This is a genomic window from Paenibacillus sp. J45TS6, assembly GCF_018403285.1.
Taxonomy (GTDB): Bacteria; Bacillota; Bacilli; order Paenibacillales; family Paenibacillaceae; genus Paenibacillus.
In genome coordinates, this window is the sequence record NZ_BOSJ01000022.1 from 1 (window position 1) to 55949 (window position 55949).

Sequence of the window (55949 nt, forward strand, 5' to 3'; positions counted from 1 at the left end):
GACTCCGCTCGACTTGCATGTATTAGGCACGCCGCCAGCGTTCGTCCTGAGCCAGGATCAAACTCTCCAATAAAGTTATTGAAAAGAGCGATAAGCTCATTTAGAAAATGCTGACGAGAACTTAAAATCCTCTATTCAATTTGTTATGACCAACAAATTGAATTTGTATTAATTCACTCACGAGTTTCACTTGCGTAAAACTCCTCGTTGTTCAGTTTTCAAAGATCAAATTCATTCGTTTAACTTCGTGTTCATCACCGTTTGTTAATTTCAGCGGCGACTTTTATAATATATCATGTTCTCTTCATTAATGCAAGACTTTTTTTCGAAGTTTTTTTTCGAAGTCTTTTCGACATCCTGTTGACCAGAATGTTTACTTGAAAGGAACGAGTTATAATTTATCATATTTTTGCTAACTGAGTCAATACCCTTTTATAAAAAAGTTTCATATTCTTTATCAAGTTCTCTTAACCCTTTATTACCAATAACAGCCCTCTCTAACCTGCCTCTATATAGTAGGATATATAAAACAAAATCCCCTTCCAATCCATTTAGAATAAATGGACCGAAGGGAGCATTTATATCCACATCATTATTTAAATTGTGAAATACGTGCATTTCTCGCATACTTAGATAGTTCTTTTGCAGGTGCAAATCTTGCATACATACGGAAGACTGTTTTATAACGGTTAGCTATAGCATATCGGATTTCACGATCCAGCCTAGAATCACCGAGATCAAGCAGCATCTCATCGAGTTCTTTGCGAATCACATAATCTAGTTCTTTACATTCCTTTTCATTAAACAGCATTCCGAGCATCACAATACTCCTTCATCATGTTTTTTATCTGCCTTACAAGATGTTTTATTGTTATGCTCATGTTTTGCCAAAAATATGAATTAAATCTTAAATTACTTTACAAGCGCGAATGTTATCGTGCTTTCAATTATGGCAGCAATGAACAAGAGAATAACAATCCAAACTGAAGCCGTACCGGTTTGTCTTATAAAGGACCGTAAGTCTGTAGTTCGATTACGAGTTCTCTTCATTCCCTTGCCTAAGGATTTAATGATAAGCACGCCAAACTTTAGACCAAACGCACATGCAACGATAATAGCGGGAATTTCTATAATTCCGTGCGGCAGCAACCCTTTTACAACCACATCGTACATACTTACCCCCTGTTGCCATGATAAATGCAGTAAAAAGCCTAAAACTCCCCCGTTAATAACAAGAAAAAAGACAGGGACCACCCCTGCTAGTGCTCCAGCAAATATTACAAGTACGGCCTTCGTAGCATTATTCCAAAATATAAACGTAAAAAAGTTCCACTGCACATTGTCCCCTTGCTGTAACTGCTCACTGATTTCTCTTAACCCGCTGATTTGCTGAATCATGATTTCTTGCAAAGCTCCCGTGCTAATCCAACCAAGGACTCCTCCAACCAGAAAAATGATGGCCGCTGCCCACACGTAATTTGATAACGATTTAAGATCTTTAATAAAGGTTTGTAAATGAAACATATTGTCCCCCTCTTTCTATGATCAATGTAAGGCTTAGGTTGCTTGTCATATGTACAAGGTACGAGCATACATATAAAAGTAAACGAATTGGTAAATGGAAGGAGCATCGATTATGAATTCATACTTCTATGTCTTAAATGGCCGAAAGATCAAGAAATTTCTCATTGTTTTCGCTGCAGCAATCTTCACTCTTGGAATCATCTACGTGGAGACAGAAAATGTATCCGTATTCTCCGAAGGTGGAGGTTCTCCAACGGCGGTTTACAGTGTTCCCACAGAGAAAAAATTAATTGCCCTGACGTTTGATATCAGCTGGGGGGATAAACGCACTGAACCGATTCTAAAGGTACTTGAAGATAAAAAAGTACAAAAGGCTACTTTTTTCCTGTCCGCCCCTTGGTCAAAAACACACCCTGATATGGTTACAACAATTAGAGATGCCGGCTTTGAAATTGGCAGCCATGGATATAAACATGTGAATTACAGTAGTTTAACGGAAGAAGAAATCCAAAAGCAAATTACAACAGCCCACTCTATTTTAACCGATGTATCGGGAAAAGAACCGAACTTACTCCGCCTTCCAAACGGTGATTTTGATAAGCGAGTACTTCGCATTGCAGATAACCTTAATTATCAGGTTGTTCAGTGGGATACCGATTCCCTGGATTGGAAGAATCCTGGGGTTGATCAAATTGTGAATCGTGTTGTCAGTAAAGCTCATCCCGGTGATATTGTTCTTCTCCATGCCAGTGACTCTGTAAAACAAACTCATGAAGCATTACCTATTATTATTGATCAGCTTCGTCAAAAAGGATATGAGTTCGTGACTGTATCCGAATTAATTAATCAGTCTAATGTAAAAGGTACCGAAGTACGCGACCAAGCCTTTATAGACCAACAAATTGAAGATGCAGCGGGACTATAAACAAAAAGAGCTAACGCTTAAGTTAGCTCTTTTGCTTTGGAATCCGTTCTTGATACAATTCGGTGAAGCATGAGAATCTGATATGTATTACAAGCAAGAAGCGGAATCACGGTAAATGTGGTAGCTGCATTTTCCCCAATATTTAAAACACCGATGGTCTCCACTATGGTTAAAGCAATCATGAAAAATAAAGTGGGTATTAGGGCATTACTATTTGTAGCTTTTACTTTAAAATATGCGGTTACAAGTGCGGTCGCTAAAATAATGAAACTAAGCAGCATATCAGTAAACCCTGTTTTACTATTATCCATAAATATACGGAAGAACATTAATTCCAGTAAGGCAAGAATCGTTAGAGCCAACTGAATATAATTCCATGTTTTTATAGAAAATGTGCCTCTCCCCATATAATTAAGGATTAAGTAAGCGAAAAAGCCAAGCTGTGAGTAGACACTAATCATCATACCTGCTCCGAATAAAATAAGTAGATACAATAGGAAATCTGCTGTACTTGATGGCTTGTATTCCCCTGTGGTGAGTATAAGTCCCGTTAATAATGACGCGATCCCACCGATACATAGGGTTTGCCAAAATAAATTAAACCATTTCCTTAAATTCAAAACTTTTCCACCTCCAAGTGTTTATTTTACCAACGATCTCTAAAAAACACCATGGCTTTACAGACATAATTCCCTTACTTGCCCCACATACTACATTCAGTTATTGAGACAAAGGGGATGTGAAACAATTGAAGTGGCATAGCATTAAATGTTTATGTATTGCAGGAGGTCTGGCTTTATTTTTATCCGGTTGCGGGTCTGATAATCCAAGTGCTGCTCCGCAGGGGAGTTATAAAGAAACAAAGACAATGGTCATAGATATTCTAAAAAGTGATGAAGGTAAGAAAGCTCTGGAAGAAGCTCTTCTCGGAGAACGTAGTTCGGGTCAAAGTTCATCCAGCGAAGTAGGTTCGGGAAGTAATTCAAGTGTCTCAGGGAATACATCTAAAGGGTTAGGAATAAGAATGCTCACTTCACAGAGCTCTTCCGATGAAATCAGAGTGGCCGTTAAAGACACCTTGTCTTCTCCTGAGTATAAAAAGGTATTCGAGGAAATTATGAAAGATCCTAAATTTGCCGGGGATTTTGCTAAAGTAGTCAATTCCCAAAGCAAACAAATTCATATGGAACTTATTAAAGATCCCTCCTATCAAAAATCAATGGAAGATATCTTAAAATCGCCGGAAATGACTAAAATGTTATTACAACTAACCCAAACGGCAGATTATCGTAAACAGACCATGAGTGTTATGCAGGAAGCCATGCAAAATCCTATTTTTCGGATGGAAGTTATGGAACTGCTAAAGTCAGTCGTCAAAGAAGAACTTCAGCCTAAACAAAGCGAAGGTGCTGGAGGAGATCAAGAAAAGAAAGACCAATCCAAGAACCAAGGCGGTAAAAAGGAAGAAGGCGGCAGTAGTAGTGGTGGTGGTGAGGGCAGTGGTAACGGCAGTTAACTAATCATTACTTCGTTGTATTATTTAGAAAAAACAAGGCCAAGCGAAGCGCTTGGCCTTTTGAATATAATCGTACAATGATTTTCTGTAATTACCGAGAAATTTTAGCTTGTAATTAAATGTTTGGCCACTTCATCATATATCTTACCGATCTCTGTATTTTCCTTATACACTGAAGGCGAAAAATCCGGTTCAGATATATGATTATCCGGAGAACCCAATGGGATTTGAGCAAGGAGTTCCGTGTGCAAGCTTTCTGCTAGTCGGCCTCCTCCACCTCTTCCAAATACATAATCTTTTGTACCGCATGCACTGCACTCGTAGTAAGCCATATTTTCTATTACTCCAAGTAGTTCGTGATTGGTTTGGATGGCCATAGCCCCTGCTCTGGCAGCAACAAATGCGGCAGTGGCATGCGGTGTCGTTACTATAATTTCTTTACTTTGCGGAATCATTTGGTGTACGTCAAGGGCGACGTCGCCTGTACCAGGGGGCAAATCAAGGATCATATAATCTAAATCCCCCCAATTTACATCACTAAAAAACTGTCGCAGCATTTTGCCAAGCATCGGCCCTCTCCAAATGACAGGACTGTTCTCTTGTACGAAGAATCCCATAGACATTACCTTCACACCAAAGCGCTCAACCGGCTCAATTACTCCATCTATAAGTACAGGCGCATCTTCAATGCCCATCATATCTGGGACACTAAACCCGTAGATATCCGCATCTATGATTCCTACTTTTTTGCCTTGTCTCGCCAGGGCAACTGCCAAGTTAACAGTCACTGTTGATTTTCCTACTCCTCCTTTACCACTAGCGATAGCTATAAAGGTAACTCCGGATTCGGGATCAAGTAATTCATGAGACTCCATACCAGCCGCGTGTCCTTTTACAAGCACTTCATCATCGGTAGGTTCTGTTTCTCTTGTTGATTTCTGTTCAAAGCTTTGGAGTGACTCTTTTTCAGCATCTGATGCAAGGCGCATTCTTACGTGAACCTCTTTTACGCCTGCTTCCTGAAGAAGAGCTGTGACATTATTTTTTAAAATATTGCGAACGTTTTCATCATCGGTTAAACAAATCAAGGTTAAAGCCACTCTGTCCTCTTTTACCATGACATCCCGAATAAACTGCAAATCTGTAAATAACAGACCGCTAATAGGCTCCTGCAAGGTAGAAAGCACTTCTAGTACTTGATCTCTTGATAACATGATAATTGCACCTCAGCTTTATCTATTGGCATGTATTTCACTCAGATCTTTCTAATACATGTCCATTATATCACTCACCGAGGTGCAGATGGCCTACTTTTTCATTTTCTCACCAGATGTGTATCTTAGAATCCCTTTGTAGACCGAAGCCGCCACTTTGCGCTGATACTCCTCTTCTGCAAGGAGTCTGGATTCCTCGGGATGAGAAAGAAAACCAACTTCTACTAATACCGCTGGCATTTTTAGCGCTTGCAGCAAATATACAGTGTTTACTGTTTTGGCCATTCGGTCTGTGTTCTCGAGGTTTCTTCTTATCTCATCTTGAACAAGCGCAGCAAAATCTGCATTATCTTCATGATTAGGGTAGTAGAATACCTGAGCACCACTCCAGCGGTTTGAAGGAATGCTGTTCATATGGATGGTAATAAAAAGATCTGCTTTTTTGTCACTAATCATCTTAACTCGCTGCTTTAAATCTTCCGTTTTCCGTCTTGAGTAAGATTTGGTCTCAGGGGGAGCCAGGTCTACATCCCTTTCTCTTGTCATCACCACTGTGGCACCTGCTTGCTGCAAATAATCACGTAAGTAGAGAGCCACTGCTAAATTGATATCTTTCTCAATAATTCCTTGTTTACTGACAGCACCCCCATCAGGCCCTCCATGACCGGCATCGAGAGCTATGACCTTACCCGATAGCGGCAAGCTCCATGTACTCCAAGTCTTTGACGCCGGGACTTCATACACAGCAATACAGATGAATAGTGCTAGTAAGAGGACACCCATCATCAGTTTTTTCATCGTGCTTACATGGATCCACACCATGAATTTGTTCGAACTCTGTTTACGCATAAAAAAGCCACCTCCGATCCCATAAATGACCATAATGATCTATATGGGACGAGGTGGACAAATATACCGTCGATATGGACAAACTTATAAAATCTAAGACGTAACGTGTTCCGCCATACCTTGAATCAATATTTGGGCCACTTCTGGACGTGTGAATTCAGGTGGCGGACACTTGCCCTCACGGAGAAGTGCTCTTACTTTGGTGCCAGACAAAGTCATATGGTCTTCTTTACTATGCGGGCATGTTTTGGCAGAAGCCATATTGCCACATTTTAAACAGAAGAAGCTATGTTCAAAGAAAAGAGGAGTAATCCCAAGTTCCTCAGATGTAAAGTTAGTAAATATCTCTTGTGCCTCATAGGTACCGTAGTAGTCTCCTACTCCAGCATGATCCCGACCAACAATAAAATGAGTACATCCATAGTTTTTGCGTACAATCGCGTGGAAAATAGCCTCTCTAGGGCCCGCATAACGCATAGCTGCTGGAAAGACACCTAAAAAGGTGCGATCGGCAGGATAATAGTTCTCAAGAAGCGCTAGATAACTGTTCATACGGACATCGGCGGGAACGTCATCTGATTTTGTTTCACCTACCAGCGGATTAAGGAATAATGCATCTACAATCTCCATAGCGCTTTTTTGAATGTACTCATGGGCACGGTGAACAGGGTTGCGTGTTTGGAAACCAACAATCGTTTTCCATCCATTTTGTTGAAAAAGTTGTCGTGTTTGCTCGGGGTCAAAGTAGAACTCATTAAATTTAGCTGGTTGTTTACGGTTTAACAAGAAGATGGGACCGCCAATATAAAAGACAGAACGCTCAAACAATTTTTTTACCCCTGGATGTTCCTGATCATTTGTCTTATAAACATTCTTCGCTTCTTTATCATGATCAACTTCATAAATGCTCTCTATCGTGAGGGTACCGTATATAACATTGTCATCTTGACCTGTAAGTGCAATGGTCTCACCAACTTGGAGGGTTTGTGCCGTATCTCGATCAACGTCAAGTGTAATAGGTATACTCCAAACGGTGCCATCCGAAAGTCTCATTCCTTCAATCACTGACTGATAGTCTGCTTCATTCATAAAGCCCGTAAGCGGAGAAAAAGCTCCTACCCCTATGAGATCAAGATCAGAAATGGTCCAGTTGCTAATAGGTAATTGTCTTAATTTCTCAGCTTTTTGAAGTATTTCTTCCCGATTCCTATCTTCAACAATTTGATTCACTAATGTACCACCGTGAGGTAATATCGATGCCATGATCTCATCTCCCTATCGTCATATACACTTTAGCAATGTAATAAATATTTATTTATGAAGTCCGCATTCAGTCTTATCATTGCCTGACCAGCGACCTGCGCGCGGGTCTTCCCCAGGCATTACTTGTCTAGTGCACTGCTCACAGCCGATACTAGGGTAGTTCTGATCATGCAATGCATTATAAATCAAATTGTTATCTTTAATGTAATTCCATACATCCTCATTCGTCCATCCAGCAATCGGGTTGAATTTCATAAGTCCAAATTTCGTGTCATACTCTACCTTCTTAGAGTTAGCGCGAGTTGGCGCTTGATCTCGGCGAATTCCAGTAATCCAAGCATCGTATTGAGATAAAATACGCGTAAGCGGTTCTACTTTGCGAATATTACAGCAAGCGTTAGGATCTGAATTCCATAGCTCTGGACTATGAGTAGCTGCTTGTTCCTCTGGTGTGAGCTTGGGAGAAACACGGACAAAATCAATATGATAGCGTGCTACAAGTCGATCCCTTGTTTCATATGTCTCTTTAAAGTGAAAGTCTGTATCAAGATAGAAGATATCGGTAGAAGGACTGATTTTTTGTATCATATCCACTAAAACAACATCTTCCGCACCAAAACTACATGCAAAAGTAATGTTCGGAAATGTCTCAACAGCATATCGAATAATCTCTTCAGGAGAAGCATCTTCCAGTTCAATTGCCTTGTCTCTTGCCAACTCTTCTTTTTCTAACAGATTCACAATGAAGACCTCCCACAGGGGTAATATTTTTTACACTAAACCGATATATATGATATGAATTACAATTAAGTATAAATATTTCCAGTTATATGTCAATGCTATTTCCAAGGTAAACTGTCAGAATTAATATAAATGATTCATATTCCACTTATATTCCAGCTATGTGAATCAAATTCATAACTCATGAAAACAGTAAATTTGTAACTATATATAAACAAGTAGAACCGTTTGGTCTATATATAGTCCTAATAAAAGCAACTAAAGAAAATATGAAATTGATTCTGTATACAACAAAAAAGCCCTCTCTTCCGAAGAAGAAAGGACTTTTGATCCGAACAGATTAACGTTTGGAGAACTGAGGTGCGCGACGAGCCGCTTTAAGACCGTATTTTTTACGTTCTTTCATACGTGGGTCACGTGTTAAGAAGCCAGCTTTTTTCAAGCTTCCACGGTACTCAGAATCTACTTTAAGAAGTGCACGGGCGATACCGTGACGAATTGCTCCTGCTTGACCAGTAATACCGCCACCGTGAGCAATAACGAGAATATCGTAGTTGCTTGTAGTTTCAGTCAGTTCAAGTGGTTGTTTAACGATCAGTTTGAGTGTTTCCAAACCGCCGAAATAATCGTTGATATCACGTTTGTTAATGACAATGCGTCCTTCACCCGGTACAAGGCGAACACGAGCTACCGAATGTTTACGACGACCTGTCCCATAGTATTGTACTTGTGCCATGAAACTGTCCTCCTTTTAATTATCCGCGAAGTTCGTAAACTTCAGGTTTTTGTGCTGCATGTGGATGTTCAGCGCCAGCATATGCTTTCAATCTAAGTTTCATTTGGTTACCCATACGAGTTTTAGGAAGCATGCCGTGTACAGCAAGTTCGATCATACGTTCAGGTTTGTTTTTCACCATGTCTTTTGCAACAGTGACTTTGAGGCCACCTGGGTGCATGGAATGACGATAGTATTTTTTGTTGTCCATTTTCTTACCTGTAAGAACAATTTTCTCAGCATTGATGACAACAACGAAATCACCAGTGTCAACGTGTGGAGTAAATTGTGGCTTATGTTTACCGCGGATCAGAGCCGCAGCTTCGCTTGCCAAACGGCCAAGCGTTTTGCCTTCAGCGTCAATGATGTGCCAGTTACGCTCAACTTCACTAGGCTTAGCCATATAAGTGGTACGCATGAAAAGATCCTCCTTTAAATATCGCGTTCATAATACGCATAAATAGTTATCATTTATATTCGTTAAAAGTTGCTGTTAGTTTGATGGATTTACGTGTGTTGCATATCGTTTACTTAAATGGGGCTGTGGGAAAGCCATTAAGAAAACACAACTTATATATTACACGATTAAATGCTACTTCGCAAGACATTATCGCAGGTTTTTTTTAGGAGATGTTCATACTCTACATTCCATAACATTAAACCCTTGCTAACCGCTGTTGGGCCAGCAGCAGAACGGTCCTGTGCAGCTAGGATATGTTTCATATCCTCAGGCTGACGTTTCCCTTCTCCTATTTCCAGGAGCGTACCGATAATAATCCGCACCATATGCTGAAGAAAACCATTACCGGTCAAATAGATATGAATAATACCTTGATCTCGCGGATGATCCACTCTGCACATGGAAGTGTCGTGGTCCATTCGCGCTTCATATAAAGTCCTGACATGGGAATCCTTCGTTGAATGCCTAGATGCGAAAGAAGTAAAGTCGTGTGTACCTAGTAAGTACGGCAAACTTTCATTCATTGCCTTAATATCGAGCTTACCTGGATGGTGTAACTGTATCCGGCGATTAAATAAATCTGCAAATTGATTAGCATTAATTGTATAGCGATAAGTTTTTCTTTTGGCAGATCGCCGGGAATGAAATGAGAGTGGTACTTCGTATGCATCTGTTATAAGGATGTCGTCAGGAAGTCTTGTGTTAAGAGCCATGCACCAGCGCTCAAGAGGAATCTTGGACTCTGTGTGAAAGTGAAACACTTGCCCTCTTGCATGGACCCCAGCATCAGTACGTCCCGAGGCATGGATTTTGATTTCCTCTCCAGTCAGATAGTTAATCGATTTTTCGATGACATCCTGTATTGTGTTGCCTATGGGCTGTGTTTGGAAACCAAAGTAATCCGTTCCATCATAATTCACACGCATACAAATATTCCGCATTATTCTCACCTCATCATACCATACTAATCACAGCAACCACTCGTAATGACAGCATCACAATGAAAAAGAGCTCCTCTCGGAGCTCCTCCCCAAACTACAGCGCAGCACTAGCGAAAAAAAGGGGCAGTTCAGAACCTAGATCCTGTCCACCCTTCCTTCACTCTCGCCTCATATTACACGCGGTCTACTAATTCCAAGTAAACCATAGGTGCAGAATCACCGCGACGAGGTCCCAGTTTCATGATACGAGTGTATCCACCTGGACGCTCAGTGTAACGTGGTGCAATATCGCTGAACAGTTTTTGAATTGCATCCTGTTCACCATCAATTGTTTCACGGCGCACATATGCAGCAACTTGACGACGTGCGTGCAAATCACCTTTTTTAGCTTTAGTGATCAGTTTTTCAGCGATAGAACGAACTTCTTTCGCTTTCGCTTCCGTCGTTTGAATGCGCTCATACAAGAACAGATCCGTTACGAGGTCACGGAACAATGCTTTACGAGCACTGGAGTTACGACCCAACTTTTGGTATGCCATGTTTTCCCCTCCTTCACTTCAAGCAATCGTGTTGCTATTCTTCTGTACGAAGACCCAAACCAAGCTCTTCGAGCTTCTCTTGCACTTCTTCTAAAGATTTACGACCCAGGTTACGTACCTTCATCATGTCCTCTTCAGTTTTCGTTGTAAGTTCTTGAACCGTGTTGATACCAGCACGTTTCAAGCAGTTATAGGATCGAACAGATAGATCGAGCTCTTCGATCGTCATTTCGAGTACTTTTTCTTTTTTGTCTTCCTCTTTTTCGACCATGATTTCTGCATCTTTCGCTTCGTCTGTTAGACCCACAAAGAGCAGTACATGTTCAGTCAAGATTTTAGCGCCAAGACTTACAGCTTCTTCTGGACGAATGCTGCCATCAGTCCAAATTTCAAGTGTAAGCTTATCGTAGTTTGTTACTTGACCTACACGCGTATTTTCAACACCGTAGTTGACACGCGCAATCGGGGTATAGATCGAATCCACAGGGATGACGCCGATCGGCTGATCATCGCGTTTATTCCGATCTGCCTGGACGTAGCCGCGACCGCGATTGGCATAAATACGCATGTGAAGTCTCGAACCTGGACCAAGAGTAGCGATATGAAGATCCGGATTAAGGATTTCAACATCACTATCCGCACGGATATCTCCGGCTGTAACAGCCCCTTCACCTTCAGCATCAATCTCAAGAATCTTCTCTTCATCAGAGTGAATCTTCAAAGACAAAGCTTTAAGGTTCAGAATGATTTCCGTAACGTCTTCCATTACGCCAGGAACTGTAGCAAACTCGTGCAACACTCCATCGATTTGCACCGATGTAACTGCCGCACCTGGAAGTGAGGAAAGCAAGATACGGCGAAGCGAGTTACCCAGCGTCGTACCATATCCGCGTTCCAGCGGTTCTACCACAAATTTGCCATAAGTGCCATCATCGTTGACGTCTACCGTCTCAATTTTTGGCTTTTCGATTTCTATCACTGCAATACCCCTCCTTCAAAACGTCGGTCCGATATGAAATATTTACCTTATCTAGTGTTACCATGTAGTATGCCTAAACAACCATTATTAACAGATTGTGCCGGATTATACCACACGAAGGGGGCAAATCTCATTAGACACGACGACGTTTTGGAGGACGGCATCCGTTATGTGGCACAGGAGTTACGTCTTTGATCAGGTTAACTTCAAGACCAGCAGCTTGCAAAGAGCGGATCGCTGCTTCACGGCCAGCACCTGGACCTTTAACCATAACTTCAACTGATTTCATGCCGTGTTCCATTGCTGCTTTAGCTGCAGTTTCTGCTGCCATTTGAGCTGCGAATGGAGTCGACTTACGGGAACCTCTAAATCCAAGACCGCCGGAGCTTGCCCAAGAGATAGCGTTACCGTGTGGATCCGTAATAGTAACAATTGTGTTATTGAACGTGGAACGAATATGAGCCACGCCAGATTCAATATTTTTACGGTCACGACGTTTAGTACGTACGACTTTTTTCGGTTTAGCCATTGTAGATTATCCTCCCTTCTTATTTCTTTTTGTTTGCTACAGTACGACGAGGACCTTTACGCGTACGAGCATTTGTTTTAGTACGTTGTCCACGAACTGGAAGTCCACGACGGTGACGAACACCACGGTAACATCCGATCTCAGTCAAACGTTTAATATTTAAAGAAATTTCTCGACGAAGGTCACCTTCTACCTTAACCGTTTTGTCGATACTTTCACGTAATTTGCTCACTTCATCTTCCGTAAGATCACGGACACGAGTATTCGGACTAATGCCTGTTTCGCTCAAAATTTTCTTGGAAGTCGTTGAACCGATTCCGAAAATATATGTCAAGGCGATCTCAACGCGTTTATCACGTGGCAAATCCACACCAGCTATACGAGCCATTTTACGCTACACCCCCTTCTATTAACCTTGTTTTTGTTTGTGTTTCGGATTTTCGCAGATGACCATTACATTACCTTTGCGGCGAATGACTTTGCATTTCTCGCAGATAGGTTTTACAGAAGGTCTTACCTTCATGTTGATTACCTCCTCAAAGTTTTACGATGAGTAAAACTGACTTCGAAAGCATGCTAACAGCCAGATAATACACAATCTATCTACATAGCGTACACTAGATTATGATACCATGCAAAGCTGATATAAACCTTCATCGTTATTTCAGAAAATAAGCCTTACTATTTACGATAAGTTATACGCCCTTTTGATAGGTCATAAGGCGATAACTGAACAACCACTTTATCTCCTGTCAGAATGCGGATAAAGTGCATCCGCAGTTTGCCGGAAACGTGAGCTAGAATTTGATGACCATTCTCAAGCTCTACTTTGAACGTTGCGTTGGGAAGCGGCTCAAGAACCGTTCCTTCCACTTCAATGACATCTTCTTTGGCCACAGTTAGTCTCCTTTCTCTTCAGCTTTGAACTTCGCCTACATTTAAGAACTGCTGAACTGCATAACGCAGTTTTCCGTTCGTTACCCGTCCAACTTCGTTTAAGCTGTTCACAACCTCGCTGCTAATCATCGGCTGGGGTTCCAGGTGAAGAAGGTTCTTCTTCTTTCGTCCGTCAAACTTACGTTTGTATCCGTCAGCAATATACACGAACCTGTTGTCCTCAACAGCAATGACTACTGCAATCTGACCGGCATCTCTGCCGCGAAGTATTTTTACGATCTGTCCGACTTGTGGGATCTTTTGATTCATCGTCTCATCACCTACGCATCTCGCTTTCGTAAAAATTACATCCTGTCTGGTTAAGAACAAAAGAAAGTTCTTGAGCACACAGCACATTGTCATACGACATTGTATACAGCCGAACATTGTTCGACGCTTCATGCACTCTTCGTTCATCGACTGAAGTACAAATACTGGCAGGAAAACCGTTATAACCTGTGAAAGACGGCACAGCCCCTTGACTGCGATTATGTTGATCAGTCATTTGGTCAAGTTCTCCGGACAAAACCCGAGCAATACCGTGAATTGCAGGATCAGCCTGCACTGATGTGCGAGTTAATCTTGCATCACAGTTTGATCCCAGTTCTGCATCGGACTTACAAATGATCATTACCATTAACCTCGCAGTAAGGATACGATCTCTTGCGACACCGCATGAATTTCCTGTTCCCCGTCGATTTGACGCAGAAGACCTTTGTTCTCATAAAACGTGAGGAGTGGTGCAGTTTTGTTGATATATTCGTCAAGACGTGTACCTACGCTCTCTTCATTATCATCAGAACGTTGATACAATTCGCCGCCGCATTTATCACAAATGCCTTCCTGTTTAGGAGGGTTAAAAACAACATGATACGTAGCACCGCAATTTTTACACAAGCGACGTCCTGTTAGACGAGCAAGAAGTTTGTCACGGTCTACTTTCAAGTTGATGACATGGTCCAAACCAGTATTAAGTCGATTTAGGATACCGTCAAGCGCTTCTGCTTGAGAAATAGTTCTTGGAAATCCATCCAATAGAAACCCTTTCTTGCAGTCAGGCTGCTGTAGGCGTTCTTCAACAATACCGATTGTTACATCGTCTGGTACAAGCAGTCCTTGATCCATGTATTCTTTAGCTTTCATCCCGATAGGAGTTCCCTGTTTGATCGCTAAGCGAAATGCATCGCCTGTTGAAATGTGAGGAATGCTGAATTCATTTACAATTGCTTCTGCTTGTGTCCCTTTCCCTGCCCCAGGAGGGCCCATGAATAAAATGTTCACGTTATGTCACTCCCTCCAAGACTATCCCTTCAACAAGAAACAGCACAATAGGTGCCGGTTCTGGCAACAATCAAACAAATGATTAGCTGCTTTCAATACCGGAACCTATGGCTACTTATTGATGAAACCTTTGTAATGGCGTTTAATCAATTGACTTTCGATTTGTTTGGTCGTATCCAGTGCTACACCGATTACGATCAGCATGGATGTACCTGCAAGTTGTGCAACTTGCGGCAAACCAGAAAGTGAACCTAAGAATACAGGTAGAACGGAGATGACAGCCAAGAACAAAGCTCCGGTCATAGTCAAACGAGTCATGACACGGGACAAGTATTTCTCAGTTGCTTTACCCGGGCGAATGCCTGGGATGTAACCACCATTCTTTTTCATGTTATCGGCCATTTGTTGCGGGTTCATCTGCACGAAAGTGTAGAAGAACGTAAAACCGATAATCATAAGTACATAGAGTACCATACCTAGCGGTTTGTCATAAGACAAATTAGCAGTTACCCAAGTAGCCCAGCCATAATTGGTCCAAAATGAAGCAATAATGACAGGGAACTGAAGAAGTGATACAGCAAAAATGACTGGGATAACACCTGCCGCATTGATCTTCAGCGGAATATGAGTGTTTTGTCCACCATACATTTTGTTACCTACAACACGTTTAGCATATTGAACCGGAATCTTCCGAATCGCCTGCTGGATGTAAATAACCCCTACTACTGTTAACAGGAGAACCAGTACCACAATGATCACTTTAAGTGCATTCATGAATACTTGATCAGCCTGGATAAATTCAGATTCAATTGTTGTACGGATTACATTCGGAATCGTTGAGACGATACCTGCGAAGATAATGATGGAAATCCCGTTACCAATACCTTTTTCAGTAATCTGCTCACCGAGCCACATGAGGAATGAAGTACCTGCAGTCAACACAATTGCAATGATAACATAGTCAATGAATGTCGCATTCGGTATCATTTCCTGTCCATACAACCGATTAAAACTGAGTGAAGTACCAAAAGCCTGGATTAACCCCAAAATTACTGTACCATAACGTGTAAGCTGCGCAAGTTTTTTCTTACCATGCTCACCTTGTTTAGCCCATTCCGCTAGTTTCGGAATAACATCCATCGACAGAAGCTGTACAATGATGGAAGCTGTAATATATGGCATAATCCCGAGCGCAAAAATCGAAAATTGGAACAACGCTCCGCCCGAGAATGTGTTCAGAAGACCAAACAATTCTCTGCCTTGCGAATCTGCCGCAGTGAATACTTCTTTGTTAACTCCGGGAACCGGAACAAAGGAGCCAATGCGATAGATTATCAGAACAAAGAGAGTGAATAAAATCCGTTTACGCAGATCTTCAACTCGCCATATATTCTTTAAGGATGTGAGCATTAGATCACCTCGGTTTTACCGCCGGCAGCCTCGATTTTCTCTACCGCAGATTGAGAGAACTTGTTAGCTTTAACTGTCAACTTCACAGTAATATCGCCATTACCCAGAATTTTGATTCCGGATTTTGTGTTTTTCACAATACCCGAATTAACCAAAATTTCTGGAGTTACTTCTGTACCTGCTTCAAAACTGTTCAGATCTTGAAGATTCACAACCGCATACTCTTTACGAGTAGGATTTGTGAAACCGCGTTTTGGCAGACGACGATACAATGGGTTTTGTCCACCCTCGAAGCCTGGACGTACACCACCGCCAGAGCGAGAGTTTTGACCTTTATGACCGCGACCTGAAGTTTTACCCATACCGCTGGAAGTACCGCGTCCAACGCGTTTGCGTTCTTTGCGGGATCCAGGTGCTGGAGAAAGTTCATGTAACTTCATCGTTCGTTGCACCTCCTTAATGATTTGTGGGACAAGTCCCTTACGTATTACTCTTGGATTTCTTTAACAGAAACCATGTGACTTACTTTGTTCACCATACCGCGGATAGCAGCATTATCGTTATGAACCACAGTTTGGTTGATCTTACGAAGACCGAGTGTGTTAACAGTCGCTCTTTGTGACTCATTACGTCCGATCAAACTGCGAACGAGGGTAATTTCCAATTTAGCCATGAGATTCCCTCCTTAGCCCCGAAGCTCTTCGACAGTTTTTCCACGCAATTTCGCTACATCTTCAGCGCGTTTCAAGCGGGACAAACCTTCCAAGGTCGCATTGACCATGTTCATGGAATTCGAAGAACCCAGTGATTTTGTCAAAATGTCACCTACACCAGCAAGTTCCAAAACGGCACGTACTGGTCCACCAGCGATAACTCCAGTACCTTCAGAAGCTGGTTTCAAAAGAACACGGCCAGCGCCGAACTTACCAGTGATCGTGTGAGGAATAGATGTTCCTACGATTGGCACATAAATCAGATTTTTCTTAGCATCATCAATACCTTTGCGAATCGCATCAGGTACTTCGCCAGCTTTACCAATACCAGCTCCAACCCAGCCGTTGCCATCGCCGACAACAACTAGTGCGCTGAAACTGAAACGGCGTCCGCCTTTTACTACTTTAGCTACGCGATTAATATTTACAACTCTTTCAGTGAGTTCTAAAGTGTTAGGATCTACACGCAAGTCGTTAACCTCCTTTTAAAAATATCTTAGAATTCAAGCCCTGCTTCACGAGCAGCATCAGCTAATGCTTGAACACGTCCATGATAAAGGTAGCCACCACGATCGAAAACGATGTTAGTGTATCCTTTTTCTTTTGCACGTTTAGCAACGAGTTCGCCGACTTTACGAGCCGCTTCTACGTTACCACCGTTACTGATTTCGCCACTGATTGCTTTATCTACTGTTGATGCGGATACCAGGGTTACACCTGCTACATCATCGATCAATTGAGCGTAGATATGCTTGGATGAACGGAATACGTTCAAACGTGGACGTTCAGCTGTTCCAGAAATTTTACCACGAACACGGATATGTCTTTTCAGACGCACTTTGTTCTTATCTTGTTTAGTAATCATCTTCGTTTCACTCCCTTCAGTTTGCCTTTAACGCTTCATATTAAGACGCACAGGGTATATTAGAAACACGAGCATATCGCCACCATATAATAGGGACGAGGGAAAAACGGTAAGAAAACTTATTTCTTCTTACCGGCTTTACCTTCCTTACGGATAATGCGCTCGCCTTCATATTTAATCCCTTTACCTTTGTAAGGCTCAGGTTCGCGAACAGAACGGATCTCAGCTGCATATGCACCTACACGCTCTTTATTGATACCGCGAACGATGATTTTTGTGTTCGTAGGAACATCAAACTCAATGCCCGGCTCCGGAGTGATTTCTACCGGATGGGAGTAACCTACGTTCAGTACGATCTTATCTCCAGATTTGCTTGCACGATATCCGACCCCAACCAGCTCTAGAGATTTTTCGAAACCTTCAGTTACACCACTTACCATGTTACTAACTACGGAACGAGTAGTACCGTGTAGGGAACGATGGAGTTTGTTGTCAGAAGGACGAGTTACAAGAATTTCATTATTTTCAACAGTTACCTTCATATCTTTATGAAGTTCACGTGTGAGAGTACCTTTAGGACCTTTAACCGTAATAACGGTGTCATTCAAAGTGACTTCTACGCCACTTGGTACAGTAATTGGTTTGCGACCAATACGGGACATGTGTTGCACCTCCTTGTTTTGTGACTTATATTACCAAACGTAGCAGATAACTTCGCCGCCAGATTTTGCTTGGCGAGCTTCTTTATCTGTCATTACGCCTTTGGAAGTAGAAATGATCGCGATTCCGAGACCGCCAAGTACGCGAGGTACTTCATTGCTCTTCGTGTAAACACGTAGACCTGGTTTACTGATTCTTTTCAGACCAGTAATAACACGCTCGTTGTTTTGTCCGTATTTCAAGAAGATACGGATGATTCCTTGTTTGTTATCATCCACATATTCAGCATCACGGATGAAACCTTCACGCTTCAGGATTTCAGCGATTTGTTTTTTCATCGTCGAAGCAGGCATTTCTACCGTTTCGTGACGAACTGTGTTCGCATTACGAATGCGAGTAAGCATATCTGCAATTGGATCAGACATAGTCATTGTGTGTAACCTCCTTCCCGTTCAGGACTTTTTACCAGCTTGCTTTTTTCACGCCAGGGATCTGGCCTTTATAAGCTAATTCACGGAAACAAATTCTGCAAATTTTAAACTTCTGTAATACAGAATGTGGACGACCACAACGTTCGCAACGAGTATAAGCACGAACTTTAAACTTCGGAGCACGTTGTTGTTTAACTTTCATTGAAGTTTTTGCCACTTAGCCTGACACCTCCTAAATAATTTCGGAGAATTCGGGGTCTGTCAAAGACTCCCGGATACTTTAAATTCTTACTTTGCGAAAGGCATTCCGAGTTGAGTAAGCAATTCGCGAGACTCTTCATCGGTTTTAGCCGTAGTTACGATTACGATATCCATACCGCGGACTTTGTCCACTTTATCATACTCAATCTCAGGGAAGATGAGTTGCTCTTTAAGACCAAGTGTGTAGTTACCACGACCATCAAACGCTTTGTTTGATACCCCTTGGAAGTCACGTACACGAGGAAGAGTAATGTTGAACAATTTATCAAGGAAGTGGTACATACGCTCGCCGCGCAATGTCACTTTAACCCCGATTGGCATGTTCTCACGCAGTTTAAAACCAGCGATTGATTTTTTAGCTTTTGTAATTACTGGTTTTTGACCAGAAATCAGCTGCAAATCATTCACAGCGGAATCAAGCACTTTGGAGTTTTGGACAGCGTCACCCACCCCCATGTTGATAACCACTTTCTCGATTTTAGGAACTTGCATTACTGAGCTATATTCAAACTTCTGCACCAAAGCAGGAGTTATTTCATTTAGGAAACGTTCTTTCAATCTTGCCATGAATTATGGACCTCCTTTCTCATTCGGTTACATTAGTCGATCGATTCTCCGGAACGTTTAGCAACGCGTACTTTTTTGCCGTTGTCTAAAACTTTGTAACCAATACGGGTTACGTTTCCGCTCTTCGGATCAATATGCATCACGTTCGATACATGGATTGGAGCTTCTTTCTCGATGATGCCGCCTTGCGGATTAAGCTGGTTAGGCTTTTGGTGTTTTTTAACGAGGTTAACACCTTCTACAAGAACACGGTTTTCACGAGGGTAAGCTGCGATGACACGGCCTTTTTTGCCTTTGTCTTTACCGCTGATCACCATAACAGTGTCGTCTTTTTTGACGTGCAACTTGTTGTTATGAGATTCCAAGACCTTTTTCACTTTTGCCATTTCGTACACCTCCTATGACTTGCGTGAACAAGCTATAAATCAATCCTCAGAAGGATTAAGTTGTGATATTAGATAACTTCTGGAGCCAAGGAAACGATTTTCATGTAGTCTTTTTCGCGAAGTTCGCGAGCAACTGGTCCGAAAATACGAGTACCACGAGGGCTTCTGTCTTCTTTAACTACCACTGCTGCATTCTCATCAAATGCGATGTAAGATCCATCTTTACGACGAACAGAACGTTTTGTGCGAACCACAACTGCTCTTACCACATCACCTTTTTTGACAACGCCGCCTGGTGTTGCTTGTTTGACAGAACAAACGATAAGGTCTCCGATTGAAGCTGTACGACTACGTCCCGTACCACCCAGTACGCGGATACACATCAGTTCCTTCGCACCAGAGTTGTCTGCTACAGTCAAACGTGTAAATGGTTGAATCATCTTGTTTTCCTCCTTTCAGCCAAGCTGAAAATCATTAAATGATAATCGCTTTTTCCACGACTTCAACAAGTCTCCAGTTCTTGTCTTTCGACAAAGGACGAGTTTCCATGATTTTAACAACATCACCAATTTTAGCAGTGTTATTTTCATCATGTGCTTTGAACTTTTTAGTGTACTTGATGCGTTTATGGTACAAATCATGCTTTTTGTAAGTTTCTACAGCAACCACAATTGTTTTATCCATTTTGTCACTAACCACTTTACCGACTTGCACTTTACGTGCGTTGCGTTCTTCGCTCATTGTTGGGCCTCCTTCCTCAATTAAAGACGGATTGTCCATCCGGTACTATATATTAGCTAATCCCAAGTTCTCTTTCACGGATGATCGTCTTAGCACGTGCAATTTCTCTACGTACGTCACGAATACGAGTTGGGTTATCAAGCTGACCGGTAGCGAGTTGAAAGCGGAGGTTAAAGAGTTCTTCTTTAAATCCGGCAATCTTTTGCTCAATTTCAGCAGTGGTTAGGTTGCGGAATTCACTAGCCTTCATTTACTTCACCACCCAATTCTTCACGTTTCACAAACTTCGTTTTGATTGGCAGCTTGTGAGCAGCCAGACGCATTGCTTCGCGAGCAACATCTTCTGGTACACCAGAAAGTTCAAACATGATCTTTCCTGGTTTAACTACAGCAACCCATTTCTCAACGTTACCTTTACCACTACCCATACGAACCTCTAGAGGTTTTTGAGTGATTGGTTTATCAGGGAAAATTTTAATCCAAACTTTACCACCACGTTTGATATAACGAGTCATCGCGATACGAGCAGCCTCGATCTGACGGTTCGTAATCCACGCTGGCTCAGTAGCTTGCAAGCCATATTCACCAAAGTTCAGTGTAGTACCGCCTTTAGCTTGGCCTTTCATGTGTCCGCGTTGTTGCTTGCGGTGTTTAACACGTTTTGGTACCAACATGATTAGTTGCCTCCTTCCTTAGCAGCTTTCTTAGCCGTAGGAAGAACCTCTCCACGATAGATCCATACTTTAACGCCCAGACGGCCGTAAGTAGTATGAGCTTCAGCTGTACCGTAGTCAATGTCGGCACGAAGCGTATGCAGTGGAACAGTTCCTTCGCTGTAGCCTTCAGAACGTGCGATCTCAGCTCCGCCAAGACGTCCGCCTACTTGTGTTTTAATTCCTTTTGCACCAGAGCGCATAGTTCTTTGAATTGCTTGTTTCAGAGCACGACGGAAAGAAACACGGCGTTCCAATTGTTGTGCAATGCTTTCAGCTACAAGAATTGCGTCAAGATCTGGTTGTTTAATTTCAGAAATGTTGATGTGAACTTTTTTACCGCCTGCAATCTTCGTGATTTGACCACGGAGAATTTCAACTTCGGATCCACCTTTACCGATAACCATTCCTGGTTTAGCAGTATGGATCGTTACATTGACACGGTTAGCCGCTCTCTCGATTTCAATACGAGATACTGCGGAGTCTTTCAATTTATTTTTCAGGTATTCACGAATTTTTACGTCTTCAAGCAAAAGATCACCGAAATCTTTGCCTGCGTACCATTTGGATTCCCAGTCACGGATAACTCCGATACGGAGCCCGATGGGATTTACCTTTTGTCCCACACGTTTTCCCTCCTTATTTTTCGGATACCACCAAAGTAATGTGGCTGGTGCGTTTATTGATACGACTTGCACGTCCCATTGCACGAGGGCGGAAACGTTTCATAGTCGGTCCTTGGTTTACATAAGCTTGTGAGATAACCAGATTGTTAATATCCAAAGAGTAATTGTGCTCTGCATTTGCAATAGCAGAGTTGAGCAATTTCTCAACTACTGGAGAAGCGGATTTTGGAGTGTGACGCAGAATTGCGATCGCCTCGCCCACTTGCTTACCACGAATTAAGTCAACAACAAGTTGAACTTTACGAGGAGCAATCCGAACAAACTTGGCATGTGCTTTTGCTTCCATTGTTTAACCTCCTCTCAAACATTAGCGCTTGATCATTTATCTTCTTGTTTTCTTATCGTCTGCTGCATGACCTTTGTAAGTACGCGTAGGAGCGAACTCACCCAGTTTGTGTCCAACCATATCTTCCGTTACATATACAGGAACGTGTTTACGGCCGTCATACACACCAAACGTATGTCCAATGAATTGCGGGAAAATTGTAGAGCGACGGGACCAAGTTTTGATCACTAGTTTCTTCCCGGACTCGTTCATATCTTCAACTTTTTTCATCAGGTGTCCATCAACAAATGGCCCTTTTTTTAGACTGCGACTCATGTGTAAATCCTCCCTTCATCCAATGTTCTCGTTCATTCACGATCGCGCGCGCGAAGTTATGCACAGTGATGTGTATTACTTCGTGCGGCGGCGAACGATGTATTTGTCAGAAGCTTTGTTTTTCTTACGTGTTTTGTATCCAAGAGTTGGTTTGCCCCAAGGAGACATTGGCGATTTACGACCGATTGGAGCTTTACCTTCACCACCACCGTGTGGGTGATCGTTAGGGTTCATTACTACCCCGCGAACTTCTGGACGTTTTCCGAGCCAGCGACTACGGCCTGCTTTACCGATTTTAATCAATTCGTGATCTTGGTTACCAACGGATCCGATCGTAGCGCGGCAAACTTTAAGAATGCGGCGAACTTCACCAGATGACAAACGAACAGTCACGTATTTTTCTTCTTTACCAAGAAGTTGTGCTTCTGTACCAGCTGCGCGAACCAATTGGCCACCTTTACCTGGTTGAAGCTCAATGTTATGAATAACAGTACCTACTGGGATATTTTCAAGAGGTAAAGCATTACCTGTTTTGATATCTGCAGTTGGTCCAGATTCGATTTGATCTCCTACTTTAAGTCCTTTTGGAGCGATGATGTAACGTTTCTCACCATCTGCGTAGTGGATCAGAGCAATATTTGAAGTCCGGTTAGGGTCGTACTCGATTGTAGCAACGCGGCCCGGTATTCCATCTTTAGTACGTTTAAAGTCAATAATACGATATTTACGTTTGTGTCCGCCGCCATGGTGACGAACCGTAATTTTACCTTGGTTGTTGCGGCCTGCTGTTTTGCTCAGCGGAGCAAGCAACGATTTCTCAGGCTGGTTAGTCGTAATTTCTTCGAAAGTGGATACGGACATATTACGTCTAGCCGGAGATGTCGGTTTGTACTTTTTAATTGGCACTGAATTTCCCTCCTTACTTTAGCAGTTTCTTATACAGATTCAAAGAACTCAAGTGCTTTGCTGTCTGGAGCGAGAGTTACGAAAGCTTTTTTCCACTCTGGAGTGTAGCCAGAGTAACGGCCGTAACGTTTCAACTTACCAGGCACGCGAAGTGTGTTCACGTTTTTCACTTTAACGTTGAAGATCTCTTCAACAGCAGCTTTGATTTCTGTTTTATTTGCACGAATATCTACTTCGAAAACATATTTCAAATCAGCCATCATATCAGCTGTACGCTCAGTAATTACTGGACGTTTAATGATATCACGAGGATTTTTCATTACGCAAGAACCTCCTCTACCATCTGTACTGCTTCTTTTGTAATGATCAGTTTGTCGTACGTAAGTACGTCAAGAACATTAATGCCGTCAGCCGCAACAAATTTCACACCAGGAATATTTCTCGCGGAAAGAGCAACATTATCATCATAGCCTGAACCAACGATCAAAGCTTTGCGATCTACTTTAAGATTGTTCAAAATAGCTGCAAATTCTTTAGTTTTCGGTGCGTTCAGCGTAAGAGCATCCAGAACGATGATTTCGTTGTCGATTACTTTAGAAGACAATGCGGATTTGATCGCCAGACGACGAACTTTTTTAGGTAGTTTGAAAGCGTAACTGCGCGGAGTTGGACCGAATACAGTACCACCACCTACCCATTGTGGTGCACGGATCGAACCTTGACGTGCGCGACCTGTACCTTTTTGTTTCCAAGGTTTACGTCCACCGCCACGTACTTCAGAACGTCCTTTTACTTTGTGTGTACCTTGACGAAGGGAAGCGCGTTGCATAACAACAGCATCATGAAGAACGTGAGTGTTCGGCTCAATTCCGAATACTGCGTCATTCAATTCAACTTCTCCTACTTGGCTACCACTGACATTATAAAGTGCTACTTTTGGCATTTTGTGTTCCTCCTTTCCTTAGGTGATTATTTCTTCACCGATTCTTTAATTTTAACGAAGCTGTTTTTCGGTCCAGGAATAGAACCTTTAACAAGCAATACATTACGTTCAGCGTCTACTTTAATTACTTCAAGACGTTGAATTGTAATTGTTTCGTGTCCCATGTGTCCTGGAAGGTGTTTACCTTTAGGTACACGGTTCGCTTGAATGGAACCCATGGAACCTGGTCCTCTGTGGTAACGGGAACCGTGAGACATTGGGCCTGTTCTTTGTCCCCAACGTTTGATAACACCGGCAAAACCTTTACCTTTAGAAATACCAGTTACGTCAACAAATTCGCCTTCTGCGAAGATGTCTGCTTTAATTTCTTGGCCAACCTCGAATCCCGCAAGATCAACACCGCGGAGTTCGCGAACGTAGCGCTTAGGAGCTGTATTAGCTTTTTTCGCATGTCCTGTTTCAGGTTTATTAGCATTTTTTTCTTTCTTATCGGCATAACCTAGTTGTACAGCTTCGTAGCCGTCATTTTCTAGGTCTTTCTTTTGCAAGACAACAGATGGGCCTGCTTCGATAACCGTTACAGGAATTACGTTACCTTCTGGTGTAAATACTTGCGTCATGCCTAGTTTTTTACCTAAGATACCTTTCATGTTGACACCTCTTTTCCTTCATTAATACAAGTTTGATATTACAATTTAATTTCGATATCTACACCGGACGGTAGATCCAAGCGCATCAAGGCATCCACAGTTTGTGGAGTTGGGTTCACAATGTCGATCAAACGCTTATGTGTACGTTGTTCGAATTGTTCACGAGAATCCTTGTACTTGTGTACCGCACGAAGAATAGTAATGATTTGTTTTTCAGTTGGAAGCGGAATCGGACCGGATACACCTGCACCCGAACGTTTTGCCGTTTCTACAATTTTCTCAGCGGATTGATCAAGAATCCTGTGGTCGTAAGCTTTCAAACGAATACGAATTTTTTGCTTTGCCATTTTAGTCCCTCCTTTTATCGCCCAATTTAATATCGGACATACTCCGTGAAAATTTTCTAACCCACTCTCCCATGGCAAAGGGGCCGGGTGTGTCAGTAACCTCTCACATCATCGCAACGTCACAGAACAACATTCATTATTATATCGAAAACATAGACATAATGCAAGCATTTAAATAAAAGATTCTAAAACCAATCAATCTTATACTACTCTATATCTCGTTCGGCTTTATTCAAATTAATATTGCAGCCTACCCTACTATAGGAATAGAGATGTCTTGTTTCCTTAATCTGTTGTCCCCGAATCACAACTTTACCTATTATATATTAAATTATAAAAAAAGCAAAAGGAAAAAAATGAAAAAAGGACCCAGCCAGAGTTGGCAGGATCCTTTTTTGCTGTCCAATACAATGTTACTCGTTCCAATACAATGTTGCTCTATTTTTAATTTGACTTAGGAGTCAAATTATTTTTGGATGGATGCTACTGCACCAGCACCAACAGTACGTCCGCCTTCACGGATCGCGAAGCGAGTACCCTCTTCAATAGCGATTGGAGAGATCAGTTGTACTGTAACTTCGATGTTGTCACCAGGCATAACCATTTCAGTACCTTCTGGAAGGTTGATGATACCAGTTACGTCAGTTGTACGGAAGTAGAACTGTGGACGGTATCCAGTGAAGAAAGGTTTGTGACGTCCGCCTTCTTCTTTAGTCAAAACGTATACTTGAGCAGTAAACTCAGTATGCGGATTAACGGAACCTGGTTTGGAAAGAACTTGTCCACGCTCGATTTGGGAGCGGTCTACACCACGAAGCAATGCTCCGATGTTGTCACCAGCTTGAGCGGAATCCAGAAGTTTACGGAACATTTCAACGCCCGTTACAACGGATTTTTTAGTTTCTTCGTGAATACCTACGATTTCGATTTCTTCGCCGACTTTGATAGTACCACGCTCTACACGACCTGTAGCAACAGTACCACGACCAGTGATGGAGAATACATCCTCAACAGGCATCAAGAAAGGTTTGTCAGTGTCGCGCTCTGGATCTGGGATGTAAGTATCGATTTCTTTAAACATCTCAACGATTTTTTGAGCCCACTCACCTTCTGGGTTTTGAAGTGCTTCACGAGCAGATCCACGAGTGATTGGAGTGTCATCACCTGGGAAGTCGTATTCGCTAAGAAGGTCGCGAACTTCCATTTCAACGAGTTCAAGAAGCTCTTCGTCTTCAACCATGTCGCATTTGTTCAAGAATACAACGATGTAAGGTACGCCTACTTGGCGGGACAGAAGGATGTGCTCACGAGTTTGCGGCATAGGGCCGTCAGCTGCGGATACAACCAGGATAGCTCCGTCCATTTGTGCAGCACCAGTGATCATGTTTTTAACATAGTCAGCGTGACCTGGGCAGTCAACGTGTGCATAGTGACGAGCATCAGTTTCATATTCAACGTGTGAAGTAGAGATTGTGATACCGCGTTCGCGCTCTTCTGGAGCTTTATCGATTTGATCGAAAGCGATCGCTGCGCCACCGTAAGTTTTACCCAATACAGTAGTGATTGCAGCAGTCAATGTAGTTTTACCATGGTCAACGTGACCGATAGTACCGATGTTAACGTGTGGTTTAGTACGTTCGAACTTAGCCTTTGCCATTTGAACGTGGCCTCCTTAGAATGGATAGTTTTATATGTTGGCACTGTGTGGATAAGCACCATTAGATTAACATTAACCTTTGGTGCTTTCACACATCAGTTAGTAAAAATTATTCTCCCTTAGTTTTAGCAACAATTTCTTCGGAAATTGTTCTAGGAACTTCTTCATAGTGAGAGAGTTCCATAGAGAACACACCGCGACCTTGTGTACCAGAACGGAGAGTTGTGGAGTAACCGAACATTTCAGAGAGAGGTACCTTAGCACGAATGATTTGCGTACCACCGCGAGAATCCATACCTTCGATTCTACCACGACGGGAATTCAGCATACCCATTACGTCGCCCATGTATTCCTCTGGAACGGTAACTTCAACTTTCATGATTGGCTCAAGCAGGACAGCTTTACACTTGTCTTTAGCTGCTTTAAGTGCCATGGATCCGGCAATTTTAAATGCCATTTCATTGGAATCGACATCATGGTATGAACCATCTACGATTGTAGCTTTAACGTCTACAAGCGGGAATCCTGCAAGGACACCGTTTTTCATAGCTTCTTCAATACCTTGTTGTGCAGGTCCAATGTACTCACGAGGTACGGATCCACCGACTACTTTACTATCAAATTGGTTACCGCTACCCGCTTCGAGCGGTTCGAATTCAACCCATACGTGTCCATATTGACCGCGGCCACCGGACTGACGTACGAATTTACCTTCAACACGCGCTGGTTGACGGAATGTTTCACGGTAAGCAACTTGTGGTTGACCAATGTTAGTATCCACTTTGAACTCACGACGCATACGGTCAATGATAATATCAAGGTGAAGTTCACCCATACCAGCCAAAATAGTTTGTCCTGTTTCTTCATCAGTATGAGCACGAAGAGTTGGATCCTCTTCAGTCAATTTACCTAGAGCAACAGACATCTTATCTTGGTCAGCTTTAGTTTTTGGTTCAACCGCGATTTGAATAACCGGATCTGGGAAGTTCATTGACTCCAAGATAATCGGATTTTTCTCATCACATAGTGTATCACCTGTACCGGTATCTTTCAAACCTACGGCAGACGCAATATCACCGGAGAATACTTCAGTGATTTCTTGACGGCTGTTCGCGTGCATTTGAAGAATACGTCCGATACGTTCGCGTTTTCCTTTTGTTGCATTCAATACGTAAGAACCGGATTGAAGTACACCAGAGTATACGCGGAAGAATGTAAGTTTACCAACATAAGGGTCAGTCATAATCTTAAACGCAAGAGCCGAGAACGCCTCTTCGTCAGAAGATTTACGAACCGCTTCTGTTCCATCTTCCAAATGACCTGTGATCGCAGGAACATCAACAGGAGATGGTAGGTAATCAAGAACAGCATCCAACATAAGTTGAACACCTTTGTTACGATAAGAAGATCCACAGATAACTGGGAAGATCTTAACTTCTACTACACCTTTACGAAGAGCTGCTTTAATCTCAGGAACAGAGATTTCTTCGCCCTCGAGGTATTTCATAGTCAAGTCTTCATCAAGTTCTGCTACTTTCTCGATCAGTTCCATACGAAGTTCTTCAACTTGGTCAGCAAATTCTGCTGGCACATCAGTTTCTTCAACTTCTTTACCAAGATCGTCTTTGAAGATATATGCTTTTTGCTCGATAATGTCAATAATACCAACAAAATCATTTTCAGCTCCGATAGGAAGTTGAATTGCAACAGCATTAGCTTGAAGACGCTCGCGCATATCTTTAACAACGTTAAGATAGTCTGCGCCAATGATATCCATTTTGTTTACATATGCGATACGAGGTACGCCGTAACGATCAGCCTGTCTCCATACAGTTTCAGACTGAGGTTCTACGCCTTCTTTCGCACTGAAAACACCTACTGCTCCGTCCAATACACGAAGGGAACGTTCAACTTCTACTGTGAAGTCAACGTGTCCCGGGGTATCAATGATATTAACGCGGTGACCTTTCCATTGAGCAGTCGTCGCAGCGGAAGTAATCGTGATACCGCGCTCCTGTTCTTGTTCCATCCAGTCCATAGTAGCGGAACCCTCATGGGTTTCACCAATCTTATGAGTACGTCCTGTGTAGAACAAAATCCGCTCAGTGGTAGTTGTCTTACCAGCGTCAATATGCGCCATGATCCCGATATTACGTGTATTTTGCAAGGAGAACTCTCTAGTAGCCATGACTTAGGTCTCCCTTCAAAATGAAGTATATTTTTAAGACTGAAATCCTACCAACGGTAGTGAGCAAATGCTTTATTTGCTTCAGCCATTTTGTGTGTGTCTTCACGTTTTTTAACGGAAGCACCAGTGTTGTTGGAAGCGTCGATAATCTCAGCTGCCAAACGCTCTTCCATTGTTTTCTCACCGCGGCTGCGGGAGTAGTTTACAAGCCAACGTAAACCAAGGGAAGTACGTCTTTCCGGTTTAACCTCGATAGGTACTTGATAGTTAGCACCACCAACACGGCGAGCTTTAACTTCCAGAACCGGCATAATATTTTTGATAGCTGCTTCAAAGACTTCCATAGGATCTTTACCAGTACGTTCTTGAATCAAGTTGAACGCATTGTACAAGATGCTTTGAGCAACACCACGTTTTCCATCAAGCATGATGCGGTTGATCAGGCGAGTTACAAGTTTGCTGTTGTAAACCGGATCAGGCAACACGTCTCTTTTGGTAACAGGACCTTTGCGTGGCATAGATATCCCCCTTTCTTATATGTTTATACTTTTGTTGTTGTTGTTGTTGTTGTTGTTGTTGTTCTGCGACCGAAGCGTCATGCTATCGGTTTACTGACACAATAAGATTAGAAACTAACCTTATGCTTTTTTAGCTTTAGGGCGTTTCGCACCGTATTTAGAACGGGCTTGCATCCGGTTAGCTACACCTGCTGTATCCAAAGCACCACGAACGATATGGTAACGAACCCCTGCAAGGTCCTTTACTTTACCTCCGCGAAGCAATACAACACTGTGCTCTTGTAAGTTATGTCCGATACCCGGGATATAAGCTGTTACCTCGAGACGGTTCGTCAAACGAACACGAGCATATTTACGGAGCGCTGAGTTTGGTTTACGTGGAGTCATTGTACCTACACGAGTACAAACACCACGTTTTTGTGGAGCACTAATGTTAGTGGATTCACGTTTAAGGGCATTGTAGCCTTTTTGCAACGCTGGTGATTTAGACTTGTAGACTTTAGCTTGACGTCCTTTACGAACTAGCTGATTAATTGTTGGCATGTTGCCACCCCCTTCCTAGATTCGTCATTCTATTTATAAACCTCACTTTTTAAGTCCACAGACCCAGGCGGTTCATAAAAGAACAAATGAAAAGTTTTTGCCGTATTAGGAAGCTTGAGCATCCAGACAAAAACATCTTCTATAACCTATTGTTTCACAACGGCTACCATTGCCGCTCCTACTTCAATTCCACATGCCTTACCGAGACGTTCCATTGTGTCAACTAAAGTTAGTTTCACTTGGTGTTTCTCACATAAAGCCTGGATCTTCGAAGTAATCCGCATATCAGCATCTTGCGCCACATAAACCTCAGCAGCAATTCCTGACTCAACCATCTTCATGGTCTGCTTGGTACCGATCTTGACATGAGCATCCTGCAAAAAGTTGTCGTTCGACATTTATCAATACCTCCGAAAAGACATGATAACATGTGACTACTCATGCACCTTTGCTATATTAGCACCTAGGGACATTCGTTGTCAAGAGATTCATATAAATTCTAAGCATTGGAATTGTTATATTCAGAGGAGATCCTAATCTCCTCTGAATATACAATGGGTACGGTCAAGCCGAATTTGGTGTCCTTTCAGACTCCAAAGTTGTGTTACTAGTCTACTGAAACTGTTTCAAGAGCTTCTAAGTTAGATTCGCCATCTTCCGGCTGTGCCAATTTCACACTGCGGTAACGATTCATACCAGTACCAGCAGGGATCAACTTACCAAGAATTACATTCTCTTTCAAACCAAGAAGTTGGTCGACTTTACCTTTAATGGCAGCATCAGTTAAGACGCGTGTCGTCTCTTGGAAGGAAGCTGCAGACAAGAAGGAATCCGTTTCAAGGGACGCTTTGGTAATACCAAGAAGTACTGGTTTCGCCACAGCAGGTTCCTTGTCACTAAGGATCGCATCTTTATTTGCTGCTTCGTATTCATGTGTATCTACGAAGGATCCTGGAAGCAGCGTTGTATCCCCTGCATCCACAATACGGATCTTGCGCAACATTTGACGAATCATAACTTCAACGTGTTTGTCGTTAATTTCTACACCTTGGTTACGATATACACGTTGTACTTCTTGCAAGATGTAGTTTTGAACTCCACGAACACCTTTGATTCGAAGCATTTCTTTCGGGTCAATAGAACCGTCTGTAAGCTCATCGCCGGCTTCAATTTCCATACCTTCGCTCACGCGCAGGCGGGATCCATAGGTAACAGCATATACTTTCGTTTCTGCTTCCCCTTGGATTTCAATTTCACGGCGGTCTTTTGCTTCACGGATTTCTTTAACAACACCATCAATTTCACTGATTGTTGCTTGACCTTTAGGATTACGCGCCTCAAAGAGCTCTTGGATACGCGGAAGACCTTGTGTAATATCATCTCCGGCAACACCACCGGTATGGAACGTACGCATTGTAAGCTGTGTTCCTGGTTCACCGATGGATTGAGCAGCGATAATACCAACTGCTTCACCAATCTCCACATGTTTACCTGTTGCCAGGTTACGTCCGTAACACTTCTTGCAGACCCCATGACGTGCACGGCAGCTAAGCACAGAGCGAATCTGCAGCTTTTGAACACCGGCAGCAACAATAGCTTCTGCTTTATCCGAATCAATTAGCTCATTACGATTAGCGATAACTTCTCCCGTTTCTGGGTGACGAACCGTTTGGAAACAGTAACGGCCTTCGATACGATCGTATAGATCCTCGATAACCTCTTTACCATCTTGGATACGGCTAACCGTAAATCCTTTGTCCGTTCCACAGTCATCTTCTCGAACAATAACATCCTGTGCTACGTCTACCAGACGACGAGTCAGGTAACCGGAGTCAGCAGTACGAAGCGCTGTATCGGCAAGACCTTTACGCGCACCGTGAGTGGACAAGAAGTACTCGAGTACTGTCAGACCTTCACGGAAATTCGATTTGATTGGGAGCTCGATGATACGTCCAGATGGGTTGGCCATCAGTCCACGCATACCGCCCAGCTGAGTGATCTGTGATTTGTTACCACGTGCTTTAGAGTCCACCATAAGCATAATGGAGTTAAAGCGATCCATGGATTTCATAAGGATATCAGTAATTTCATCTTTTGCTTTGGACCAAATATCAATTACGCGGTCATAACGTTCTTCGTTCGTGATAAGTCCGCGACGATACTGATTCGTAACGACAGCAACTTTTTCATCAGATACACGAAGAATCTCATACTTCTCTTCAGGAATAATAACGTCGGATACACCAACAGTAACCCCTGCACGAGTGGAGTATGTGAAACCGAGTTGCTTGATTTTATCCAAAATAACAGATGTTCTTGTTGTATGATAAACCTCGAAACAACGTGCAATGATGTGACCAAGATACTCTTTACCAACACCATTGGTTTGAGGTGCATTCATGATTGCTTCCTGCAAGTTAGCACCTTTCTCATATACAAAGGAAAACTCAGGTGTACCTTGGATAAGGTTCGCACGAGTTGCATCATTAATATAAGGGAAGCTGCTAGGGAAAATCTCATTAAAGATAATCTTACCGATCGTTGTAATCATCATTGCTTCTTGTTGTTTTTCTGTAAAACTTGTTTTATTCAGAGCTTTAACTGGAATAGCAACACGAGCATGAAGACCAGCGGATCCACGTTGGTAAGCAGATACTGCTTCGTTAACCGTACGCAGAATCATACCTGTTCCTTTTTCCTCTTTATTATCCATAGTCAGATAGAAAGAGCCCAGGACCATATCCTGAGATGGAGTTACAACCGGCTTACCATCTTTAGGGTTCAAGATGTTACCTGCTGCAAGCATCAAAAGACGTGCTTCAGCTTGCGCTTCAGCAGACAAAGGTACGTGAACGGCCATTTGGTCACCGTCAAAGTCGGCATTATAAGCCGTACATACGAGCGGATGCAAACGAATCGCTTTACCTTCTACAAGAATTGGTTCGAACGCTTGGATACCGAGTCTGTGAAGAGTCGGTGCACGGTTAAGTAATACTGGGTGTTCTTTAATTACTTCTTCAAGAACGTCCCATACTTCCGGACTTACACGCTCAACTTTACGTTTTGCACTCTTGATATTGTGAGCAAGACCTTTGTTCACGAGTTCTTTCATAACAAAAGGTTTAAACAATTCAAGTGCCATATCTTTTGGAAGACCACATTGATACATTTTCAGGTAAGGACCTACAACGATAACGGAACGACCAGAATAGTCAACACGTTTACCGAGCAAGTTCTGACGGAAACGACCTTGTTTACCTTTCAGCATATGGCTGAGAGATTTCAAAGGACGGTTACCAGGACCTGTTACCGGACGACCACGACGGCCATTATCGATAAGAGCATCCACTGCTTCTTGAAGCATCCGTTTTTCGTTTTGAACGATAATATCAGGAGCACCAAGATCCAAAAGGCGTTTCAAACGGTTATTACGGTTAATAACACGACGGTACAGATCATTCAGGTCAGACGTTGCAAAACGTCCACCATCGAGCTGAACCATTGGACGAAGCTCAGGAGGAATGACAGGAAGTACATCCATGATCATCCAGTCCGGCTTATTGCCAGAATTACGGAAAGCTTCAATGACTTCAAGGCGTTTAATCGCACGATTACGACGTTGTCCTTGAGCAGTACGAAGCTCTTCCTTCAAGAATTCAAGTTCTTTTTCAATATCAAGATCTTGAAGTAGTTTTTTAACTGCTTCTGCACCCATGCCTGCATGGAATCCGTAACCGTATTTTTCACGGTAGCTACGATATTCTTTTTCGGACAAAAGTTGTTTTCTTTCCAGTGGAGTTTCACCTGGATCAGTAACAACATATGATGCAAAATAGATGATCTCTTCCAAAGATCTCGGAGACATATCTAGAGCCAGACCCATACGGCTCGGAATGCCTTTGAAATACCAGATATGTGAAACCGGAGCTGCCAGTTCAATATGCCCCATGCGTTCGCGACGCACTTTAGCGCGAGTTACTTCAACACCACAACGGTCACAAACTACGCCTTTATAACGTACACGTTTGTATTTACCACAGTGACATTCCCAGTCCTTTGTAGGACCAAAAATTTTCTCGCAGAACAGCCCTTCTTTTTCCGGCTTCAGCGTACGATAGTTAATCGTCTCCGGCTTTTTCACTTCTCCGCGGGACCAAGAGCGAATTTTTTCCGGCGATGCAAGCCCGATTTTCATATATTCGAAATTGTTTACGTCCAACAAGGAGCAACCCTCCTTAACCAAGTCCTAAATTCTAGGTTCTTTCCCCTTTGGCAATCGCCAAGATTGCCAAAGGGGAGTAAGAGCCTGATGAAAATTCCGGTATTGAGACAAATGACAATGACTTATTAATAAATTACTCTGCGCCTACTTCTGAACCTTCAAGATTGAGGCTCAGCTTATCGCTCGCAGCATCGTCATCATCATCTGATTCTTTCAAATCAATTTCTTCTTCATCTTTAGTGAGCATCTTAACGTCCATACCAAGGCTTTGAAGCTCTTTAATAAGAACTTTAAAGGATTCTGGAATACCTGGTTCTGGTACATTCTCACCTTTAACGATGGATTCGTAAGTTTTCACACGACCAACCACATCATCTGATTTCACAGTAAGGATTTCTTGAAGCGTGTAGGCAGCACCGTATGCTTCAAGCGCCCATACCTCCATCTCCCCGAAACGTTGTCCACCAAACTGAGCTTTACCACCCAGCGGCTGTTGCGTAACGAGTGAGTAAGGACCTGTAGAACGAGCATGAATTTTATCGTCAACCATGTGGGCAAGTTTGATCATATGCATGACACCAACAGTAACTTCACGTTCGAAGCGATCACCCGTACGGCCATCATATAGAACTGTCTTACCGTTACGTTGCATTCCTGCTTCTTCCATCGTATCAAATACGTCATACTCCGTTGCACCGTCAAATACTGGTGTAGCAACATGAATACCTAGTTGCATTGCAGCCATACCCAAGTGAACTTCAAGAACCTGACCGATGTTCATACGGGATGGTACACCCAGCGGGTTCAGAACAACTTGAACTGGTGTTCCATCAGGAAGGAAAGGCATATCTTCTTCTGGAAGAATACGCGCCACGACCCCTTTGTTACCGTGACGTCCTGCCATTTTATCACCCTCGGAAATTTTCCGTTTTTGAGCGATATAGACACGAACGAGTTGATTCACACCTGGAGGGAGTTCATCACCATTTTCACGAGTAAACACCTTCACGTCGACTACAATCCCGTCGGTACCATGAGGAACTCTCAGAGATGTATCACGAACTTCACGAGCCTTCTCACCAAAGATTGCATGAAGGAGACGTTCTTCCGCCGTAAGTTCAGTTACCCCTTTAGGTGTAACTTTACCTACCAAGATATCGCCTGCAGCGATCTCGGCACCGATACGGATAATTCCACGCTCATCCAGATTACGAAGAGCTTCTTCCCCGACATTCGGAATGTCGCGTGTGATTTCTTCTGGTCCAAGTTTCGTGTCACGAGCTTCGGACTCATACTCCTCGATATGAATCGATGTATAAACATCTTCTTTAACGAGTTTCTCACTAAGAAGGATCGCATCCTCATAGTTGTAACCTTCCCAAGTCATAAAGGCTACGACTACGTTACGACCAAGTGCTAGTTCACCCATTTCAGTAGATGGACCATCTGCCAAAATGTCGCCAACCTTAACGCGATCGCCAATTTTAGCAATTGGACGCTGGTTAATGCATGTTCCTTGGTTCGAACGCATAAATTTGTGTAATTTATGTTTAACAAGATCGCCTTTAACTTCTTTACCATCTACCATTTCAATTTTACGAACCCAAATTTCATTGGCAGAAGATCTTTCAATAATCCCGTCATGTTTGGATACAATACATACACCTGAATCTTTCGCAGCCTTATGTTCCATTCCTGTACCTACTAGCGGTGCTTTAGGAATCAGAAGAGGAACTGCCTGCCGCTGCATGTTAGATCCCATGAGTGCACGGTTGGAGTCATCGTTCTCAAGGAACGGAATGAGCGCCGTTGCAACGGAAACTACTTGTTTAGGCGATACGTCCATATAGTCAACTCGATTATTAGGCATGGTTGTAATGTTATCAGACTGTTTATTATAACGTACAACAACCATATCCTCAGCAAATGAACCGTCATCATTCAGCTTCGCGTTTGCCTGAGCGATAACATAGTTATCTTCCTCGTCAGCTGTAACGTAGCGCACTTGATCAGTAACACGGCCCGTCTTAGGATCTACCCAACGATAAGGAGCCTCAATAAAACCATACTCATTAACGCGAGCAAATGTAGACAAGGAGTTGATCAAACCGATGTTTGGTCCCTCAGGAGTTTCGATTGGACACATACGGCCATAGTGAGATGGATGGACGTCACGCACTTCAAAGCCAGCGCGCTCACGAGTCAAACCACCCGGTCCGAGTGCGGATAAACGACGTTTGTGAGTAAGTTCTCCCAGCGGGTTCGTTTGATCCATAAATTGAGACAACTGAGAACTACCGAAGAATTCTTTAATCGATGCAATTACAGGACGAATATTAATAAGCGCCTGCGGTGTAATTACATTCGCATCTTGGATAGACATTCTTTCACGAACTACACGTTCCATACGGGAAAGACCAATACGGAATTGATTCTGCAAGAGTTCACCTACAGAACGCAAACGACGGTTACCCAGGTGATCGATATCATCTGTATCACCGATGCCTTGCAGTAAGTTCAAGAAATAACTGATGGAAGAGATAATATCTGCTGGAGTTATATTCTTCACAGATTTATCAATATTGCTGTTCGCTATCAACTTCACAACTTTTCCATCTTCATTTGGTGAGAATACATCAATCGTTTGAACAGGGATATCATTAGCATCAAGAACACCATTAGCTACATGATAAGTACGTGTTCCAACTCCGTTTTCACTTTCAAGGTAAGGAAGAATCTCATCTAGCAAACGGCGGTCAATAACTTGACCTGCTTCAGCGATGATTTCCCCTGTTGAAGTATCAATCAGAGACTCAGCTAGACGCTGATTGAACAAACGGTTTTTGATGTGAAGCTTTTTATTCATTTTGTAACGACCTACGTTAGCAAGGTCATAACGTTTTGGATCGAAGAAGCGAGCTACAAGCAAGCTCTTTGCATTATCCAATGTTGGCGGTTCGCCTGGACGAAGACGCTCATAAATTTCAATCAGCGCTTTCTCTGTCGAATCCGTATTGTCTTTATCCAGCGTATTTCGGATATACTCGTCATCGCCGAGTAGTTCCAAAATTTCTGCGTCTGTACCGAATCCAAGAGATCTAAGTAGTACGGTAACAGGGATTTTACGAGTACGATCGATACGAACATAGATAATATCCTTCGCATCCATCTCGAGTTCGAGCCATGCACCACGGTTCGGAATCACTGTTGCTGTATAAGATTTCTTTGCATTCTTATCTATTTTAGTGCTGAAATAGACGCTAGGGGAGCGAACCAACTGGCTGACAATAACCCGTTCCGCACCGTTAATGATAAACGTGCCTGTTTCCGTCATCAGCGGGAAATCCCCCATGAATACTTCCTGCTCTTTGACTTCGCCCGTTTCCTTATTAATGAGCCGGACCTTAACCCGAAGTGGTGCGGCATAAGTAACGTCGCGTTCCTTCGCGTCGTCTACCGTATATTTCGGTTCACCGAGACTGTAGTCGATAAATTCCAATACCAGATTACCGGTAAAATCCTGAATAGGCGAGATGTCCTGGAACATTTCGCGCAAACCTTCCTCCAAAAACCATTCGTAAGATTTTTGTTGGATTTCTATCAGGTTCGGAATTTCGAGTATCTCGTTAATTCGTGCATAACTGCGCCGAGTGCGTCGACCATACTGAACAAGATGTCCTGCCAACTTAAACTCACCCCTCAATGTCTACTCACTTTTAAAAATTTCGTTGCGAACCTCTGTTTGTAACCTTATAATGGAACTCATAACAAGATTATCTGATAACAGAGCTGCGTATCCACAAATAAAGAAAAGCCCTTAATTCGAATTTTTTCGATAAAAGAGCAACTTAATTAGTGGATGTCCTCTTCATCCCAGAAAAACCCACTTACATATAGTTTGCCCAAAATGTACATATTATACGCCGATCTGCACAGAAATATGCCAAAAAAGGCGAAAAAAAGATTGACATTTTTACAAACTAAAGCTAAGTAGGGCATCTTAATACTGACATTCACTAAGAATACCATAACTGATTTGTCAAGTCAATAGTTGAATTGCATTTTTTTGCAATTATATACTTGCCATCTCTTGGTTATTTCTCCGCTCTGAAGATCCGATATCCTTTATCTTTGGTAACTTCCTCTACATATTTGAACATTGAAGAAAGCTTTTCTCTTGCTGAAGGCGCGCCCTGTTTCTTCTGAATCACAATCCACAAAGATCCTCCAACTCTAAGCTGCTCATACGCCTGTTCAAAAATAGAATGCACGATCTCTTTACCTGCTCGAATCGGTGGATTCGTTAGAATGACATCAAACAATTGATTCCGCACCGCTTCAAGACGATCGCTTTGTTTAATCACCGTATTACTACTCACTTGATTTTGAATGGCATTGTGTCTGGCAAGTTCAACAGCTCTTTCATTAATATCAAGCATTGTCACAATCGCATCCGGGACAAGTTTTGCTGCCGTAATACCAATTGGACCGTACCCACAACCAACATCAAGAATTGCTTTGGCACCTGTCAAATCCATTGCATTAATCAGGACCCGACTACCATAATCCACACCATTCTTCGAAAAAACTCCAGCATCACTTGTCAGTTTTAGCGAAAAACCTCTCAAATCTACTGCAAGCATCTGCCGATCATGAGCAGTTTCAGGCTTACTGGAATAGTAGTGATCGGACATGATACAAAACCCCTTCTCTACAAAGTACATTAGCATAATGAAAGATACCGAATATCTTCAATTATTACCAATCATGCCCCTTCATAACAACAAACCCCTTGATTGCTTCAAGGGGTTTGTATGTTAATTTTCCTATTCACTTAAATAGTGAAATGGACTATTTCAATTCAACAGAAGCGCCAACTTCTTCAAGTTTAGCTTTAACTGTTTCAGCTTCTTCTTTGCTTACTTTTTCTTTCAAAGCTTTAGGAGCGTTGTCTACTACTTCTTTAGCTTCTTTCAAGCCAAGACCAGTGATTTCGCGAACTGCTTTGATTACGTTGATTTTGGAAGCACCAGCAGATGTAAGGATTACATCAAATTCTGTTTGCTCAGCAGCTTCAGCACCGCCAGCAGCGCCACCCATAACAGCTACAGGAGCTGCAGCAGTTACGCCAAATTCTTCTTCGATTGCTTTAACAAGATCGTTCAGTTCCAATACAGTCATACCTTTGATTGCTTCCAAGATTTGCTCTTTACTCATGGTTGAACCTCCATTATTTTAATTAGTATTTTATATAGCTTGTTTATTCAAAAAATTAAGCGCCTTGCTCTTCTTTTTGTTCGCCAACTGCTTTAACCGCAAGGGCGAAGTTGCGTACAGGTGCTTGAAGCACGCTGAGGAGCATAGAAAGAAGACCTTCGCGTGAAGGAAGCTCTGCAAGTGCTTGAACTTCTTCAACACTAACTACACGACCTTCAACTACCCCACCTTTAATTTTCAAAGCTTCGTTTTTCTTAGCGAAGTCATTCAAAATTTTGGCTGGAGCAACAACATCATCAGTACTGAATGCAATTGCAGTAGGGCCAGTAAGAACTTCATCAAGCTCAGACAGCTCAGCAGCCGCAGTTGCACGGCGAAGCAATGTGTTTTTCAGTACTTGGAATTCGATTCCCGCATCACGAAGCTGTTTACGCAGCTCAGTTACTTGGGAAACGTTTAGACCACGATAGTCAGCTACAACAGTAGTTGCGCTTTCGCGCAATTTAGCTGTTACTACATCAACCGCTTCTTGTTTTGCTTGGATCACTTTTGCGTTTGCCAAATTGTACACCTCCTGATAGATTTCTTGCAGATCAGCCAAAAGACTGTCCTGCATCCAGCGCCTTCTCCATCATTGAAAGATCAGGGCTGTAAAAACCGCTTATTCGCGGAAGATTTTCCGTAAGATTCACGAATCGGGAAGCATTACGATTCCCGATTCATTTATCCATAAGAAAAGCCTCCGTAGAATCACGAAGGCTTGATAAAGTCATATTGAGCAAAACACTCAAATGATACGTTCTATCATCACACCTCGGTAGGAAATTAAGCTTGTTACAGCACCTACTGTCTACGGTAAGCATATTCGAATTTAATGGTCAGTCACAAGGACTAAACAACTTTATCAGAATAACAGATTCAGATGACATAAGTCAACTGGAATTTATTACTTGAAAGAAGCTGTGTTCACGCGCGCACCAGGTCCCATTGTAGAGGACATGCTGATGTTTTTCAGGTAAACACCTTTTGCAGCAGCTGGTTTTGCACGGTTAAGTGCTTCAACCAAAGCTTTCAGGTTTTCATTCAACTGCTCAGCAGTGAAAGAAGCTTTACCGATTGGCGCATGAATTTGTCCCGCACGATCCAGACGATACTCGATTTTACCAGCCTTAATTTCTTGAACAGCTTTAGTAACATCAAAAGTAACCGTACCAGCTTTCGGGTTAGGCATAAGACCTTTACCACCGAGCAGACGACCCAATTTACCTACTTCACTCATCATGTCAGGTGTAGCTACGCAGACATCAAACTCGAACCAACCTTGTTGGATTTTTGTGATCATATCTTGATCTCCAACGTAGTCTGCTCCAGCTGCTTCCGCCTCTTTCGCTTTTTCACCTTTTGCAAATACCAATACGCGTTGTGTTTTACCTGTACCATGTGGCAAGACAACAACACCACGAACGGCTTGGTCTTGTTTACGAGGGTCTACGCCCAAACGTACTGCAACTTCGATTGTTTCGTCGAATTTAGCAGTAGCTGCCTTTTTGACAAGCTCTACAGCTTCCAAAGGCTCGTAGCTTGCTTCGCTGTCAATCAGCTTAGCAGCTTCAACATATTTCTTACCATGTTTAGCCATGTTTTTTTCCTCCTTTGTGGTTTTAGCGGATATACCTCCCACAACACAGGCTGCGAATCAGCCTGTGCACGAACACTTGTAATTAGTCTTCGATGGTGATACCCATGCTGCGAGCAGTACCCTCTACCATGCGCATTGCGGACTCAACGTTCGCAGCGTTTAGGTCAGGCATTTTTTGCTCAGCAATTTGACGAACAACGTCACGTTTTACAGTTGCGACTTTTTTCGTGTTCGGCTCACCGGATCCTTTTTCAAGTTTAGCAGCTACTTTAAGCAATACTGCTGCCGGTGGAGTTTTAGTGATGAATGTGAAAGAACGATCTTCAAACACCGTAATTTCAACTGGAATGATCAAACCTGCTTGATCAGCAGTACGAGCATTAAATTCTTTACAGAATGCCATGATGTTGACACCTGCTTGACCCAATGCTGGACCTACTGGTGGTGCCGGGTTTGCTTTACCTGCAGGAATTTGCAGTTTTACCATTTTAATTACCTTTTTGGCCATGTAAGACACCTCCTTGCATCAATAGTGGTTAGCGAGCATGTAGCCCTCCCACAGAAACCATTAGCTTGCGCTCTATAATTTTTCCACTTGATCGTAATCGAGCTCAAGCGGGGTTTCCCGTCCAAACATGTTGACGTGAACTTTCAACTTACTCTTCTCAGCCAATATTTCTTCCACGGAGCCCACAAAATTCGCAAAAGGACCAACTTTAATTCGTACGGATTCCTTAATATCGAATTCAATCTTCGGTTTTGGCTCCACAACACCCATATGCTTCAGAATCTGTTCAACTTCATCCGGCAATAGTGGCGTGGGCTTCGAACCAGATCCTGTTGATCCAACAAAACCAGTAACTCCCGGAGTGTTGCGAACAACATACCAAGAATCATCAGTTTGAACCATCTCAACAAGGACATATCCGGGGTAAATTTTACGCATAACGGTTTTTTTCTTACCGTCTTTATTTACCACTTCTTCTTCCATTGGAACAAGAACACGGAATATTTTGTCCTCCATGCCCATGGACTCTACGCGTTTTTCCAAATTGGCTTTGACTTTGTTCTCATACCCTGAATAGGTATGAACGACATACCATCTTTTTTCCATATCAAGCCACCTGGGACCCTTCTTAAATTATCGCTTCAATCACAGCGGAAATACCGATGTCAAGCACCCAAAAATAAAGCGTAATAACAATAACCGTCCCCAAAACAATAAGGGTGTAGTTAGTTAACTCTTTACGATTAGGCCAGCGAACCTTTTTGAGCTCTGCCCAGCTTTCTGAGAAAAAGGAAAACAGAGACTTGAAACTACGTTTCACGCCGACTACACCTCCAAATAACTATCTGGTTTCGCGATGAGAAGTCTGCTCGTTACAAAACTTGCAAAATTTCTTCATCTCCATGCGGTCGGGGTGATTACGCTTGTTTTTAGTCGTTGTGTAATTTCTTTGTTTGCAATTAGTACAAGCCAAAGTAATAATTACCCGCATGATGTGCACCTCCCGAAGACATCCGAACATTATCAGAGTCTCTAAATTGGTTCCTAAAAAAAATAGCGCGAATTTAGGCCTACCTAAAACACTTTATCACAAGGGTATATTCATGTCAATCGAAGAATAGGCTTTAATCTCTGCCTAAAATACCCTTTTCTAGAGTTTCTTACTTCAAGTCTAACTTTTTCTCAGAAAGCTGTTCTTGACACCTCTTGCATATCAGACAGAAAAATGAATGAAATAGAATATATACATCCAATATCTCATGGTCGATAGCTTGGATCGAGCGTACAATCGAAAACGTCAATGTTTATCAGTATGAATCAATCCGCTTTTTTTAAACGCTCTTCCTCTTCTCCAACAAAAAAAGACTCGATCTAGTCTGAGTCCTTCTTCAGAAAACGAGTTAATCTAATTATCTCTTACTTCTAGATATTTCTCAAGTTTTCGTTTTACACGCTGCAATGCATTATCGATCGATTTCACATGACGATTAAGATCCACAGCTATTTCCTGGTAGGATCTTCCGTCCAGGTATAACATAAGCACTTTGCGTTCCAGGTCACTTAGAATCTCAGACATTTTGTCTTCTAATCCAGTAAATTCTTCCTGGTTAATAACAAGTTCTTCCGGATCACTTACTTGTGTGCCACAAATAACATCCATCAAAGTGCGGTCAGATTCTTCATCATAGATCGGTTTATCCAGAGAAATATACGAATTCAGTGGTATATGCTTCTGACGAGTCGCTGTTTTTATAGCCGTAATGATCTGCCTCGTTATACATAACTCAGCAAATGCTTTAAATGATGCCAGCTTGTCCCCTCTGAAATCACGTATCGCTTTGTACAGCCCAATCATTCCTTCTTGAATGATATCTTCTCTATCAGCACCAATTAAAAAGTAAGATCTTGCTTTGGCTCGTACAAAATTACGATACTTGTTGATCAAGTATTCTAGTGCCTCACTGTCGTTGTTATGAACGGCTTGGACAATATCCTCATCACTTAGATAATCAAACTTGGACAACATGATATCTTTGAGGTCAACACTCACTAACAATCCCTCCGGCTGCAACGCAAGGACCCCGTTACCTATCAAAATATAGCCCAAGTATATATGAACATACCTTCCAACGTCAACCACACTTCGCCTAAAAAAGAAAAGAATGATATAAATGTCAAGAGATTCATAATTCTATTGTTATACAAAATGGTAGATTTGATCTCAATCTCTTCTCCATTTTTCGAACATTTTGCGCACTTCGGGTGACAATTTCGAGTCTATTGTGTTTTTGGTTGATTTCTTCTGGTAATCATCTTTTATCTTTCGCCCAAGTTCCTTATCATTCTGTTCCAGCTCGATATAAAGTTCCCGGGCGGATAGACGGAGCGCACCTTGACCAAAAATAACATGCTGCTCCACCATATCACTTGTAGCCACATAGATCTGACGTCTCCGAGAACTAAGCTCACCTACAAGCCTTTCAATACACTCGTCAGCCGTCTCTTTTTCTTTAGTGAAATGCACCTGCACTTTACTCTCTGTGAAAGATTTACCTAAACCTGGCACTCTATAAGCATCAAAAATTACAATCACTCTTATCCCCGAAAAACCCTGGTAATCGGCCAGCCGTACCAACAGCTTGTCCCGTGCATCCTGCAAATCGGTTCGGGCAAGGGCAGAGAGTTCTTTCCAAGCCCCTATCATGTTATAACCGTCCACGAGAAGCACATCACGGGTATCCTTCATTTTCAGCTAATCCTTATGACTTCCGGGATCTAAGCACTTCGTACATCACTACGCCTGCGGCAACAGAAGCATTCAGGGAGTTGATCTGGCCAGCCATTGGTAACTTCAAAAGAACATCACATTTTTCACGTATAAGCCTTCCCATACCTTTTCCTTCATTGCCGATTACGATAGCGACAGGTCCCGTAAATACACCGTTTCCGAAAACAGACTCTGTTGCTTGCAAGTCGGTTCCCACAACCCATACACCCGCTTCTTTCAGTTCATCAATGGTTTGTGCCAAATTACTTACTCTTGCTACAGGAACATACTCAGCTGCACCGGCAGAAGTTTTAGAAACAGTTGCTGTCACCTGAGCCGAGCGACGTTTCGGAACAATCACGCCATGAGCTCCCGTGCAGTCCGCAGTTCGTAAAATAGAACCTAGATTGTGGGGATCCTCAATCTCATCTAGCAAAACAAGAAAAGGATCTTCTCCTTTATCTCGCGCAGCAGCGAGTAGATCTTCCACATGTGCATATTCATAGGGAGCAGCCTGTGCCACAACACCTTGATGCTGTATGCCAGGAACCATTTGCTCTAACTTACGCTTGTCTACCTGTTGAATAATCACGCCCGCTTTTTTCGCCTCAGCATAGATCGGCAAGGTAAGATGCTTTTGTGCTTGCTCAGCAATCCATATTTTGTTTATCGTTCTTCCGGAACGCAGCGCCTCTATAACCGAGTGCTTACCGGCAATCCATTCTTCTTCCATTTCTCTATATCCTCCTAGCTTCGATACATCATACTTTGACTGTTTAGAAGCTCTATATTTCGTTATAATCGATTATTACTTTTGTGCTTTTCCTTCTTTTTTGGCTTGCTCCATTCTCTGAATGCCAAGAACAATAAGTTCACGGAGTCTTTCTTGATATCCACTCGTGTATAAATACCCGATCAGACATTCAAAAGCGGTAGCGTGTCTATATTCCAAAACATCTGCATTTTTCGGAACACTGGATTTGGCATTTCTACCTTGCCTCACAATATCCGCTTCGGCAGGTAACAATTCTTCCTCAATATACGACAAAATCCTGCTTTGTGCTTTCGCAGATACAAAACTTGTCGCATTTTGATGAAGATGATTGGGACGCAGATTAGATTTTGACAGCAAATATTGTCTGACAGCGACCTCATAAACCGCATCACCTATGTAGGCAAGAGCAATCGGGGGAATAAGTTCCGGCTTACGGGAAGGAGGGTAGGGAAATAACCACCCTTTCTCCCCTTCGCCTCCGTCATAATTCTTCAGTTGTTGGTTCTCACTCATTTGCGCCGCCATCTTACACCTTGTGGTGTATCTTCGATAACAATCCCCATATCTGCCAGCTCATCTCGAATCTCATCAGAACGAGCCCAATCCTTTGCCTTACGAGCTTCCGCACGCTCTTGAATCAGCTTCTCTATATCGGCATGAAGTTCATCTTGCTCTTCGGTATACACGCGAAGTACCGCATTCATTTCCTCAAACAATGCAAGCATTGCTTCAAGTTCAGCACGGTTAACTACTTCTGCCTGAAGAAGCATATTCGCTTCATTTACCCATTCGAAAACGGCAGTAATCGCATCTGGTGTATTAAAATCATCCTGCATTTTTTCGTGAAATTGATCACGAATTTCTGCGATTTTCGCCTCACGATCTTGCGGAATCGCTTCGTTAACTGTGACTGTACTCAGACGGTGTTTCATATTATTAACCGCATTGGCGATCCGATCCACACTATTTTCGGCCTGTTCCATAATATCTTCACTGAAATTAAGTGGATTCCGATAATGTGTCGAAAGCATGAAATATCGAATCGCTTCTCTTCTGTATTGCTCACGCAAATCTTTTACAAGAATACCGTTACCGAGTGATTTCGACATTTTCTCGTTATCAATACGGATAAAGCCGTTATGCATCCAGTAATTTGCGAGAGGTTTTCCTGTTAACACTTCGGATTGTGCTACTTCACATTCATGATGCGGGAATTGCAAATCTTGTCCTCCGCCGTGAATATCCAGTGTATCCCCCAAGATGTTACGGGCCATTGCAGAGCATTCAATATGCCAGCCTGGACGACCTTTCCCCCACGGACTATCCCAGAAAATTTCTCCTGGTTTTGCCGCTTTCCACAAAACAAAATCTTGCGGATGTTCTTTACGCTCATCGACTCCAATTCGAATTCCAAACTGAAGTTCATCCAGATTCTGTTTGGACAACTTACCGTAATCCGGGAATTTGTGAGTACGGTAATACACATCGCCGCCTTTTTCATAAGCGACCCCTTCATCCTCAAGTTGCTTAATAAAATCAATGATCAAATTCATATTCTCGGTTACACGAGGATTATGTGTTGCTCTCGGGATCCCTAGACCATCTAGATCTTCGTAGTAGGCTTGAATAAAACGATCCGCTACTTCCGGTACCGTCGTGCCAAGCTGGTCTGCTTTCTTAATCAATTTATCATCCACGTCGGTGAAGTTTACGACATAATTCACCTCATTACCAATCACCTCAAGGTAACTGCGAACAACGTCGAAAAAAATCATCGGTCTTGCATTACCAATATGAATATAATCATACACAGTCGGTCCGCAGACGTACATTTTCACTTTCCCTGGTTCCTGAGGAACAAAGGTATCTTTATGCCTTGTGAGCGTATTATAAATTTGAAGCGTCATCAGTCACATTCCTTTCGATCTTTTCCATCATTATATTGTACCACGTTTACGCTTTGTTACCACGAACCACCGGTTCTTTTTCAAGGCAGTCCTGCTCTTGCAGAGATTTCAGCTTTTTCAGCTCTTCCCGCAGTTCATAGATCTCAAGCTGGAGTTCTCGCATGGAGTCAATAACAGGGTCAGGAAGCTGCTGACTTAAACGATCGATTCGTTTGCCATCCTGTTTTACTACTCGTCCTGGTATCCCTACCACTGTGCTATTTGGAGGAATTTCTTTCAGGACAACTGAATTGGCACCAATGTTACTGTAATCTCCTACTTTAAATGAACCAAGCACTTTAGATCCAGATGAAATTACGACATTATTCCCGATCGTCGGATGTCGTTTTCCTTTTTCTTTGCCTGTTCCCCCTAAAGTTACCCCCTGATAGATAACAACATCATCACCAATCTCGCAAGTCTCTCCGATCACCACGCCCATGCCATGATCTATAAAAAGCCTTTCTCCTATCGTAGCACCGGGGTGTATTTCAATCCCTGTCGTAAAACGACTCGCTTGAGAAATGGTTCTCGCCAAGGTAAACCATCCTCTTCGGTAAAAACGGTGAGCCAGTCGGTGAGCCCAGATCGCATGTAAGCCGGAATACGTAAAGATGACCTCAAACCAGCTTCTAGCTGCGGGATCGTTATCAAATACTGCCTGAATATCCGATTTCAATTTTCTAAACATGTCTGTTCCCCTCTTTGGCACCAAGCACCGTCTTAATTTCGAATTGCTTGCAGGTCTATGAAAAAAACGCCTCCGCAGCCCATATAGGCTGCAGAGGCGTCATAAGTCCGCGGTTCCACTCTGCTTAGTTATGTTCTTCATGAGTCCTATGACTAAGGAAGAACATAACTATCTTTGAACGTCCGATAACGAGGACGACACGTCGCTACCTACCTGCCGTGCCTTGTTTATTGCATACAAGGGGCCAGGTTCGGAAGCGCAGCTCCCAGGCGCATTTCGATCGGCAGATTGTGAGATAACTTCCAGCCTCGAAGGCCCCGGGGCCTTACCTGGTTATCTTCTCTGGTTCACAACCACACCGCCTACTTCTCCTGATCACAGCTATTGAATAATCGTTACATTATTATTTCTTATATCTTAACGAAAAGAACTCATACTGACAAGAACAAGAAACATTCGTTTTGATTACTTTATTACTCTTGTTCTACAATCGTGCATTCAAACGAGAAAGAACCTTTTCACGACCTAGCAAATAAATGGTCTTGTTCAAATCCCGTCCATGCGTCTGACCCGTTAGAGCCACACGAATTGGCATAAAGAGTTGTTTCCCTTTAAAGCCTGTTTCTTTCTGAACCTCTTTAATAAGTGCAGCCATACGGGACGCTGAAAAGTCTTCCTCTACTGCTACTTTATCAGCAAAAGCACGAAGAACAACAGGAACTTGTTCCTCCTCCAGGATTGCAGCAGCATCGCCTTCATATTCCACTTCTTCTTTGAAGAACAAAGCAGATAATTCAACGATATCCGAGGCAGCCGTCATTTGCTCTTGATAGAGAGCTACTAATTCCTTGGCCCAGCTTTCTTGTTCTGGACTAAGTTCAGCAGGCAAGCGTTCTGCTATTTGCAAATGAGGGATGGCAAGTTTAGCAATCCGATCCGTGTCCGCATTTTTGATATACGTATTATTTAAATGAGCCAGTTTGTTTGTATCAAACACAGCCGGGGATTTCGAAAGACGGCTTGGATCAAAGATCTTAATCAGCTCATCTTTGCTGTAAATCTCCTCTTCACCTTCTGGGGACCAGCCTAATAAGGAGATGAAGTTAAACATCGCTTCCGGCAAGTATCCCAGTTTGTCGTACTGCTCAATAAATTGGATGATAGACTCATCCCGCTTACTGAGTTTTTTGTGATTCTCATTCACGATCAGTGTCATATGACCAAAGATCGGAGGTTCCCATCCAAGAGCTTCGTAAATCATGAGCTGTCTTGGTGTATTCGAGATATGATCTTCACCACGCAGAACATGAGAGATCTTCATTAAATAATCATCTACTACAACTGCAAAGTTATACGTAGGAATTCCATCTTTTTTGACAATAACAAAGTCGCCGGACTCTTTTGAATTAAAAGAGATCGTTCCTTTTACCATATCATCAAAAGTATAAACCTTCTCATCCGGTACACGGAAACGCACGCTTGGCACACGGCCTTCTGCTTCAAATGCCTTACGCTGTTCTTCCGTTAAATTCCGATGTTTACCAGAATAGCGCGGAGTTTCTCCACGGGCTGTTTGCTCTTCTCTCTCCTGCTCGAGTTCTTCCTCCGTACAGTAGCAGAAGTAAGCAAGACCACGGTCAATAAGATCCTGCCAGTATTTACGGTAAATATCGAGACGCTCCGTTTGACGGTAAGGACCGTATTCTCCCGGTACATCTACACTTTCATCCCAGTCCATACCGAGCCATTTCAGGTACTTGAGCTGACTTTCTTCTCCACCCTCCACGTTCCGTTTCACATCGGTATCTTCGATACGAATAATAAATTTTCCACCTTGGTTTCTAGCATACAAATAATTAAAAAGCGCCGTTCTGGCATTCCCAATATGTAAATGACCTGTTGGGCTTGGCGCGTAACGCACGCGGACTTCCGTGCTCATAATATCCCCTCCGAATTGTTTATCTCAAGATGATAGCACAGGTTGGATCAGGCAGACAACCGATTGCGCGGCGATTCCTTCTCCTCGTCCTGCAAAACCTAACTGTTCTGTTGTCGTTGCTTTTACATTCACTTGCGATACCTCAGCATGCAGTGCCTTAGCGATAATCTCCGCCATTTGCGGAATATAAGGAGCCATTTTGGGCTTTTGTGCAATAATAGTAGAATCAATATTTCCAAGCTTATAACCGCGTTCTTCTGCAAGTTCCCATACTCGCTCCAGCAACTTCAAGCTGTCAGCATCCTTAAATACAGGATCCGTATCAGGAAAATGTTTACCGATATCCCCCAAGCCTAGTGCGCCGAGGATTGCATCGCTGATCGCATGCAGTAATACATCGGCATCAGAATGACCAATTAAGCCTTTTTCATAAGGAATCGTTACACCGCCGATAATACATGGCCTGCCTTCCACCAACTGATGGACATCAAAACCTTGTCCTACTCGAATCATTGTTCTCTCTCCCCTTTTTGCATAAATGCAGCATAATCTAGATCTTCCGGTGTGGTAATCTTGATATTGGTATAACTGCCCTCTACAATCTTAACCTGTCTTCCCAGACGTTCAACCAGCATAGCATCATCTGTTCCTGCAAAACCTGATTCTATCGCCAGTTTATGCGCCTCTATTACATCCGAAAGACGAAAAGCCTGTGGGGTTTGAATGCTCCACAGACTGCTCCGATCGGGGGTCGCAGTTATCATTCCATCTGTACTTACCTGCTTAATGGTATCTTTGACAGGAACAGCAAGCACTGCAGCTCCAAATTGTTCTGCCGCCTTCATACATGCTTCAATGTGATCTGGCTGGACAAAAGGACGAACGCCATCGTGGATAAGTACATAATCCGTCTCAAGCTTCTGAAGACCCGCATAAACCGAATCTTGTCGTTCCTTCCCTCCTGCAACAACGAAAGTACGATGGTCACGAAGTCCAGATTGCTCAATCCATTCTTCACACCGTTTTACATCGGGCGCACCAGTTACCACAATGATATCTTTAATCATAGGTATGCGGTTAAACACTTCAAGTGTATGTATAAAAATGGGCTTGTCTTGCAGCAGCAGAAACTGTTTGCTCTCACTTGTCTTCATTCGTGAGCCTCTTCCTGCTGCGACAATGACTGCCCCCCATGATTTCGTCATGTACATTAACCCCTGCCTTGTCCGTCATCTGTCAGTATCCAGTGCATGGACACTTACTCTCCATCATAACGCTTTATTGCGCTTTTTCCAACAGTTTCGGCTTGGCAAAAATCATTCGTCCGGCAGAAGTCTGCAGTACACTCGTCACCAGGACTTCCATCATTGTACCGATATACTCGCGTCCGCCTTCAACGACAATCATCGTACCATCATCTAAGTAGGCTACACCTTGACCGTGTTCTTTTCCATCTTTAATAATCTGAACCATAATTTCCTCACCAGGAAGTACAACAGGCTTCACTGCATTAGCAAGATCATTGATATTAAGAACAGAAACACCTTGAAGTTCACATACTTTATTAAGATTAAAATCGTTCGTCACTACTTTTCCTTGCAGGACTTTCGCCAGTTTCACAAGCTTGCTATCTACCTCGGAGATTTCTTCAAAATCCCCCTCATAGATCAGGACTTTAATCTCCAGTTCTTTCTGGATTTTATTCAAAATGTCGAGCCCTCGGCGTCCCCGATTTCTTTTTAGAAGATCAGAGGAATCCGCAATATGCTGCAGCTCTTCGAGTACAAATTCAGGAATTACAATGGTCCCTTCAATAAACCCAGTTTTACAAATATCAGCGATCCGGCCATCGATAATCACACTCGTATCGAGAATTTTATGTTCTTCAATGCGCCTCTCCTCATTCACTGTACCTGTATTCCATCTTCCTGAAGTCCAGAACGAGCCTAAATCTTCTTTTTTGGCAAGACCAACCCGAAGCCCCATATAACCGAATACGAGCATAAGCGCCACTTGAAGTAAGTCCCCCGGTCTGCCAAGCCAGTTAAGCGAAGGATAAAGAAGTAACGAGAACAATAAACCTATACCAAGCCCCAGTGCTCCTGCTGCAAGTTCGCCCATCGGAACCCGTGCGAGTTTAGAGACCCCTTCTTCTACCCGTAGATCAAGAAGCGATCCAAGCATCCTACTTAACAGAACAAAGAATACAGCACCAATTAACATAAATAATGTTAATGCCAAACCTACTCTGAATGTACTTGTCCCCTCACTTAACCAAGGGATCGTTTGTCCTACTGAATAATAAAGCGCATAACCAGACCATGCTCCGCAAAGCCCCGTGAATATAAAAATAAGCTTTCTCCACACGTCCCTACACCTCCTTAATTGCTTTTCTTTATCCAGTATGAACCAATTTTTTAGGTCCTAATCGTGGTAAGAAGGTATTTTTAACGGTAATTCTATGATTGTTTTTTCTCTATTATGTAAATGATGGTTGAAAATGGTTTGTCTACTGACTTATAATAAGTTCAACTGATAACCCGAGGTGAAAATAAAATATGAGCGCATCAAGTTTGCAAACTTTTCAGAACCAAGTATCCGAACTGTTGCTCCGCCACCGAAGTCTAATTGACGTTTTGTCCAAGAATGGACAAGCGGATGCTTCTGTTAACCGGGCTGTTTCTAAAGCCATTACAGACTGTGGTTGTATTGAACTCCATGCGACCAAGCAATCTTACGCTCATAATGGCGATCTAGAAGATGCCAAATCTTCGGTACAGACACATGTACATGGTGATCTGTGTGACCAGTGCAAAGAAGTCATCAGCTCAGAACTTGGACGTAATCTGTTCTACATGTCAGCACTATGCAACCTGCTTAATATTCAGTTAGAAGAAGTGCTTGAAAATGAAGCCAAAAAGTGTTCTACACTAGGTATCTTCAACCTCTCCTAATCTCAGAAACCGCTTTTAATCATCACACAGACAATCAATTGACTCAAAGAGTGAATATAAAAAATTAAAAAAGCATTTATCTCTCCATACTAGGAAAGGTAAATGCTTTTTCTTATGATCATTTATTATGATTTCTATTTAAGCCTAAAGAGAAGTTTCATCTCTTTCTCTTTTCTTTTTCTTCTTGCGACTTCGGGCCAGAATAAGATCAATATTATGCGTCATACCATATATGGCATAAAGCACAAGAGGTATAAATACAAACATAGATAGTTGCTCTGAGAATAGTACCGCAAGTGCAATAGAAAAAAGAACAACGATCGGAGCAATCCATACTGCTTTTTTAGGAAGACCCACTTTTTTCAGGTTAGGATATTTAAGCGAACTAATCATCAAATAAGCAAGCAATAAAGTTGCAATCATCATGAATGGAGCAGAAATGTCTTTACTGAATAAAGACAATGTCGCAAGTACACCGCCCGCAGCAGGAATAGGAAGCCCTGTAAAGTACCCAGGAATCCCAGGCCGTACATTAAAGCGAGCCAGCCTCAAGGCCCCGCATATCGGGAACAGACACGTTACAATCCAAGCGAGAGCGATAGGAGCCTCCTGAAATGAAACGCTATACATTATATAAGCCGGCGCAGCTCCAAAAGAGATCATATCCGATAAGGAATCAAGCTCTTTACCAAAATCACTCTGAGCATTTAAAGCTCTAGCAATTCGACCATCCAGTCCATCCATCAGCATCGCTACAACAACCATAATCGCTGCTAAACTGTAACGACCCTCGGATGCCAGCAGAATGGCAATCATTCCGAGAGATAGATTACCTAAGGTAAACAAGTTCGGAATTGATTTTGTTATCATCACGTCACCTCGTAAGTGTAACTGTACAATTTTCTTCTAAATTTAAAGCTAACCAGCTTTACAACTCTACATTTGTCGATCAATAAACATCTGCTCTTGCAGACGCTTCAAGCCATCCTTGATCGTTCGAGCGCGAACTTCACCAATACCGTCCACTTCATCAAGCTCCTCAATCGTAGCCATAATTACATGTGGTAATCTTTCAAATTCTTCAACTAAATTATGAATAATGACATTAGGCAATCTTGGAATTTTGCTTAAAACTCGGTATCCTCTTGGAGCTACTGATTCTTCAGAAGCAGCCGCAGCAGCACCATATCCGAGAAGCCGGCCAATATGATGGGTATCAAGCAACTCATCATCTGTAGATCGTTTTAAGCCGTTAATAATGTCTTTGATCTTCTCATCACTGTTATCTTTGGCATAATCCTTATACAAAAGCCAAGCTTCCTCTTCTGTATTCGCAACAAGTTCTTCCATCTGCATGTTAATCAGGCGTCCTTCATTGCCCAGTTCATTGATATAGCGTTTAATTTCCATCTTGATTCTCAGCACCATTTCCACGCGCTGTATTACGTTGATTACTTCAGGAATCGTAACCAATTCTTCAAACTCGGATGCACTCAGATTTGTGAGTGATTGGTTTAAGACTGCTTTATATTTTTCCAAAGTTTGAATCGCTTGATTGGCTTTTGTTAAAATAACTCCGATTTCCTTCAATGCATAACGCAGCGTTCCTTGGTAAAGAGTGATGATATTCCGTCTTTGCGAAATGGAAACAACCAGTTTTCCCGTCTGTTTTGCTACACGTTCTGCCGTACGGTGACGAATACCTGTTTCGGATGAAGAAATGGAGGAATCGGGAATTAACTGCGTATTTGCATACAATATCCGTTTCAAATCTTCACTTAGGATGATCGCTCCATCCATCTTGGCAAGTTCATATAAATAGTTCGGTGAAAAATCGCAATTAATCGAAAATCCACCATCCACTACTTCCATGACTTCTGGACTGTAGCCGACAACAATCAATGCACCCGTTTTTGCACGCAGGACATTTTCAAGTCCTTCACGAAAAGGCGTTCCGGGTGCAACCAAACGTAACAACTCATTCATTTTATCCAGTTGGCTCGATTCTTTCATCTATTCAATGCCCCCTAATCTAAAGCAGCCGCTAGTGCATCTCCGACCGTATTAATACCGATCAGTTCTATTCCAACAGGATGCTTCCACCCCTTTAAGCTCTTCTCTGGCATAATTACCCGTTTAAACCCAAGTTTTTGCGCTTCTTTGGCTCTTTGTTCCGCTCTTGAAACGCCGCGCACTTCTCCAGTCAAGCCTACTTCTCCAAATATGACATCATAGGGTTTGGTTGGCAAATCGCGAAAACTGGAGGCGATACTTACTGCCATGGCCAAATCGGTTGCGGGTTCATCCAGTTTCACTCCCCCAGCTACATTTAGATAAGCATCTTGATTCTGGAGGAACATTCCTTGTCGCTTCTCAAGGACTGCAATGATCAGTGCCATACGGTTATAATCAACGCCGGTAGCCATTCGCCTAGGTGACGGGAATTGTGTAGCCGAGATCAGTGCCTGAAGTTCGACAAGCATGGGACGCGTTCCTTCCATACTCGCTACAACGGTGGAACCTGCCACTCCTAGCGGTCGCTCAGATAAGAACATTTCTGATGGATTAGCCACTTCCCTTAAGCCTGATTCTCCCATCTCGAAAATCCCGATTTCATTCGTCGAACCAAAACGATTCTTTACCGCACGAAGCAAACGATACGTATGATGACGCTCTCCTTCAAAATAAAGCACACAATCCACCATATGTTCCAGCATTCGAGGACCTGCAATAGAACCCTCTTTAGTAACATGCCCTACCAGAACCGTTGCAATGCCTAACCCTTTCGCAATCCGCATAAACCGTGATGTACATTCTCTCACCTGTGCAACACTTCCGGGAGCACTTGTTATTTCCGGTAAAAAAACGGTCTGAATTGAATCAATTACCAGAAAATGAGGGTCAACCTGACTTACCGCCTCTTCGATCCGTTCCATATTGGTTTCGCTAAGAACATATAGATCAGGAGACAATGCTTCAAGCCGATCGGCTCTCAGTTTGGTTTGTCTAACGGATTCCTCACCCGAAATATAC

Annotated in this window: 70 protein-coding genes, 1 rRNA gene, 2 pseudogenes and 1 other annotated feature (1 of these 74 running past the window's edge); of the genes and pseudogenes, 3 read left to right on the top strand and 70 right to left on the bottom strand. The window is 42.7% G+C overall.

The features are described 5' to 3' along the window. From KJS58_RS21725 to KJS58_RS21735, 3 genes are all read right to left on the bottom strand, one after another. Positions 1–73: ribosomal RNA gene (locus tag KJS58_RS21725) — 16S ribosomal RNA — on the bottom strand; the annotation flags it as partial. Between the two features lie 519 nt (positions 74–592). Beyond that, positions 593–820, bottom strand: coding sequence for a hypothetical protein (locus KJS58_RS21730; protein ID WP_160036639.1), 228 nt, complete (start codon positions 818–820; stop codon positions 593–595). Between the two features lie 92 nt (positions 821–912). Beyond that, entirely contained in the window at positions 913–1524 is a 612-nt protein-coding gene (locus KJS58_RS21735; protein WP_213535580.1) for a stage II sporulation protein M, read from the bottom strand. 112 nt (positions 1525–1636) lie between these two features. Between KJS58_RS21735 and pdaB the strand changes: the two genes are divergently transcribed. Beyond that, the gene (gene pdaB / locus KJS58_RS21740; RefSeq protein WP_213535581.1) at positions 1637–2449 is read left to right on the top strand and encodes a polysaccharide deacetylase family sporulation protein PdaB; all 813 of its coding nucleotides are present in this window, start codon (positions 1637–1639) and stop codon (positions 2447–2449) included. A gap of 17 nt (positions 2450–2466) precedes the next feature. Here the strand turns inward: pdaB and KJS58_RS21745 are convergent, their stop codons facing one another. After that, positions 2467–3069, bottom strand: a complete 603-nt coding sequence (locus KJS58_RS21745; protein WP_213535582.1) for a KinB-signaling pathway activation protein — start codon at positions 3067–3069, stop codon at positions 2467–2469. A gap of 128 nt (positions 3070–3197) precedes the next feature. Between KJS58_RS21745 and gerD the strand changes: the two genes are divergently transcribed. Further along, positions 3198–3965, top strand: coding sequence for a spore germination lipoprotein GerD (gene gerD, locus KJS58_RS21750; RefSeq protein WP_249717788.1), 768 nt, complete (start codon positions 3198–3200; stop codon positions 3963–3965). A gap of 104 nt (positions 3966–4069) precedes the next feature. Here the strand turns inward: gerD and KJS58_RS21755 are convergent, their stop codons facing one another. The 63 genes and pseudogenes from KJS58_RS21755 to KJS58_RS22065 all read right to left on the bottom strand — a co-directional run bounded on the left by KJS58_RS21755 (position 4070) and on the right by KJS58_RS22065 (position 52329). After that, a complete protein-coding gene (locus KJS58_RS21755) occupies positions 4070–5179 on the bottom strand; it encodes an Mrp/NBP35 family ATP-binding protein (RefSeq protein ID WP_213535583.1) in 1110 nt (369 codons plus the stop codon). A 93-nt stretch (positions 5180–5272) separates the two neighbouring features. Then, on the bottom strand, positions 5273–6028 hold the full coding sequence (gene cwlD, locus KJS58_RS21760; protein ID WP_213535584.1) for an N-acetylmuramoyl-L-alanine amidase CwlD: 756 nt from the start codon (positions 6026–6028) through the stop codon (positions 5273–5275). 93 nt (positions 6029–6121) lie between these two features. Continuing rightward, positions 6122–7291 (bottom strand): sulfate adenylyltransferase, encoded by a 1170-nt coding sequence (gene sat / locus KJS58_RS21765; protein ID WP_213535586.1) that lies wholly within the window; start codon positions 7289–7291, stop codon positions 6122–6124. A gap of 48 nt (positions 7292–7339) precedes the next feature. Next, positions 7340–8032, bottom strand: a complete 693-nt coding sequence (locus KJS58_RS21770; RefSeq protein WP_213535587.1) for a phosphoadenylyl-sulfate reductase — start codon at positions 8030–8032, stop codon at positions 7340–7342. A gap of 340 nt (positions 8033–8372) precedes the next feature. Beyond that, positions 8373–8768, bottom strand: a complete 396-nt coding sequence (rpsI, locus tag KJS58_RS21775) for a 30S ribosomal protein S9 (RefSeq protein WP_213535588.1) — start codon at positions 8766–8768, stop codon at positions 8373–8375. A gap of 19 nt (positions 8769–8787) precedes the next feature. Beyond that, the gene (gene rplM, locus KJS58_RS21780) at positions 8788–9225 is read right to left on the bottom strand and encodes a 50S ribosomal protein L13 (protein WP_213535589.1); all 438 of its coding nucleotides are present in this window, start codon (positions 9223–9225) and stop codon (positions 8788–8790) included. 167 nt (positions 9226–9392) lie between these two features. Further along, a complete protein-coding gene (gene truA, locus KJS58_RS21785; protein WP_213535590.1) occupies positions 9393–10208 on the bottom strand; it encodes a tRNA pseudouridine(38-40) synthase TruA in 816 nt (271 codons plus the stop codon). A 173-nt stretch (positions 10209–10381) separates the two neighbouring features. After that, positions 10382–10747 (bottom strand): 50S ribosomal protein L17, encoded by a 366-nt coding sequence (rplQ, locus tag KJS58_RS21790; protein ID WP_160036628.1) that lies wholly within the window; start codon positions 10745–10747, stop codon positions 10382–10384. A 34-nt stretch (positions 10748–10781) separates the two neighbouring features. Next, positions 10782–11726 carry a DNA-directed RNA polymerase subunit alpha gene (locus KJS58_RS21795; protein WP_160036627.1) on the bottom strand — a complete coding sequence of 315 codons (945 nt, stop codon included), beginning with the start codon at positions 11724–11726 and terminating at the stop codon, positions 10782–10784. A gap of 133 nt (positions 11727–11859) precedes the next feature. After that, positions 11860–12255 (bottom strand): 30S ribosomal protein S11, encoded by a 396-nt coding sequence (rpsK, locus tag KJS58_RS21800; protein ID WP_068537278.1) that lies wholly within the window; start codon positions 12253–12255, stop codon positions 11860–11862. A 19-nt stretch (positions 12256–12274) separates the two neighbouring features. Beyond that, a complete protein-coding gene (rpsM, locus tag KJS58_RS21805) occupies positions 12275–12643 on the bottom strand; it encodes a 30S ribosomal protein S13 (protein ID WP_160036626.1) in 369 nt (122 codons plus the stop codon). 21 nt (positions 12644–12664) lie between these two features. After that, a complete protein-coding gene (gene rpmJ / locus KJS58_RS21810) occupies positions 12665–12778 on the bottom strand; it encodes a 50S ribosomal protein L36 (RefSeq protein ID WP_003333770.1) in 114 nt (37 codons plus the stop codon). 158 nt (positions 12779–12936) lie between these two features. Next, positions 12937–13152: a translation initiation factor IF-1 gene (gene infA, locus KJS58_RS21815; RefSeq protein ID WP_036652996.1), complete on the bottom strand. Its 216-nt coding sequence runs from the start codon at positions 13150–13152 to the stop codon at positions 12937–12939. Positions 13153–13154: 2 nt separating this feature from the next. Continuing rightward, positions 13155–13461, bottom strand: a pseudogene (locus KJS58_RS21820) (KOW motif-containing protein). A gap of 130 nt (positions 13462–13591) precedes the next feature. Next, positions 13592–13822: pseudogene (locus KJS58_RS21825) on the bottom strand (hypothetical protein); the annotation flags it as partial. A 5-nt stretch (positions 13823–13827) separates the two neighbouring features. Beyond that, positions 13828–14472, bottom strand: coding sequence for an adenylate kinase (locus KJS58_RS21830; RefSeq protein WP_191804544.1), 645 nt, complete (start codon positions 14470–14472; stop codon positions 13828–13830). Positions 14473–14583: 111 nt separating this feature from the next. After that, complete coding sequence (secY, locus tag KJS58_RS21835) at positions 14584–15882, bottom strand: preprotein translocase subunit SecY (RefSeq protein ID WP_213535592.1); 1299 nt, start codon at positions 15880–15882, stop codon at positions 14584–14586. Beyond that, on the bottom strand, positions 15882–16322 hold the full coding sequence (gene rplO, locus KJS58_RS21840) for a 50S ribosomal protein L15 (RefSeq protein WP_213535593.1): 441 nt from the start codon (positions 16320–16322) through the stop codon (positions 15882–15884). Before rplO ends, secY begins: the two co-directional genes overlap by 1 nt. 47 nt (positions 16323–16369) lie before the next feature. Next, complete coding sequence (gene rpmD, locus KJS58_RS21845) at positions 16370–16555, bottom strand: 50S ribosomal protein L30 (RefSeq protein ID WP_160036622.1); 186 nt, start codon at positions 16553–16555, stop codon at positions 16370–16372. A 12-nt stretch (positions 16556–16567) separates the two neighbouring features. Then, complete coding sequence (gene rpsE, locus KJS58_RS21850) at positions 16568–17065, bottom strand: 30S ribosomal protein S5 (RefSeq protein ID WP_160036621.1); 498 nt, start codon at positions 17063–17065, stop codon at positions 16568–16570. A gap of 26 nt (positions 17066–17091) precedes the next feature. Beyond that, on the bottom strand, positions 17092–17460 hold the full coding sequence (gene rplR / locus KJS58_RS21855) for a 50S ribosomal protein L18 (RefSeq protein ID WP_211749529.1): 369 nt from the start codon (positions 17458–17460) through the stop codon (positions 17092–17094). Positions 17461–17579: 119 nt separating this feature from the next. Further along, a complete protein-coding gene (gene rplF, locus KJS58_RS21860; RefSeq protein ID WP_191804534.1) occupies positions 17580–18122 on the bottom strand; it encodes a 50S ribosomal protein L6 in 543 nt (180 codons plus the stop codon). A gap of 30 nt (positions 18123–18152) precedes the next feature. Further along, positions 18153–18551 (bottom strand): 30S ribosomal protein S8, encoded by a 399-nt coding sequence (gene rpsH, locus KJS58_RS21865; protein WP_160036618.1) that lies wholly within the window; start codon positions 18549–18551, stop codon positions 18153–18155. 31 nt (positions 18552–18582) lie between these two features. Beyond that, a complete protein-coding gene (locus KJS58_RS21870; RefSeq protein ID WP_010348808.1) occupies positions 18583–18768 on the bottom strand; it encodes a type Z 30S ribosomal protein S14 in 186 nt (61 codons plus the stop codon). Between the two features lie 71 nt (positions 18769–18839). Next, the gene (gene rplE, locus KJS58_RS21875) at positions 18840–19379 is read right to left on the bottom strand and encodes a 50S ribosomal protein L5 (protein ID WP_191804532.1); all 540 of its coding nucleotides are present in this window, start codon (positions 19377–19379) and stop codon (positions 18840–18842) included. A 32-nt stretch (positions 19380–19411) separates the two neighbouring features. Then, on the bottom strand, positions 19412–19765 hold the full coding sequence (gene rplX, locus KJS58_RS21880) for a 50S ribosomal protein L24 (RefSeq protein ID WP_076315706.1): 354 nt from the start codon (positions 19763–19765) through the stop codon (positions 19412–19414). A 68-nt stretch (positions 19766–19833) separates the two neighbouring features. Beyond that, the gene (rplN, locus tag KJS58_RS21885; protein WP_160036616.1) at positions 19834–20205 is read right to left on the bottom strand and encodes a 50S ribosomal protein L14; all 372 of its coding nucleotides are present in this window, start codon (positions 20203–20205) and stop codon (positions 19834–19836) included. A gap of 34 nt (positions 20206–20239) precedes the next feature. Beyond that, entirely contained in the window at positions 20240–20506 is a 267-nt protein-coding gene (gene rpsQ, locus KJS58_RS21890) for a 30S ribosomal protein S17 (RefSeq protein WP_160036615.1), read from the bottom strand. A gap of 52 nt (positions 20507–20558) precedes the next feature. Next, complete coding sequence (gene rpmC / locus KJS58_RS21895) at positions 20559–20756, bottom strand: 50S ribosomal protein L29 (RefSeq protein ID WP_160036614.1); 198 nt, start codon at positions 20754–20756, stop codon at positions 20559–20561. After that, complete coding sequence (gene rplP / locus KJS58_RS21900) at positions 20746–21180, bottom strand: 50S ribosomal protein L16 (RefSeq protein WP_160036613.1); 435 nt, start codon at positions 21178–21180, stop codon at positions 20746–20748. Before rplP ends, rpmC begins: the two co-directional genes overlap by 11 nt. A 2-nt stretch (positions 21181–21182) precedes the next feature. Beyond that, on the bottom strand, positions 21183–21845 hold the full coding sequence (gene rpsC / locus KJS58_RS21905; protein WP_160036612.1) for a 30S ribosomal protein S3: 663 nt from the start codon (positions 21843–21845) through the stop codon (positions 21183–21185). A gap of 13 nt (positions 21846–21858) precedes the next feature. Beyond that, positions 21859–22191 carry a 50S ribosomal protein L22 gene (gene rplV, locus KJS58_RS21910; RefSeq protein WP_160036611.1) on the bottom strand — a complete coding sequence of 111 codons (333 nt, stop codon included), beginning with the start codon at positions 22189–22191 and terminating at the stop codon, positions 21859–21861. Positions 22192–22227: 36 nt separating this feature from the next. After that, positions 22228–22506 (bottom strand): 30S ribosomal protein S19, encoded by a 279-nt coding sequence (gene rpsS / locus KJS58_RS21915; RefSeq protein ID WP_160036610.1) that lies wholly within the window; start codon positions 22504–22506, stop codon positions 22228–22230. 75 nt (positions 22507–22581) lie between these two features. Next, entirely contained in the window at positions 22582–23412 is an 831-nt protein-coding gene (gene rplB, locus KJS58_RS21920; protein WP_213535594.1) for a 50S ribosomal protein L2, read from the bottom strand. A 29-nt stretch (positions 23413–23441) separates the two neighbouring features. Further along, positions 23442–23732 carry a 50S ribosomal protein L23 gene (gene rplW / locus KJS58_RS21925; RefSeq protein WP_191804522.1) on the bottom strand — a complete coding sequence of 97 codons (291 nt, stop codon included), beginning with the start codon at positions 23730–23732 and terminating at the stop codon, positions 23442–23444. Beyond that, entirely contained in the window at positions 23732–24355 is a 624-nt protein-coding gene (gene rplD / locus KJS58_RS21930) for a 50S ribosomal protein L4 (RefSeq protein ID WP_160036607.1), read from the bottom strand. The genes rplW and rplD overlap by 1 nt, the downstream gene beginning before the upstream one ends. Positions 24356–24381: 26 nt before the next feature. Then, positions 24382–25005 carry a 50S ribosomal protein L3 gene (gene rplC / locus KJS58_RS21935; RefSeq protein ID WP_160036606.1) on the bottom strand — a complete coding sequence of 208 codons (624 nt, stop codon included), beginning with the start codon at positions 25003–25005 and terminating at the stop codon, positions 24382–24384. A gap of 38 nt (positions 25006–25043) precedes the next feature. Further along, entirely contained in the window at positions 25044–25352 is a 309-nt protein-coding gene (gene rpsJ, locus KJS58_RS21940) for a 30S ribosomal protein S10 (RefSeq protein ID WP_017692074.1), read from the bottom strand. A 466-nt stretch (positions 25353–25818) separates the two neighbouring features. Continuing rightward, positions 25819–27009, bottom strand: a complete 1191-nt coding sequence (tuf, locus tag KJS58_RS21945) for an elongation factor Tu (RefSeq protein ID WP_160036605.1) — start codon at positions 27007–27009, stop codon at positions 25819–25821. A gap of 109 nt (positions 27010–27118) precedes the next feature. Next, the gene (fusA, locus tag KJS58_RS21950; protein ID WP_213535596.1) at positions 27119–29197 is read right to left on the bottom strand and encodes an elongation factor G; all 2079 of its coding nucleotides are present in this window, start codon (positions 29195–29197) and stop codon (positions 27119–27121) included. A gap of 47 nt (positions 29198–29244) precedes the next feature. Beyond that, positions 29245–29715 carry a 30S ribosomal protein S7 gene (rpsG, locus tag KJS58_RS21955; protein ID WP_047914093.1) on the bottom strand — a complete coding sequence of 157 codons (471 nt, stop codon included), beginning with the start codon at positions 29713–29715 and terminating at the stop codon, positions 29245–29247. 120 nt (positions 29716–29835) lie between these two features. Beyond that, positions 29836–30258 carry a 30S ribosomal protein S12 gene (rpsL, locus tag KJS58_RS21960; protein ID WP_160036603.1) on the bottom strand — a complete coding sequence of 141 codons (423 nt, stop codon included), beginning with the start codon at positions 30256–30258 and terminating at the stop codon, positions 29836–29838. Between the two features lie 146 nt (positions 30259–30404). Next, positions 30405–30656 (bottom strand): ribosomal L7Ae/L30e/S12e/Gadd45 family protein, encoded by a 252-nt coding sequence (locus KJS58_RS21965; RefSeq protein WP_213535597.1) that lies wholly within the window; start codon positions 30654–30656, stop codon positions 30405–30407. Positions 30657–30865: 209 nt separating this feature from the next. Continuing rightward, entirely contained in the window at positions 30866–34480 is a 3615-nt protein-coding gene (gene rpoC / locus KJS58_RS21970; RefSeq protein WP_213535598.1) for a DNA-directed RNA polymerase subunit beta', read from the bottom strand. Between the two features lie 133 nt (positions 34481–34613). Then, positions 34614–38165, bottom strand: a complete 3552-nt coding sequence (rpoB, locus tag KJS58_RS21975; protein WP_213535599.1) for a DNA-directed RNA polymerase subunit beta — start codon at positions 38163–38165, stop codon at positions 34614–34616. 409 nt (positions 38166–38574) lie between these two features. Beyond that, the gene (locus KJS58_RS21980) at positions 38575–39174 is read right to left on the bottom strand and encodes a class I SAM-dependent methyltransferase (RefSeq protein WP_213535600.1); all 600 of its coding nucleotides are present in this window, start codon (positions 39172–39174) and stop codon (positions 38575–38577) included. Positions 39175–39331: 157 nt separating this feature from the next. Continuing rightward, positions 39332–39697: a 50S ribosomal protein L7/L12 gene (rplL, locus tag KJS58_RS21985; protein WP_160036598.1), complete on the bottom strand. Its 366-nt coding sequence runs from the start codon at positions 39695–39697 to the stop codon at positions 39332–39334. Positions 39698–39752: 55 nt separating this feature from the next. Then, positions 39753–40259, bottom strand: coding sequence for a 50S ribosomal protein L10 (gene rplJ / locus KJS58_RS21990; protein WP_249717793.1), 507 nt, complete (start codon positions 40257–40259; stop codon positions 39753–39755). Positions 40260–40420: 161 nt separating this feature from the next. Then, positions 40421–40571 (bottom strand) — a sequence feature (ribosomal protein L10 leader region). 72 nt (positions 40572–40643) lie between these two features. After that, positions 40644–41336: a 50S ribosomal protein L1 gene (gene rplA / locus KJS58_RS21995; RefSeq protein ID WP_160036597.1), complete on the bottom strand. Its 693-nt coding sequence runs from the start codon at positions 41334–41336 to the stop codon at positions 40644–40646. A gap of 82 nt (positions 41337–41418) precedes the next feature. Beyond that, complete coding sequence (rplK, locus tag KJS58_RS22000; RefSeq protein WP_213535602.1) at positions 41419–41844, bottom strand: 50S ribosomal protein L11; 426 nt, start codon at positions 41842–41844, stop codon at positions 41419–41421. A gap of 72 nt (positions 41845–41916) precedes the next feature. Continuing rightward, positions 41917–42450 carry a transcription termination/antitermination protein NusG gene (gene nusG, locus KJS58_RS22005; RefSeq protein ID WP_213535603.1) on the bottom strand — a complete coding sequence of 178 codons (534 nt, stop codon included), beginning with the start codon at positions 42448–42450 and terminating at the stop codon, positions 41917–41919. Between the two features lie 22 nt (positions 42451–42472). Beyond that, positions 42473–42664, bottom strand: coding sequence for a preprotein translocase subunit SecE (gene secE, locus KJS58_RS22010; protein ID WP_160036594.1), 192 nt, complete (start codon positions 42662–42664; stop codon positions 42473–42475). A gap of 21 nt (positions 42665–42685) precedes the next feature. Continuing rightward, on the bottom strand, positions 42686–42835 hold the full coding sequence (rpmG, locus tag KJS58_RS22015) for a 50S ribosomal protein L33 (protein ID WP_072735843.1): 150 nt from the start codon (positions 42833–42835) through the stop codon (positions 42686–42688). Between the two features lie 414 nt (positions 42836–43249). Beyond that, the gene (sigH, locus tag KJS58_RS22020; RefSeq protein WP_213535604.1) at positions 43250–43894 is read right to left on the bottom strand and encodes an RNA polymerase sporulation sigma factor SigH; all 645 of its coding nucleotides are present in this window, start codon (positions 43892–43894) and stop codon (positions 43250–43252) included. A 171-nt stretch (positions 43895–44065) separates the two neighbouring features. Next, positions 44066–44590 carry an NYN domain-containing protein gene (locus tag KJS58_RS22025; protein WP_213535605.1) on the bottom strand — a complete coding sequence of 175 codons (525 nt, stop codon included), beginning with the start codon at positions 44588–44590 and terminating at the stop codon, positions 44066–44068. A gap of 13 nt (positions 44591–44603) precedes the next feature. After that, positions 44604–45344, bottom strand: coding sequence for a 23S rRNA (guanosine(2251)-2'-O)-methyltransferase RlmB (gene rlmB / locus KJS58_RS22030; RefSeq protein ID WP_213535606.1), 741 nt, complete (start codon positions 45342–45344; stop codon positions 44604–44606). A 75-nt stretch (positions 45345–45419) separates the two neighbouring features. After that, a complete protein-coding gene (locus tag KJS58_RS22035; protein WP_249717791.1) occupies positions 45420–45899 on the bottom strand; it encodes a Mini-ribonuclease 3 in 480 nt (159 codons plus the stop codon). Beyond that, the gene (gene cysS / locus KJS58_RS22040; protein ID WP_213535608.1) at positions 45896–47293 is read right to left on the bottom strand and encodes a cysteine--tRNA ligase; all 1398 of its coding nucleotides are present in this window, start codon (positions 47291–47293) and stop codon (positions 45896–45898) included. Before cysS ends, KJS58_RS22035 begins: the two co-directional genes overlap by 4 nt. 46 nt (positions 47294–47339) lie before the next feature. Continuing rightward, positions 47340–48023 carry a serine O-acetyltransferase gene (cysE, locus tag KJS58_RS22045; protein ID WP_213535609.1) on the bottom strand — a complete coding sequence of 228 codons (684 nt, stop codon included), beginning with the start codon at positions 48021–48023 and terminating at the stop codon, positions 47340–47342. Positions 48024–48507: 484 nt separating this feature from the next. Further along, a complete protein-coding gene (gene gltX / locus KJS58_RS22050) occupies positions 48508–49962 on the bottom strand; it encodes a glutamate--tRNA ligase (RefSeq protein ID WP_213535610.1) in 1455 nt (484 codons plus the stop codon). 24 nt (positions 49963–49986) lie between these two features. Then, the gene (ispF, locus tag KJS58_RS22055) at positions 49987–50475 is read right to left on the bottom strand and encodes a 2-C-methyl-D-erythritol 2,4-cyclodiphosphate synthase (protein WP_213535611.1); all 489 of its coding nucleotides are present in this window, start codon (positions 50473–50475) and stop codon (positions 49987–49989) included. Further along, entirely contained in the window at positions 50472–51167 is a 696-nt protein-coding gene (ispD, locus tag KJS58_RS22060; RefSeq protein WP_213535612.1) for a 2-C-methyl-D-erythritol 4-phosphate cytidylyltransferase, read from the bottom strand. The genes ispF and ispD overlap by 4 nt, the downstream gene beginning before the upstream one ends. 73 nt (positions 51168–51240) lie before the next feature. After that, positions 51241–52329 carry a PIN/TRAM domain-containing protein gene (locus tag KJS58_RS22065; RefSeq protein WP_213535613.1) on the bottom strand — a complete coding sequence of 363 codons (1089 nt, stop codon included), beginning with the start codon at positions 52327–52329 and terminating at the stop codon, positions 51241–51243. Positions 52330–52520: 191 nt separating this feature from the next. Here KJS58_RS22065 and KJS58_RS22070 point away from each other — a divergent pair, with 191 nt between their 5' ends. Continuing rightward, a complete protein-coding gene (locus KJS58_RS22070) occupies positions 52521–52916 on the top strand; it encodes a nucleoside triphosphate pyrophosphohydrolase family protein (RefSeq protein ID WP_191804476.1) in 396 nt (131 codons plus the stop codon). 144 nt (positions 52917–53060) lie between these two features. On the opposite strand, the gene pssA is transcribed toward KJS58_RS22070, so the two are convergent. The 3 genes from pssA to radA all read right to left on the bottom strand — a co-directional run. Continuing rightward, positions 53061–53786: a CDP-diacylglycerol--serine O-phosphatidyltransferase gene (gene pssA / locus KJS58_RS22075; protein WP_213535614.1), complete on the bottom strand. Its 726-nt coding sequence runs from the start codon at positions 53784–53786 to the stop codon at positions 53061–53063. A gap of 66 nt (positions 53787–53852) precedes the next feature. Next, positions 53853–54929, bottom strand: coding sequence for a DNA integrity scanning diadenylate cyclase DisA (gene disA / locus KJS58_RS22080; protein WP_191804472.1), 1077 nt, complete (start codon positions 54927–54929; stop codon positions 53853–53855). 14 nt (positions 54930–54943) lie between these two features. Next, positions 54944–55949, bottom strand: partial view of a DNA repair protein RadA gene (radA, locus tag KJS58_RS22085; protein WP_160036580.1) — the 3' portion only. 362 nt of this gene lie beyond the right edge of the window; 1006 of the gene's 1368 nt are visible here — the last part of the coding sequence; its start codon lies off the right edge, out of view — the gene reads right to left on this strand; its stop codon occupies positions 54944–54946.

What these genes read in the sequence shown, in the direction of transcription:
- rpsJ (WP_017692074.1), bottom strand. Translation starts at nt 25,352, where the DNA reads ATGGCAAAGCAAAAAATTCGTATTCGTTTGAAAGCTTACGACCACAGG.
- rpsH (WP_160036618.1), bottom strand. Translation starts at nt 18,551, where the DNA reads ATGACTATGTCTGATCCAATTGCAGATATGCTTACTCGCATTCGTAAT.
- KJS58_RS21735 (WP_213535580.1), bottom strand. Translation starts at nt 1,524, where the DNA reads ATGTTTCATTTACAAACCTTTATTAAAGATCTTAAATCGTTATCAAAT.
- cysS (WP_213535608.1), bottom strand. Translation starts at nt 47,293, where the DNA reads ATGACGCTTCAAATTTATAATACGCTCACAAGGCATAAAGATACCTTT.
- pdaB (WP_213535581.1), top strand. Translation starts at nt 1,637, where the DNA reads ATGAATTCATACTTCTATGTCTTAAATGGCCGAAAGATCAAGAAATTT.
- KJS58_RS22025 (WP_213535605.1), bottom strand. Translation starts at nt 44,590, where the DNA reads ATGAAGGATACCCGTGATGTGCTTCTCGTGGACGGTTATAACATGATA.
- cwlD (WP_213535584.1), bottom strand. Translation starts at nt 6,028, where the DNA reads ATGCGTAAACAGAGTTCGAACAAATTCATGGTGTGGATCCATGTAAGC.
- rplL (WP_160036598.1), bottom strand. Translation starts at nt 39,697, where the DNA reads ATGAGTAAAGAGCAAATCTTGGAAGCAATCAAAGGTATGACTGTATTG.
- rpmJ (WP_003333770.1), bottom strand. Translation starts at nt 12,778, where the DNA reads ATGAAGGTAAGACCTTCTGTAAAACCTATCTGCGAGAAATGCAAAGTC.
- gltX (WP_213535610.1), bottom strand. Translation starts at nt 49,962, where the DNA reads ATGAGCACGGAAGTCCGCGTGCGTTACGCGCCAAGCCCAACAGGTCAT.
- nusG (WP_213535603.1), bottom strand. Translation starts at nt 42,450, where the DNA reads ATGGAAAAAAGATGGTATGTCGTTCATACCTATTCAGGGTATGAGAAC.
- rplQ (WP_160036628.1), bottom strand. Translation starts at nt 10,747, where the DNA reads ATGGCATACCAAAAGTTGGGTCGTAACTCCAGTGCTCGTAAAGCATTG.
- pssA (WP_213535614.1), bottom strand. Translation starts at nt 53,786, where the DNA reads ATGATAACAAAATCAATTCCGAACTTGTTTACCTTAGGTAATCTATCT.
- rplK (WP_213535602.1), bottom strand. Translation starts at nt 41,844, where the DNA reads ATGGCCAAAAAGGTAATTAAAATGGTAAAACTGCAAATTCCTGCAGGT.
- disA (WP_191804472.1), bottom strand. Translation starts at nt 54,929, where the DNA reads ATGAAAGAATCGAGCCAACTGGATAAAATGAATGAGTTGTTACGTTTG.
- cysE (WP_213535609.1), bottom strand. Translation starts at nt 48,023, where the DNA reads ATGTTTAGAAAATTGAAATCGGATATTCAGGCAGTATTTGATAACGAT.
- rpsG (WP_047914093.1), bottom strand. Translation starts at nt 29,715, where the DNA reads ATGCCACGCAAAGGTCCTGTTACCAAAAGAGACGTGTTGCCTGATCCG.
- rpsL (WP_160036603.1), bottom strand. Translation starts at nt 30,258, where the DNA reads ATGCCAACAATTAATCAGCTAGTTCGTAAAGGACGTCAAGCTAAAGTC.
- fusA (WP_213535596.1), bottom strand. Translation starts at nt 29,197, where the DNA reads ATGGCTACTAGAGAGTTCTCCTTGCAAAATACACGTAATATCGGGATC.
- rplR (WP_211749529.1), bottom strand. Translation starts at nt 17,460, where the DNA reads ATGATTACTAAACAAGATAAGAACAAAGTGCGTCTGAAAAGACATATC.
- rpsK (WP_068537278.1), bottom strand. Translation starts at nt 12,255, where the DNA reads ATGGCTAAACCGAAAAAAGTCGTACGTACTAAACGTCGTGACCGTAAA.
- rpmG (WP_072735843.1), bottom strand. Translation starts at nt 42,835, where the DNA reads ATGCGGGTAATTATTACTTTGGCTTGTACTAATTGCAAACAAAGAAAT.
- rplF (WP_191804534.1), bottom strand. Translation starts at nt 18,122, where the DNA reads ATGTCCCGTATTGGTCGCAAACCAATTACTGTACCAAGTGGCGTAGAA.
- rplX (WP_076315706.1), bottom strand. Translation starts at nt 19,765, where the DNA reads ATGGCAAAAGTGAAAAAGGTCTTGGAATCTCATAACAACAAGTTGCAC.
- ispF (WP_213535611.1), bottom strand. Translation starts at nt 50,475, where the DNA reads ATGATTCGAGTAGGACAAGGTTTTGATGTCCATCAGTTGGTGGAAGGC.
- KJS58_RS22070 (WP_191804476.1), top strand. Translation starts at nt 52,521, where the DNA reads ATGAGCGCATCAAGTTTGCAAACTTTTCAGAACCAAGTATCCGAACTG.
- rplN (WP_160036616.1), bottom strand. Translation starts at nt 20,205, where the DNA reads ATGATTCAACCATTTACACGTTTGACTGTAGCAGACAACTCTGGTGCG.
- rplO (WP_213535593.1), bottom strand. Translation starts at nt 16,322, where the DNA reads ATGAAGTTACATGAACTTTCTCCAGCACCTGGATCCCGCAAAGAACGC.
- sat (WP_213535586.1), bottom strand. Translation starts at nt 7,291, where the DNA reads ATGGCATCGATATTACCTCACGGTGGTACATTAGTGAATCAAATTGTT.
- rpmD (WP_160036622.1), bottom strand. Translation starts at nt 16,555, where the DNA reads ATGGCTAAATTGGAAATTACCCTCGTTCGCAGTTTGATCGGACGTAAT.
- tuf (WP_160036605.1), bottom strand. Translation starts at nt 27,009, where the DNA reads ATGGCAAAGGCTAAGTTCGAACGTACTAAACCACACGTTAACATCGGT.
- rplP (WP_160036613.1), bottom strand. Translation starts at nt 21,180, where the DNA reads ATGTTGGTACCAAAACGTGTTAAACACCGCAAGCAACAACGCGGACAC.
- truA (WP_213535590.1), bottom strand. Translation starts at nt 10,208, where the DNA reads ATGCGGAATATTTGTATGCGTGTGAATTATGATGGAACGGATTACTTT.
- rpsM (WP_160036626.1), bottom strand. Translation starts at nt 12,643, where the DNA reads ATGGCTCGTATAGCTGGTGTGGATTTGCCACGTGATAAACGCGTTGAG.
- rpsQ (WP_160036615.1), bottom strand. Translation starts at nt 20,506, where the DNA reads ATGAGCGAAGAACGCAACGCACGTAAAGTGCAAGTCGGTAAAGTGGTT.
- rpsS (WP_160036610.1), bottom strand. Translation starts at nt 22,506, where the DNA reads ATGAGTCGCAGTCTAAAAAAAGGGCCATTTGTTGATGGACACCTGATG.
- rplC (WP_160036606.1), bottom strand. Translation starts at nt 25,005, where the DNA reads ATGAAAGGTATCTTAGGTAAAAAACTAGGCATGACGCAAGTATTTACA.
- KJS58_RS22035 (WP_249717791.1), bottom strand. Translation starts at nt 45,899, where the DNA reads ATGAGTGAGAACCAACAACTGAAGAATTATGACGGAGGCGAAGGGGAG.
- rpmC (WP_160036614.1), bottom strand. Translation starts at nt 20,756, where the DNA reads ATGAAGGCTAGTGAATTCCGCAACCTAACCACTGCTGAAATTGAGCAA.
- rplD (WP_160036607.1), bottom strand. Translation starts at nt 24,355, where the DNA reads ATGCCAAAAGTAGCACTTTATAATGTCAGTGGTAGCCAAGTAGGAGAA.
- KJS58_RS21730 (WP_160036639.1), bottom strand. Translation starts at nt 820, where the DNA reads ATGCTCGGAATGCTGTTTAATGAAAAGGAATGTAAAGAACTAGATTAT.
- secY (WP_213535592.1), bottom strand. Translation starts at nt 15,882, where the DNA reads ATGCTCACATCCTTAAAGAATATATGGCGAGTTGAAGATCTGCGTAAA.
- KJS58_RS21980 (WP_213535600.1), bottom strand. Translation starts at nt 39,174, where the DNA reads ATGTCCGATCACTACTATTCCAGTAAGCCTGAAACTGCTCATGATCGG.
- KJS58_RS21965 (WP_213535597.1), bottom strand. Translation starts at nt 30,656, where the DNA reads ATGTCGAACGACAACTTTTTGCAGGATGCTCATGTCAAGATCGGTACC.
- rplE (WP_191804532.1), bottom strand. Translation starts at nt 19,379, where the DNA reads ATGGCAAGATTGAAAGAACGTTTCCTAAATGAAATAACTCCTGCTTTG.
- rplW (WP_191804522.1), bottom strand. Translation starts at nt 23,732, where the DNA reads ATGAAAAATCCTCGTGATATCATTAAACGTCCAGTAATTACTGAGCGT.
- rplV (WP_160036611.1), bottom strand. Translation starts at nt 22,191, where the DNA reads ATGGAAGCAAAAGCACATGCCAAGTTTGTTCGGATTGCTCCTCGTAAA.
- rlmB (WP_213535606.1), bottom strand. Translation starts at nt 45,344, where the DNA reads ATGGAAGAAGAATGGATTGCCGGTAAGCACTCGGTTATAGAGGCGCTG.
- rplM (WP_213535589.1), bottom strand. Translation starts at nt 9,225, where the DNA reads ATGCGTACCACTTATATGGCTAAGCCTAGTGAAGTTGAGCGTAACTGG.
- rpsI (WP_213535588.1), bottom strand. Translation starts at nt 8,768, where the DNA reads ATGGCACAAGTACAATACTATGGGACAGGTCGTCGTAAACATTCGGTA.
- KJS58_RS21755 (WP_213535583.1), bottom strand. Translation starts at nt 5,179, where the DNA reads ATGTTATCAAGAGATCAAGTACTAGAAGTGCTTTCTACCTTGCAGGAG.
- rplA (WP_160036597.1), bottom strand. Translation starts at nt 41,336, where the DNA reads ATGGCTAAACATGGTAAGAAATATGTTGAAGCTGCTAAGCTGATTGAC.
- ispD (WP_213535612.1), bottom strand. Translation starts at nt 51,167, where the DNA reads ATGACGAAATCATGGGGGGCAGTCATTGTCGCAGCAGGAAGAGGCTCA.